This is a genomic window from Asticcacaulis sp. (assembly GCF_051954415.1).
In the GTDB taxonomy this organism is placed as follows: domain Bacteria; phylum Pseudomonadota; class Alphaproteobacteria; order Caulobacterales; family Caulobacteraceae; genus Asticcacaulis.
In genome coordinates, this window is sequence record NZ_JBQCHT010000039.1 from 1 (window position 1) to 56,870 (window position 56,870).

At 61.4% G+C, this 56,870-nt stretch carries 51 protein-coding genes, 1 tRNA gene and 1 pseudogene; 21 read left to right on the plus strand and 32 right to left on the minus strand.

Annotated features, from left to right (window positions below; translation table 11 throughout):
- Window positions 1–105: 105 nt before the first annotated feature.
- Complete coding sequence (locus tag ACTHND_RS14795; protein ID WP_440178725.1) at window positions 106–831, minus strand: alpha/beta fold hydrolase; 726 nt, start codon at window positions 829–831, stop codon at window positions 106–108.
- Between the two features lie 167 nt (window positions 832–998).
- Between ACTHND_RS14795 and fliI the strand changes: the two genes are divergently transcribed.
- The 3 genes from fliI to ACTHND_RS14810 are packed head-to-tail and all read left to right on the plus strand — an operon-like array spanning window position 999 to window position 3,849.
- Window positions 999–2,330, plus strand: a complete 1,332-nt coding sequence (gene fliI / locus ACTHND_RS14800) for a flagellar protein export ATPase FliI (RefSeq protein WP_440178726.1) — start codon at window positions 999–1,001, stop codon at window positions 2,328–2,330.
- A gap of 35 nt (window positions 2,331–2,365) precedes the next feature.
- Window positions 2,366–2,779: a flagellar FliJ family protein gene (locus ACTHND_RS14805; protein WP_090646602.1), complete on the plus strand. Its 414-nt coding sequence runs from the start codon at window positions 2,366–2,368 to the stop codon at window positions 2,777–2,779.
- 11 nt (window positions 2,780–2,790) lie between these two features.
- Window positions 2,791–3,849: an endo-1,4-beta-xylanase gene (locus tag ACTHND_RS14810; RefSeq protein ID WP_440178727.1), complete on the plus strand. Its 1,059-nt coding sequence runs from the start codon at window positions 2,791–2,793 to the stop codon at window positions 3,847–3,849.
- A gap of 123 nt (window positions 3,850–3,972) precedes the next feature.
- Here ACTHND_RS14810 and ACTHND_RS14815 read toward each other — a convergent pair whose 3' ends face one another.
- The 12 genes from ACTHND_RS14815 to ACTHND_RS14870 form a co-directional block, all read right to left on the minus strand.
- Window positions 3,973–4,485, minus strand: a complete 513-nt coding sequence (locus ACTHND_RS14815) for a DUF4282 domain-containing protein (protein ID WP_440178729.1) — start codon at window positions 4,483–4,485, stop codon at window positions 3,973–3,975.
- An 86-nt stretch (window positions 4,486–4,571) separates the two neighbouring features.
- A complete protein-coding gene (locus ACTHND_RS14820; protein ID WP_440178730.1) occupies window positions 4,572–5,045 on the minus strand; it encodes a DUF4262 domain-containing protein in 474 nt (157 codons plus the stop codon).
- Window positions 5,046–5,231: 186 nt separating this feature from the next.
- Complete coding sequence (locus ACTHND_RS14825; protein ID WP_440178731.1) at window positions 5,232–5,735, minus strand: DUF4262 domain-containing protein; 504 nt, start codon at window positions 5,733–5,735, stop codon at window positions 5,232–5,234.
- The gene (flhA, locus tag ACTHND_RS14830) at window positions 5,735–7,822 is read right to left on the minus strand and encodes a flagellar biosynthesis protein FlhA (RefSeq protein WP_440178732.1); all 2,088 of its coding nucleotides are present in this window, start codon (window positions 7,820–7,822) and stop codon (window positions 5,735–5,737) included. Before flhA ends, ACTHND_RS14825 begins: the two co-directional genes overlap by 1 nt.
- An 84-nt stretch (window positions 7,823–7,906) precedes the next feature.
- Entirely contained in the window at window positions 7,907–8,401 is a 495-nt protein-coding gene (locus tag ACTHND_RS14835) for a methylated-DNA--[protein]-cysteine S-methyltransferase (protein WP_440178733.1), read from the minus strand.
- A gap of 243 nt (window positions 8,402–8,644) precedes the next feature.
- The gene (flbD, locus tag ACTHND_RS14840) at window positions 8,645–10,015 is read right to left on the minus strand and encodes a sigma-54-dependent transcriptional regulator FlbD (protein ID WP_440178734.1); all 1,371 of its coding nucleotides are present in this window, start codon (window positions 10,013–10,015) and stop codon (window positions 8,645–8,647) included.
- On the minus strand, window positions 10,012–10,341 hold the full coding sequence (fliN, locus tag ACTHND_RS14845) for a flagellar motor switch protein FliN (protein WP_090646621.1): 330 nt from the start codon (window positions 10,339–10,341) through the stop codon (window positions 10,012–10,014). The genes flbD and fliN overlap by 4 nt, the downstream gene beginning before the upstream one ends.
- A gap of 10 nt (window positions 10,342–10,351) precedes the next feature.
- The gene (locus ACTHND_RS14850; protein ID WP_440178735.1) at window positions 10,352–10,990 is read right to left on the minus strand and encodes a flagellar assembly protein FliH; all 639 of its coding nucleotides are present in this window, start codon (window positions 10,988–10,990) and stop codon (window positions 10,352–10,354) included.
- A 297-nt stretch (window positions 10,991–11,287) separates the two neighbouring features.
- Window positions 11,288–12,319, minus strand: coding sequence for a flagellar motor switch protein FliG (fliG, locus tag ACTHND_RS14855; RefSeq protein WP_090646625.1), 1,032 nt, complete (start codon window positions 12,317–12,319; stop codon window positions 11,288–11,290).
- 3 nt (window positions 12,320–12,322) lie between these two features.
- Complete coding sequence (gene fliF, locus ACTHND_RS14860) at window positions 12,323–14,005, minus strand: flagellar basal-body MS-ring/collar protein FliF (RefSeq protein ID WP_440178737.1); 1,683 nt, start codon at window positions 14,003–14,005, stop codon at window positions 12,323–12,325.
- Between the two features lie 395 nt (window positions 14,006–14,400).
- Window positions 14,401–15,207, minus strand: coding sequence for a hypothetical protein (locus tag ACTHND_RS14865; RefSeq protein WP_440178738.1), 807 nt, complete (start codon window positions 15,205–15,207; stop codon window positions 14,401–14,403).
- Window positions 15,208–15,378: 171 nt separating this feature from the next.
- Complete coding sequence (locus ACTHND_RS14870) at window positions 15,379–15,816, minus strand: hypothetical protein (protein ID WP_440178739.1); 438 nt, start codon at window positions 15,814–15,816, stop codon at window positions 15,379–15,381.
- Window positions 15,817–15,983: 167 nt separating this feature from the next.
- On the opposite strand from ACTHND_RS14870, the gene ACTHND_RS14875 reads away from it, so the two are divergent.
- Window positions 15,984–16,883 (plus strand): AraC family transcriptional regulator, encoded by a 900-nt coding sequence (locus ACTHND_RS14875; RefSeq protein ID WP_440178740.1) that lies wholly within the window; start codon window positions 15,984–15,986, stop codon window positions 16,881–16,883.
- Here ACTHND_RS14875 and ACTHND_RS14880 read toward each other — a convergent pair.
- Window positions 16,880–17,896 (minus strand): LacI family DNA-binding transcriptional regulator, encoded by a 1,017-nt coding sequence (locus ACTHND_RS14880; RefSeq protein WP_440178741.1) that lies wholly within the window; start codon window positions 17,894–17,896, stop codon window positions 16,880–16,882. The genes ACTHND_RS14875 and ACTHND_RS14880 overlap by 4 nt on opposite strands.
- A gap of 235 nt (window positions 17,897–18,131) precedes the next feature.
- On the opposite strand from ACTHND_RS14880, the gene ACTHND_RS14885 reads away from it, so the two are divergent.
- Window positions 18,132–19,250, plus strand: coding sequence for an acyltransferase family protein (locus ACTHND_RS14885; protein WP_440178742.1), 1,119 nt, complete (start codon window positions 18,132–18,134; stop codon window positions 19,248–19,250).
- Window positions 19,251–19,270: 20 nt separating this feature from the next.
- On the opposite strand, the gene ACTHND_RS14890 is transcribed toward ACTHND_RS14885, so the two are convergent.
- Both ACTHND_RS14890 and ACTHND_RS14895 read right to left on the minus strand, forming a co-directional pair.
- The gene (locus ACTHND_RS14890) at window positions 19,271–19,561 is read right to left on the minus strand and encodes a type II toxin-antitoxin system RelE/ParE family toxin (RefSeq protein ID WP_440178743.1); all 291 of its coding nucleotides are present in this window, start codon (window positions 19,559–19,561) and stop codon (window positions 19,271–19,273) included.
- Window positions 19,558–19,860: a type II toxin-antitoxin system RelB/DinJ family antitoxin gene (locus ACTHND_RS14895; protein ID WP_440178744.1), complete on the minus strand. Its 303-nt coding sequence runs from the start codon at window positions 19,858–19,860 to the stop codon at window positions 19,558–19,560. Before ACTHND_RS14895 ends, ACTHND_RS14890 begins: the two co-directional genes overlap by 4 nt.
- A 294-nt stretch (window positions 19,861–20,154) precedes the next feature.
- Between ACTHND_RS14895 and ACTHND_RS14900 the strand changes: the two genes are divergently transcribed.
- Window positions 20,155–21,183 carry an aspartate-semialdehyde dehydrogenase gene (locus ACTHND_RS14900; RefSeq protein ID WP_440178745.1) on the plus strand — a complete coding sequence of 343 codons (1,029 nt, stop codon included), beginning with the start codon at window positions 20,155–20,157 and terminating at the stop codon, window positions 21,181–21,183.
- A 64-nt stretch (window positions 21,184–21,247) separates the two neighbouring features.
- Here the strand turns inward: ACTHND_RS14900 and sciP are convergent, their stop codons facing one another.
- The 4 genes from sciP to ACTHND_RS14920 all read right to left on the minus strand — a co-directional run bounded on the left by sciP (window position 21,248) and on the right by ACTHND_RS14920 (window position 26,100).
- Window positions 21,248–21,529 carry a CtrA inhibitor SciP gene (gene sciP / locus ACTHND_RS14905; RefSeq protein ID WP_090646652.1) on the minus strand — a complete coding sequence of 94 codons (282 nt, stop codon included), beginning with the start codon at window positions 21,527–21,529 and terminating at the stop codon, window positions 21,248–21,250.
- A 235-nt stretch (window positions 21,530–21,764) separates the two neighbouring features.
- Window positions 21,765–23,261 (minus strand): flagellar hook protein FlgE, encoded by a 1,497-nt coding sequence (locus ACTHND_RS14910; RefSeq protein WP_440178747.1) that lies wholly within the window; start codon window positions 23,259–23,261, stop codon window positions 21,765–21,767.
- 40 nt (window positions 23,262–23,301) lie between these two features.
- Window positions 23,302–23,967 (minus strand): flagellar hook assembly protein FlgD, encoded by a 666-nt coding sequence (locus ACTHND_RS14915; protein WP_440178749.1) that lies wholly within the window; start codon window positions 23,965–23,967, stop codon window positions 23,302–23,304.
- Window positions 23,968–23,976: 9 nt separating this feature from the next.
- Window positions 23,977–26,100 carry a flagellar hook-length control protein FliK gene (locus ACTHND_RS14920; RefSeq protein ID WP_440178750.1) on the minus strand — a complete coding sequence of 708 codons (2,124 nt, stop codon included), beginning with the start codon at window positions 26,098–26,100 and terminating at the stop codon, window positions 23,977–23,979.
- Window positions 26,101–26,609: 509 nt separating this feature from the next.
- Here ACTHND_RS14920 and flgK point away from each other — a divergent pair.
- A complete protein-coding gene (gene flgK, locus ACTHND_RS14925) occupies window positions 26,610–28,775 on the plus strand; it encodes a flagellar hook-associated protein FlgK (protein ID WP_440178751.1) in 2,166 nt (721 codons plus the stop codon).
- A gap of 10 nt (window positions 28,776–28,785) precedes the next feature.
- Window positions 28,786–29,712 carry a flagellin gene (locus ACTHND_RS14930; RefSeq protein ID WP_440178752.1) on the plus strand — a complete coding sequence of 309 codons (927 nt, stop codon included), beginning with the start codon at window positions 28,786–28,788 and terminating at the stop codon, window positions 29,710–29,712.
- A 31-nt stretch (window positions 29,713–29,743) separates the two neighbouring features.
- Here the strand turns inward: ACTHND_RS14930 and ACTHND_RS14935 are convergent, their stop codons facing one another.
- The 3 genes from ACTHND_RS14935 to ACTHND_RS14945 are packed head-to-tail and all read right to left on the minus strand — an operon-like array spanning window position 29,744 to window position 31,172.
- A complete protein-coding gene (locus ACTHND_RS14935) occupies window positions 29,744–30,166 on the minus strand; it encodes an arsenate reductase family protein (protein WP_440178753.1) in 423 nt (140 codons plus the stop codon).
- Entirely contained in the window at window positions 30,163–30,837 is a 675-nt protein-coding gene (locus ACTHND_RS14940; protein ID WP_440178754.1) for an MIP/aquaporin family protein, read from the minus strand. Before ACTHND_RS14940 ends, ACTHND_RS14935 begins: the two co-directional genes overlap by 4 nt.
- 2 nt (window positions 30,838–30,839) lie before the next feature.
- Window positions 30,840–31,172: an ArsR/SmtB family transcription factor gene (locus tag ACTHND_RS14945; RefSeq protein ID WP_440178755.1), complete on the minus strand. Its 333-nt coding sequence runs from the start codon at window positions 31,170–31,172 to the stop codon at window positions 30,840–30,842.
- A gap of 225 nt (window positions 31,173–31,397) precedes the next feature.
- Here ACTHND_RS14945 and ACTHND_RS14950 point away from each other — a divergent pair, with 225 nt between their 5' ends.
- The 3 genes from ACTHND_RS14950 (at window position 31,398) to ACTHND_RS14960 (ending at window position 34,972) form a co-directional block, all read left to right on the plus strand.
- A complete protein-coding gene (locus tag ACTHND_RS14950) occupies window positions 31,398–32,729 on the plus strand; it encodes a hypothetical protein (protein WP_440178756.1) in 1,332 nt (443 codons plus the stop codon).
- Window positions 32,730–32,941: 212 nt separating this feature from the next.
- A complete protein-coding gene (gene mnmA, locus ACTHND_RS14955; RefSeq protein WP_440178757.1) occupies window positions 32,942–34,132 on the plus strand; it encodes a tRNA 2-thiouridine(34) synthase MnmA in 1,191 nt (396 codons plus the stop codon).
- Between the two features lie 81 nt (window positions 34,133–34,213).
- Complete coding sequence (locus ACTHND_RS14960) at window positions 34,214–34,972, plus strand: hypothetical protein (protein ID WP_440178758.1); 759 nt, start codon at window positions 34,214–34,216, stop codon at window positions 34,970–34,972.
- A 10-nt stretch (window positions 34,973–34,982) separates the two neighbouring features.
- Here the strand turns inward: ACTHND_RS14960 and ACTHND_RS14965 are convergent, their stop codons facing one another.
- The 7 genes from ACTHND_RS14965 to ACTHND_RS14995 form a co-directional block, all read right to left on the minus strand.
- Window positions 34,983–35,726, minus strand: coding sequence for an ABC transporter ATP-binding protein (locus ACTHND_RS14965; RefSeq protein WP_440178759.1), 744 nt, complete (start codon window positions 35,724–35,726; stop codon window positions 34,983–34,985).
- 151 nt (window positions 35,727–35,877) lie between these two features.
- A complete protein-coding gene (locus tag ACTHND_RS14970; protein ID WP_440178760.1) occupies window positions 35,878–37,422 on the minus strand; it encodes a cryptochrome/photolyase family protein in 1,545 nt (514 codons plus the stop codon).
- 447 nt (window positions 37,423–37,869) lie between these two features.
- Window positions 37,870–41,094 carry an error-prone DNA polymerase gene (locus ACTHND_RS14975; protein ID WP_440178761.1) on the minus strand — a complete coding sequence of 1,075 codons (3,225 nt, stop codon included), beginning with the start codon at window positions 41,092–41,094 and terminating at the stop codon, window positions 37,870–37,872.
- Window positions 41,091–42,614, minus strand: a complete 1,524-nt coding sequence (locus ACTHND_RS14980; RefSeq protein WP_440178762.1) for a DUF6504 family protein — start codon at window positions 42,612–42,614, stop codon at window positions 41,091–41,093. The genes ACTHND_RS14975 and ACTHND_RS14980 overlap by 4 nt, the downstream gene beginning before the upstream one ends.
- Window positions 42,517–43,293 carry an ImuA family protein gene (locus tag ACTHND_RS14985; RefSeq protein ID WP_440178763.1) on the minus strand — a complete coding sequence of 259 codons (777 nt, stop codon included), beginning with the start codon at window positions 43,291–43,293 and terminating at the stop codon, window positions 42,517–42,519. Before ACTHND_RS14985 ends, ACTHND_RS14980 begins: the two co-directional genes overlap by 98 nt.
- Window positions 43,294–43,584: 291 nt before the next feature.
- Window positions 43,585–43,661, minus strand: a tRNA-Met gene (locus ACTHND_RS14990).
- 189 nt (window positions 43,662–43,850) lie between these two features.
- A complete protein-coding gene (locus tag ACTHND_RS14995) occupies window positions 43,851–44,888 on the minus strand; it encodes a glycosyltransferase (RefSeq protein WP_440178764.1) in 1,038 nt (345 codons plus the stop codon).
- Window positions 44,889–45,104: 216 nt separating this feature from the next.
- Between ACTHND_RS14995 and ACTHND_RS15000 the strand changes: the two genes are divergently transcribed.
- The 7 genes from ACTHND_RS15000 to ACTHND_RS15030 all read left to right on the plus strand — a co-directional run bounded on the left by ACTHND_RS15000 (window position 45,105) and on the right by ACTHND_RS15030 (window position 53,697).
- A complete protein-coding gene (locus tag ACTHND_RS15000; RefSeq protein ID WP_440178765.1) occupies window positions 45,105–45,623 on the plus strand; it encodes an Lrp/AsnC family transcriptional regulator in 519 nt (172 codons plus the stop codon).
- Window positions 45,620–46,885, plus strand: a complete 1,266-nt coding sequence (locus ACTHND_RS15005) for a tetratricopeptide repeat protein (RefSeq protein WP_440178767.1) — start codon at window positions 45,620–45,622, stop codon at window positions 46,883–46,885. Before ACTHND_RS15000 ends, ACTHND_RS15005 begins: the two co-directional genes overlap by 4 nt.
- Before the next feature lie 94 nt (window positions 46,886–46,979).
- On the plus strand, window positions 46,980–48,533 hold the full coding sequence (locus ACTHND_RS15010) for an ABC-F family ATP-binding cassette domain-containing protein (RefSeq protein ID WP_440178768.1): 1,554 nt from the start codon (window positions 46,980–46,982) through the stop codon (window positions 48,531–48,533).
- 121 nt (window positions 48,534–48,654) lie between these two features.
- Entirely contained in the window at window positions 48,655–51,066 is a 2,412-nt protein-coding gene (locus ACTHND_RS15015; RefSeq protein ID WP_440178769.1) for a glycoside hydrolase family 95 protein, read from the plus strand.
- Between the two features lie 417 nt (window positions 51,067–51,483).
- Window positions 51,484–52,002 carry a hypothetical protein gene (locus ACTHND_RS15020; RefSeq protein WP_440178770.1) on the plus strand — a complete coding sequence of 173 codons (519 nt, stop codon included), beginning with the start codon at window positions 51,484–51,486 and terminating at the stop codon, window positions 52,000–52,002.
- Window positions 52,003–52,196: 194 nt separating this feature from the next.
- Window positions 52,197–52,700, plus strand: coding sequence for a winged helix-turn-helix transcriptional regulator (locus ACTHND_RS15025; protein WP_440178771.1), 504 nt, complete (start codon window positions 52,197–52,199; stop codon window positions 52,698–52,700).
- Between the two features lie 169 nt (window positions 52,701–52,869).
- Complete coding sequence (locus ACTHND_RS15030) at window positions 52,870–53,697, plus strand: endonuclease/exonuclease/phosphatase family protein (protein WP_440178772.1); 828 nt, start codon at window positions 52,870–52,872, stop codon at window positions 53,695–53,697.
- Window positions 53,698–53,730: 33 nt separating this feature from the next.
- Here ACTHND_RS15030 and ACTHND_RS15035 read toward each other — a convergent pair whose 3' ends face one another.
- Window positions 53,731–54,033: a DUF883 family protein gene (locus tag ACTHND_RS15035; protein WP_440178773.1), complete on the minus strand. Its 303-nt coding sequence runs from the start codon at window positions 54,031–54,033 to the stop codon at window positions 53,731–53,733.
- Between the two features lie 205 nt (window positions 54,034–54,238).
- Between ACTHND_RS15035 and groES the strand changes: the two genes are divergently transcribed.
- From groES to ACTHND_RS15050, 3 genes are all read left to right on the plus strand, one after another.
- The gene (gene groES / locus ACTHND_RS15040; protein WP_414993877.1) at window positions 54,239–54,529 is read left to right on the plus strand and encodes a co-chaperone GroES; all 291 of its coding nucleotides are present in this window, start codon (window positions 54,239–54,241) and stop codon (window positions 54,527–54,529) included.
- Window positions 54,530–54,585: 56 nt separating this feature from the next.
- Complete coding sequence (gene groL, locus ACTHND_RS15045) at window positions 54,586–56,232, plus strand: chaperonin GroEL (protein ID WP_440178774.1); 1,647 nt, start codon at window positions 54,586–54,588, stop codon at window positions 56,230–56,232.
- Between the two features lie 117 nt (window positions 56,233–56,349).
- Window positions 56,350–56,757, plus strand: a complete 408-nt coding sequence (locus ACTHND_RS15050) for a hypothetical protein (RefSeq protein ID WP_440178775.1) — start codon at window positions 56,350–56,352, stop codon at window positions 56,755–56,757.
- On the opposite strand, the pseudogene ACTHND_RS15055 reads toward ACTHND_RS15050, so the two are convergent.
- Window positions 56,744–56,870 (minus strand): annotated as a pseudogene (locus ACTHND_RS15055) (IS5/IS1182 family transposase); the annotation flags it as partial. The gene ACTHND_RS15050 and the pseudogene ACTHND_RS15055 overlap by 14 nt on opposite strands.

The window sequence follows — 56,870 nt, forward strand, 5'->3', positions numbered from 1 at the left end:
CAACAAAGGCGCGATGACATCCCATTCTGTATCGGTCAACTCGTAGCGGCGACGCGTCATGAAAAAGGCTCCCTGTTCACCGGAAGCCTTGAATCACGATCAGTTCTAAATGGGAATCCCGTTTATGGGTTTACGCCCTAAAAGAGTGAGCCGATCGATCAGGGCGCGATTGACCGCTTCCGGCTGTTCGAGTGTCGATATGTGGCCGCAGTCCGGCACGATCACCAGGCGGGCACCGGGAATGCAGGCGGCCATTTCTTCGGCGCGATCGGGCGGGGTCAGCGGGTCTTTGTCACCGACCAGAACGAGGGTGGGAATGGCAATCCCCGGCAGGTCCGGCCGCGAATCCAAGCGCGCGATAATGGCCGCCTGCTGGCGCGCCATGCCTTCGATCCCGACCGCCAGTCCCATGCGCATCTGAACATCGCGCAGATGTGTATTCCGTCGATGCGCCGGATGCACAAGGGTCGTGAACATCTGGGCCAGAATGGTCCTGAAACTGGCTTTGCGGCTGAGCGCGATCAGCGCCCGGCGCTGGGCGGTCTGTTCCGGCGTATCGGGCCGTGCCGTGGTATCGAGCAGGGCCAGCCTGACCACCCGTTCCGGCGCCTGGCGCAGGATCTCGAAGCAGATATAGCCGCCCATCGAAATGCCGGCCAGGGCAAAGCGCGGTGGTGCATCGGCCAGAATGTTGGCAGCGATTTCCGGAAGTGTGTCGCCTTCGAGCGTCGAGGCCACGGTAACAGGGCCATAAGGCCAGAGCGCGGCCATCTGCGGCGCGAAGATTTCCGCCGTACACAGCAGGCCGGGAACGAGAAGGATGGGGGTCATGGAGTTGATCATGCGAGGAGCAGAATAAGAAAGCAAGATACCCCACCACCAACGCGCTCCGCGCGTCGGTCCCCCTCCCTATCAAAGATGGGGAGGTACAAGAAATAAAGCCTCTTACAAACTGCCTGTTAACCTTTCTTAAGCTCTCATTTACCATAATCGCCGCCATGCAAGATCTGGTTGAAGTGGTGAAGAATATCGATCCCCTGCGCGTTTTCGGGCGCGTGGCGGTGGTCAACGGATTGCTGATCGAGGCGCGAGGCGGCCTTTCCTATATGCAGGTCGGGGCGCGCTGCGAAATTATTCGGCGCCACGATACCCCCTTGCCGGTCGAGGTCGTCGGTTTCCGCGAAGACCGCGCCCTGATGATGCCCTTTGGCCCCGTGGAAGGCGTGACGCCGGGCGCCGAAATCCGCATCTCCTCCGAAGGCGCCAAGGTCTACCCGACCACGGCCTGGCTGGGCCGCATCGTCGACAGTTTCGGCAATGCCATCGATGAGCATGGCCCCCTGCCGCAGGGGCCGCAGGGCTACCTTTTGAAGGCCGCCCCGCCGGCGGCGCACAAGCGCGCGCGGGTCGGTGAGCGCCTCAACCTCGGCGTCCGCGCCATGGATGTCTTCACCACCTGCTGCCGCGGTCAGCGCCTCGGAGTCTTCGCCGGCTCGGGGGTCGGCAAATCGGTCCTGCTCTCCATGCTGGCGCGCGAGGCGACCTGCGATGCCGTCGTCGTCGGCCTGATCGGCGAACGCGGACGGGAAGTCCGCGAATTCATTGAAGAAACGCTTGGTCCTGAGGGACTAAAACGCGCCATTGTCGTTGTCGCCACTTCGGATGAACCGGCCCTGAAGCGCCGCCAGGCCGCCTATATGACGCTCGCTCTGTCTGAGTTCCTGCGCGATCAGGGGCTGGAAGTGCTGTGCCTGATGGATTCGGTCACCCGCTTCGCCATGGCCCAGCGCGAGATTGGCCTGGCCACCGGCGAACCGCCGACGACCAAGGGCTATACCCCCACCTGCTTCGCCGAACTGCCCAAGCTGCTGGAACGCGCCGGCCCCGGCCCGATGCTCGATGACGGCACCCAGACGGGCCCGATCACCGGGCTTTTCACCGTGCTGGTGGATGGCGACGACCATAACGAGCCGATCGCCGATGCCGTGCGCGGTATCCTTGACGGCCACATCGTCATGAGCCGGACCATTGCCGAACGCGGCCGTTTTCCCGCCATCGACGTGCTGAAATCGATCAGCCGGACCATGCCGGAATGCCAGTCGATCCCCGAACGCGAGGTGGTGCGGCAGGCGCGCAAGGTGATGTCGGCCTACTCGAATATGGAAGAACTGATCCGCATCGGTGCCTATCGTTCCGGCGCCGATCCGGACGTCGATCGCGCCATTGTCCTGAACCCCGATATAGAACAATTTCTGCGTCAGGATAAGGATGATTACACACCTCTTGACGAGTCCTTTACCCTTTTGGCCGACATTCTTAGCAAGGGTTAACTTTTTGACCCAGTGCGCGTCAGCAGGAGTGATAAATGACCAAGTGGGCAAAGTCTTTGATCCGTCTTTCCACCTTCGAGGTTGAAACCCTGCAAAAGCGACTGGCCGAAGTGGTCACCCGTCGCACCCACGCCGAAATGAAGCTGGCCACGCTCGACGCCGAATTCGAGCTGGAATGCGTGCGCGCCGCCGAAGACCCCATGCTGGCCCACAGCCTGACCGCCTACAAGCGCGGCTTCCAGTTCCGCCGCGATGCCGCCGCAACCGAACTCGACCTGATCACCCAGGAAGAAGACGGCGTGCGCGATTCGCTGGGCCTGGCGTTTGAAGACCTGAAGAAGTTCGAGCACGTCGCCGAAATCACCCATCTGAAGCGCGTTGCCAATGACAAGCGCGCCGAAAACGCCATGCTGGATGAGGTTTCGCTGCGCATGAGCCGCCAGGCTTAATGGCCAAGGCCATGAACCGCCGCGGCCTTCTGACGGGGCTTTCCGCCGGCGCGGCCGCGACGGCGCTTTGCCAATTTCCGGCGGCGGCGCAAACCTACGGGGCCATTCCGCCGCTCAAATCCGTCACGCCCTATCCGCTGGGCGTTTCCGCCAGCTACCGCAAGCTGTCCGATACCGCCTGGACGAAGCTGGCCGCCACGCACTTTTCCCGCTTGACGCCCGAGTGGGAAATGAAGATGGAATATCTGCTGCGGCCGGATGGCAGTCTGCAATTCGACCGCGCCGACGCCCTGGCCGGCTTTGCCCGCCGCAATGGCATGGGTCTCCACGGCCACGCCCTGATCTGGTATGCGCAGGATGGCGCATACTTCCAGAAACTGAAGACAAAACCCGACGCGTTTCTGCTGGCCTATACCCGCTATATCCAGGACGTCATCAATCACTTCACCGGCTTCATCAGGGGCTGGGATGTGGTCAATGAACCCGTTTGGAACGATGGCCGCGGCTTAAGGCCCTGCCTGTGGCGTGAGGTGCTGGGCGATGACTATATCGGCCTGGCGCTGGAAGCGGCGCATCAGGCGGACCCTTCGGCTACCCTTTTCCTCAATGATTACAATCTCGAACTGACACCGAAGAAACGCACCACCTTCCTGAAACTGTGCGAAAAACTGCTGAAGGACGGCGCCCCGCTCTCCGGCATCGGCACCCAGACCCATATCGATTCCGGCATCGCCCCCGGCCTGATCAAGGCGGCGGTCAAGGATATCGCCTCACTGGGCCTGATGGTGCATGTGTCCGAGGTCGATATTTCCCTGCGCGAGGATCATCCGGTCAATCTTGCCGAACCGCGCATCCATCAGGTAAGGGTGCTGAGCGAACTGCTGGAAGCCTATCATGATGTGCCTCAGCGCCAGCGTTATGGCCTGACAATGTGGGCGTTGCGGGATTCCGATTCCTGGCTGAACACGCCGCAGGGTGGCAAAGGCTTGCTGCCCGATGAACCTGTGCTGTTCGATGGTCTCGGCCGGCCGAAGCCTCTGGCCCAGGCGTTTGTCAGCGCTATGAAGTGAAAAATCTCCTCCCCATCCTGATGGGGAGGTGGCGCGTTAGCGCCGGAGGGGCGCCCCTCCGTCATCTCGCTTCGCTCAATGCCACCTCCCCAGCTTCGCCAAGGGGCTCGCAAGGGAGGAGTGTCACAAATCCTTCCGCTCGAAGCGCGGACGGAAGAACGGATCATCGAGGATATTATCTTTTGGACCATTTGGCGCGGCTGGTTCGGCCACGGCCGCCGTATCCGGCGCCGCCACGGGTGGCGGCGTCACAGGTTGCGGCGTAACCGGCGCGAAGCTCTGGGGCGTCAGCTTTTCCTGGAACTGGCGCAGGTAGCGCAGGTCTTCGGCGATATTCATCACCGCCATATAGAGTTCGCAGACCGACCGCCAGGCCAGCACGGCGATCATGAAGCCGAGGAAACCGACCACCAGCAGGCCGAACGACAGCAGCCAGCCCATGATCGAGGCGTCCTTGATGCCGGTGCCGACCATGATGCCCGCCCAGCCGAGCGCGCCGATGAACAAAAGGCCCAGTCCGCACCAGTAGACGATATGGATGATCGGGCGCGTCAGCAACTGGTCAAACGTGAACAGGTTGAGCCAGATATCCCTGGGGCGCGTGGTGCCGAAAACCTGTCTGATGGTACGCTGCATTATGCCGAATTCCCCGCAAAGACGAATTTGTCTTCCGTCGCATTGTTAACGTCGTTTACGATGAAATTGTCAAGACGCCAGATTGGTTAACCGCGTGCCGCCCACTTGCGGCCCGAAAGATCGGGCTGCGTTTCCGCCGGATCGAAGCCCGGCTGCCAGGGCAGAAAACCCTTGGAGTCCGGCACCACCATCTGCAGGGCTTTGAACGTGTAATCGCCCCAGAACCAGACGCTCCAGCCGAGATAGCGGTCATACCAGCGCTGCTCGATGGGCTGGAAAAAGACCGGGCAATCCTCGAAAAAGCCGTCATAAGGCTTGCCGGGCCGCAGTTTTACCCCGGCAGCAATCTGGCGATAGGCTTCGGCCAGCAGGTCGCGCGCCACATGCGACGCCTGCGCGCACACCACGATTTCCGGCGCCTTCAGGCTCCAGCCAAAACCGGTCGTATAGGCGTGGTGGCTATCCGGCGCATAGGACCAGCCGTGCAGGCGGATGGTGGCCAGCACATCGCGCGCACCAGGCGGCAGATTGGGTTCATGACGGTCAAAGGCGTTTGGCATAAGGATTGATCTATATGAGGTCTGTGAGTCCGAATAAAGATACCCCACCACCATTGCTGCGCAATGGTCCCCCTCCCCAACAAGTTGGGGAGGTATAAGAATGATTTTATACCTCCCCGGCTATGCCGGGGAGGGGGACCGCACGACAACGCGGAGCGGCTAGATGCGCTGGTGGGGTATCTTCTATCAGTTCAGGATTTTTCCGCCCCAATGCCCTGCCGATAAATCCGGCTGCAGGTCAAGCAGATTTGAAGTGAAGTCTGCTTCCCATGGAAACTTGTTCTGTTTATCCGGCCAGATCAATTGCCAGCAATCGAACGCATCACCCGCATAAAACCATCGGCTCCACCCCAAATGCTCATGGTATTGCGACTTGTCGACGACCTGAAAACAAACGTCAAATCCTTCCAGAAAGTCGGTATATGGCCGGCCTGTTTCGTAGCGTTTTCCCGTTTTCAAGTCGCGGTAGAGATTCCACAAAAGGCCATGCGCCACCTCATCCCGCAATCCAAATACGATGATCTCAGGTGCGCCCAAATTCACCTGAAAGCCGGTTGTAAAATTGAATTCAGGCTTTCCATCGCTTTTCAAGATATGCGTATTGAACCAGCCATGTTCACGAATAGCGCTGACGAACTTCCGTTCGGCTTCGTCCAGCTTGCCTTCGTCTGCATCCAGCGCGGTCAGCATTACACCTGCCCGACGGTTTTCAGCTTCACCTTCGGGTGGATTTCGTTCTGGCTCATCACCACCGTATTGGCCCTGAATCTTTCAATGATCGAGCGCACAAACGGCCGGATAGTGGGCGAGGTCAGGAGCACCGCCACCTCGCCGTTCATCGACACGCGCTCAAACGTATCGCGCACGCCGCGGATGAAATCCTGCAAATGCGACGGCGCCATGGTCAGTTGCCGGTCCTCGCCCTGCCCCACGAGCGACGAGGCAAAGGCGTTTTCCCAGTCGGGCGACAGGGTGACGATCGGCAAGGAACCATCGTCCGAACGATTGGCCCAGCACAGTTGGCGGGCCAGGCGCGACCGCACATGCTCGACCATCTGGGTGATGGACTTGGTGTGCGAGGCCGCCTCGCCCAGCGCTTCGAGGATGGCCGGCAAGTCGCGGATCGATACACGTTCTTTCAGCAGCGCCTGCAATACGCGTTGCAGGGTCGCGGTCGAAACCACCTGCGGGATCAGGTCATCGACCAGCTTCTTTTCATCCGAAGGCAGGTCGCGCAGCAGCTTGGTCAGTTCCGAATAGCTGAGCAGATCGGCCATATTGTCCTTCAGGATTTCCGTCAGGTGGGTGGTGATGACGGTGGCCGGATCGACGATGGTATAGCCCAGGAAGGTGGCTTCCTCGCGCAGGGCGTTATCGATCCAGGTGGCCGGCAGGCCAAAGGCCGGCTCCTTCATGTGCTCGCCGGGCAGTTCGACCTGACGGCCTGTCGGGTCCATGGCCATCAGCGAACCGATACGCACCTCGCCGGCACCGGCTTCCATTTCCTTGATGCGCACGCAATAGCCCTGGGACGGCAGGCGCATATTATCGAGGATGCGCACCGACGGCATGATGAAGCCGTATTCCTGCGCCAGCGTCCGGCGCAGGGCCTTGATCTGGTCGGTCAGCTTGCGGCCGTCCAGATCGTTGATCAGACCGAGCAGGCCCAGACCCAGCTCGATCTTTACGTCGTCTATGGCCAGGGCCGCCGAGATCGGCTCTTCTTCCGGCGGCATATTGGCGGCATTGATGGCATCGAGTTGCGCCTGGCTGGGCGGCGGGGGCTGGCGGCCAATGCGCCAGGCCAGCGCGCCGGTGGCAAGCGCAATGGCGCCGAAGAAAACAATCGGCATTCCGGGGATCAGCCCCATGACGCCGGAAGCTGCGGAAACGACGCCGAGCGCCACGGGATTCCTGGCCAGTTGCAGCACGATGGCCTTGTCGGCCGAACCATCGACGCCGGCTTTCGAGACGAGGAAACCGGCGGCGATCGAGATGATCAGGGCCGGAATCTGGGTGACCAAGCCGTCGCCGATGGTCAGCAGCATATAGGTCTTCGCGGCTTCGCCGGCATCCATCTGGTGCTGGAAGATGCCGATCAGGATGCCGCCGACGATATTGACGACCGTGATGACGATACCGGCCACGGCGTCGCCGCGCACGAACTTCGAGGCACCGTCCATGGCGCCGAAGAAACCGGATTCCTGCTCGACCTCCTTGCGGCGGATCTTGGCCTCTTCCTGATCGATCAGGCCGGAGGAAAGGTCGGCATCGATGGCCATCTGTTTGCCGGGCATCGAATCGAGGGTGAAGCGCGCCGCCACTTCGGCGATACGGCCCGAACCCTTGGTGATGACGACGAAATTGACCAGCACCAGGATGGCGAAGAGGATCGCCCCGATGATGAAATTGCCCTGGGTCATCAACATGCCGAAGGCGTGGATGACCGCGCCGGCCGCTTCAGACCCGTCCTGGCCGTGGGTCAGGATGATCCGCATGGACGTAATATTGAGCGCCAGCCGGAAGAGCGTCGTCACCAGCAGCACGGTCGGGAAGGAGCTGAATTCCAACGGCTTCTTGATGAAGAGGCCGGTCATCAGGATCAGAATGGCCGAGGTGATGGAGAGCGACAGCAGGATATCGAGCACGAAGCTCGGCATGGGCACGATCAGGATCACGATGATCGAGATCACGCCGACGGCCATGATGACCTCGCCGCGCTTCAGCCAGCCGCCGATTTCGGAAGGCTTGAAGGGAATGGTCGCAGCGTTGGCCAAACGGGTCTCCGGACGCAAAAACTATCCGGCAGCCGGACTAGGCAAAAATTACCCGATCCGTGGTGAATGAATGGTTAATTTTCATTAAAAGAGTCCCGCTTCATGCCCTTCCAGCGCCAGCAGGTACGCCTTGGTTTGCAACCCGCCGGCGAAACCGGTCAGCTTGCCGGAGGCGCCGATCACACGATGGCAGGGGGCGATGATCGAGATGGGGTTTTTGCCATTGGCAGCGCCGACTGCCCGGCTGGCAGAGGGCTTGCCAAGCTGTGCGGCAATCTGGCTGTAACTGCGCGTTTCGCCGAAGGGAATGGTCAAAAGCGCCTGCCAGACGGATGTCTGGAAGCCGGTGCCGTTGAAATCCAGCGGCACGGTAAAGGCGCTGCGCTTTCCCGCGAAATAGTCCGTCAGTTCGGCTTCAGTCTGGATGAGGAAAGGGTTCGCCGCGTCTTCGGTCAAATCCCCCAACGGCACACGTTTTGGATTGTCATCGGGCCAGAGAACTGCTGCCAACCCTTTTTCGCTGGCCACCAGTTTCAACCGCCCGACCGGCGAATCCATCCACTTGAAAACATGAGACATGCTTCATCCTTCTGACCATTAAGCAACGTATATCGCATTCGACGGAACGTGTTTACGTCAGGATGGCAACTCTTTTTCCTCCCTTGCGAGCCTCTTGGCGAAGCGGGAGAGGTGTCAGCGCGAGGTTCGCAGAACCGGTGTCGCTGACGGAGGGGGCAAAACCAGCGGCGGGATTGCCCCCTCCGTCGCGGACAAGCTGCGCCACCTCCCCCGTACGCTGCGCTACAGGGGAGGAGAAGTGTTTTAAGCCGCGCTGGAGCCCGATTGCGGGGCCGGAACGCTGAGGCCCGCCGCTGTATATTCGTTCAGCTTGTTGCGCAGGGTGCGGATCGAAATGCCGAGGATATTGGCGGCGTGGGTCCGGTTGCCCAGGCAGTGCGACAGGGTATCGAGGATCAGTTTTTGCTCGACCTCGGCCACCGTTGAGCCGACGAAGGAGCGCGCGGCACTTTGGGCGGCCTCGGCGGCGCGATTGACATAATCCATGCCGATCGGCGCCACCGGATTGAGCGGCTGGCCATCCGGCAGACGGATCGCTTCGGCGTCGATTTCCGGCCCTGACGACAACAGCACAGCGCGGTGCATGGCGTTTTCCAGCTCGCGCACATTGCCCGGCCACGGATGGGCCTGCAGGCGGCGCTTGGCCTCCAGCGAGATCGGTTTCAGCGGGATGGCATTGGCTTCGGAGTACTTCTTGGCGAAGTGTTCGGAGAGCGCCAGGATATCCGCCGGGCGTTCGCGCAAGGGCGGAAGCGCCAGGTTGATGACGTTCAGGCGGTAGAGAAGGTCTTCGCGGAAAGTGCCCTCTTTCACGGCCTGGGCCAGGTTGCGGTTGGAGGTGGCCAGCACGCGGATATTGACCGGCACCGGCTTGGCGCCGCCGACGCGATCGATGACGCGTTCCTGCAGGGCGCGCAGCAGCTTGGCCTGCAGACGGGCGTCCATTTCCGAGATTTCATCGAGCAGCAGCGTGCCGCCGTCGGCCTCCTCGAACTTGCCGATACGGCGGGCCATGGCGCCGGTGAAGGCGCCCTTCTCATGGCCGAACAGTTCCGATTCCAGCAGGTTATCGGGGATGGCGGCGCAGTTGACCGAAATGAACGGCCGCTGGGCGCGCTTTGACTTTTCATGCAGGTAGCGCGCCATCACCTCCTTACCGACACCGCTTTCGCCGGTGATCAGGATCGAGGCATCCGAGGCCGCGACCTGATCGGCCAGTTTCAGCACGGCCTGCATGGAGGGATCGACCGTCACCAGCGGGCGCGAATCGTCCGACACGGCGGCCAGGACAGCGGCGATCAGCTCGGCATCGGGCGGCAGGGGGATGAATTCCTTGGCGCCCTGCGAAATGGCGAAGGCGGCCTTGCGCGGATCGGGATTGACGCCGCAGGCCACGACCGTGACGAAGATATGCTCGCGCTCGTTGGTCTCGATCAGCGATTTGATATCGAGTTCGTAATCCACCATCAGCAGGTCCGCACCCTGGCCTTTCAACAAGGCGGCGGTGGCTTGCGTCGGCGTTTCGACATGGGCCACCTTGGCGCCGGTTTCCATGGCCATCTTGACCGCGACGGAGAGCTGGCCGCTCAGCTTGCCTACAACTAACAGTCTCATTGACCCGAATCCTCGCTCTTGATGATTTCCGTCATGGTCACGCCCAGACGATCATCGACCACCACCACTTCGCCACGGGCGACCAGGCGGTTATTCACATAAATATCAATGGCTTCCCCGACCTTACGATCGAGTTCCAGAACGCTGCCCTGTCCCAGCCGCAGAAGCTGGGAAACCGACATGTAGCTCTTGCCCAGCACGGCCGAGATATTGACCGGCACATCGAAGACCGGCGCCAGGTCGGCGGCCGACTTGTCGCCCTCGTCTTCCGGCCCCGGTCCGGGGATGCCGGTATCTTCAAAATCTTCCAGACCCAGATCGGCCATGACTTACTCCTTACTCATGGGTACGGCTTTGGTGATATGCCTCGGCTTCGAGGGCTTCGTTCAGGGCGTGTTCGAGCGCTTCGAACACGGATTGCGGGTTATATTCGGCGCGGCCGTCGCTCCACACCACCTCGAAGCCGCCTTTCGGCAGGGTCGGGTTGTCGCGGAACTGCACGGTGCCGGTAAAGCCCGCCAGCATGACGGCTTCCTCGGCGGCGGCCTTGAGTTCATCGCTTGGATTGCTGGCGAAAAGCGCCAGGCGCGTCGCCGGCTCGATCTCCTGGCTCAGCGCATCGAGCGCGGCGGTCAGAGGCGCTTCGGGGAAACGCTCCAGCGCCTCGGCGGCAATCTTCTGCGCGCAGACGAGCGCCAGCCGGACGGCGGCTTCCTTGTGGGCGTGGATGGCGTCGGTCAGGCCGCCCAAACCTTGCTGCGCGGCATCGGCCAAGGCCTGCAAAGCGGCGGACTGAGCCATCTGCGCGCGGGCCAGGGCGGAGTTTTCACCGGCGGCCTGGGCCGATTTACGGATGTCCTCGACCTCTTCGGGCGTGTAGAACTTCTTCTCGCGCGGCGGCGGCGCAGAGACGATGCGGCCGCCATCGCCAAAGACGGTGCCGAATTCAAAGCGCTTGTGAACGGGCTGGGTCATGCGACGGCTCCGCAGGGGAAGTAAGAAACCCCACCACCACGCCATGAAGCATGGCGCGGTCCCCCTCCCCGACAAGTCGGGGAGGTATAGTCAGCGATATTTTTCTTATACCTCCCCAGCTTGCTGGGGAGGGGGACCATCGAGCGAAGCGAAGATGGTGGTGGGGTTTCTTGCTTCCCTAATCCCTTAGTAAATAAGCTCATCATCGCCTGCATGATCCCGCTTACGGCCAAAGGCCTCCGCGAGGGCGGCGAAACGTCGCCGGGGCGCGCTTGCGCCTTGTCCGCGCCGCTGACCTTAATATATAAGCTCATCATCGCCTCCCTGACCGGCCAGCATGATTTCGCCCTTGGCAGCGAGATCCTTGGCGACCTGCACCATGGCCATCTGCGCGGCGTCGACATCCTTGAGGCGCACCGGCCCCATCGATTCCATGTCGTCGCGCATGATCTTGGCGGCGCGTTCCGACATGTTGGACATGAACATGTCGCGCAAGCTGTCCGACGACCCCTTGAGCGCCAGGGCCAGTTGGTCCTTCTCCACCGCGCGCAGAAGCGTCTGCACACCGCCCGGATCGAGCTTGGAGAGGTCTTCGAAGACGAACATCAAGGCGCGGATGCGTTCGGCGGATTCGCGGTTGCGTTCTTCCAGGGCGGCCACGAAACGGCTCTCGGTCTGGCGGTCGAAATTGTTGAAAATCTCGGCCATCAGTTCGTGCGAGTCGCGCTTGCTCGTCCGCGCCAGGTTGGACATGAATTCGATGCGCAGGGTCTGCTCGATCTTGTCGAGAATTTCGCGCTGCACCGGCTCCATGCGCAGCATCCGCTGCACGCATTCGAGCGCGAAATCCTCCGGCAGGGAGGACAGCACGCGCGCGGCGTGATCGGCCTTGATCTTGGAAAGGACCACGGCGACGGTCTGCGGATATTCGTTCTTGAGATAGTTGGCCAGCACCGCCTCGTTGACGTTGCCGAGCTTGTCCCACATGGTCCGGCCGGCCGGGCCGCGGATTTCCTCCATCAGCGCCTCGACCTTGTCGGGCGGCAGGAAATTGGTCAGCAGGCGCTGGGTCTGCTCATACGAGCCCATGATGGTGCCCGAATTGCTCATGCCGGAGACGAATTCGACCAGCAGATCCTCGACCACGTTCGATGTCACCGTGCCGAGCGACGACATGGCCTGGGAGATTTCCTTGATCTCTTCCTCATCGAGCGACTGCCACAGCGAGACATGCTCTTCGCCGAGCGCCAGCAGCACCACGGCCGCCTTTTCCACGCCGGAAAGCTTCCTGGGATCGTCAATGATATTCTTGCGCGCGCCGAGAGCCATCCCTTATCCCTCGTGCAGCCAGGAACGCAGGATCGACACCGATTCTTCCGGATGGCGATCGACGAATTCCGACACCTTCTTGACCGAGGAGGCCCGCACCTGGCCCTCGATACGGGCGATATCGATGCCAGATGCCTCGTTCACCGAAGGCACCATGCCGCCGCCGCTGATCTGGGGGAAGCCGCTGTCGGCCGGTCCGCTGACGCCCGGCACGGCACCGCCACCGGCACCGGCACCGGCCAGGGCCATGCCGGCGGGCAGTTGCCCATCCGGACCGGCCACCAGATAGTTGGTCGGGGCCGTGGTGATGTATTTGAGCAGCGGGCGCGCCACCAGGAACAGGGTCAGCAGGGCGACGACGAACAGCACGGCCACTTCCAGGACGCGCATGATATCGTTCTTGTCGAAATCGAACATCGATGCCTTGCCGCCAGTGCCGCCATTGACATCGATATCGCCGTGGCTGAAGCGGATATTCGCCACCTGAACCTGGTCGCCGCGCGTCTGATCGTAGCCGATGGCGGCCTTCACCAGGGTATCGATCTTCTGCATGTCTTCCGGCGAGCGCGCGGCGTAGGCCGGCGGGGCCTTGCCATCCTTGGAAGGGGTCAGGGTGCCATCGACGACGACGGCGACGGCCAGCTTCTTGATCTCGCCGGGTGCCGTGACGGATGTCGTCTTGGTGGTCGAGATTTCGTAATTGGTGGTTTCCGATGTCTGGCCGCTCTGCTGGGTGGCGGTGGAAGCGCCGGGCTGCTGCGCGCCACCGGGAATATTGGCCGAGGCCGTCACCGCGCCGTTGCTGTTCGGGTCGGTGGTGCTGTCCTTCGATTCCGAGGTGGTGGTCGAGCGCACCACCTGGCCATCGGGGTTGTAATCGACCTTTTCCTGGGTGGTGGCGGTCTGGTCGAGATCAGCGGTGACGGTGACGCGGGCCGCGCCCGGCCCGACCACGCCCTCGACGATATCGGTGATGCGCTTGCGCAGCTTGTCTTCCACCTCGTCGCGGTGTGCCGCCCCCAGGCCATTGGCCGATTCATCGCCGCCCGCCGCCAGCAGGTGGTTGCGGTCATCGACAATGGTGACGTCGGACGGCTTCAGATTGGGTACGGCGGAGGCCACCAGATTGCGAATGGCGCCGACCTGTTCGGCATTGGGATTGCTGCCCGATAAGCCGAGCACGACGGTGGCCTTGGCCTGTTCCTGCGTTTCACTGAACAGTTCGCGCTTGGGCATGACCAGGTGAACGCGCGTCGAGGAGACGCCTTTCAGTGTATTGATGGTGCGCGACAGCTCGCCTTCGAGGGCGCGCTGGTTATCGAGGTTCTGCACGAACTCGGTCTGGCCGAGCGTGGGGGCATTGTCGAAAATTTCATAGCCGACCGAAGCGGCGGTGGGCAGGCCCTTTGAGGCCAGCATCATGCGCGCCGTGGCCACCTTGTCGCGGTCGACCATGATGACGGAGCCATCGCCCTTGGCGGTATATTTGATCCCGGCCTGGTCGAGATTCTGCGTGATTTCCCCGGCTTCCTTGAGGTCGAGGTTCGAATAGAGCAGGGCCTGCGGCTGGGCGCTGACATGCAGGACGATGGCGGCCAGTACCGCGGCCACGCCGGCGGCGGCGCCCAGAATGGCCGTCAGCCGGCCGATACCGAACTTCTGTAAACCAGCGAAAAATGAGTCCACGCGCCAGACGCCCCATTACCAAACAAGCGGACAAACGCGTTCCCGACGCATCAACCACCGAACCAGGCAATAATTTCCCAGTGCGGGGTTAATTAGGCATTAATTTTTGATGGGGATTTTATGAATTTAATCAGCCGTATGCGTGAAAAGGCTTATTCCGCAAGGCAATTTGCTTTTCAAAACCGAATTAACTTTTTAACACGGGCACAGGCAAGGCGCGAGTGGCGGCCGTTCAAATTCACGTTATTGGAGAAACGGTATTTTCATAATCCTGTTACGCCGTCGTCAGTCCACAGAATGTAAGCGCACTTTCGATAAAACCGGCAGGCGCAGTGAACGGCGGAATACCCAGCATAAATTTATTCCCGTGCAAATTAATACAGCGCCTCACTTCACTAAAGGCTTACAATCATGTCTCCCGTTTCAAGCCAATGATCTATGCCCCTATATATGTATTCAATTGGAACAGCGCCGCCCCACTCCATGTCCGCAAAAGCCTTCACAGGCTTGCCGGTACTGTTACGTATCCCATCAAATTCCAGATGTTGACTATATTTGTGTACTTGAACACCCACCAAGGCCATTACCTCGCCTTCCAGTTTGAACACCGGGCAACCAGAAGCGCCTCCGTAAGCGCTGGGTGTATATTTCAGCATCCATGAATGACGGGCGCGCGAGTTAGGAAAATCTGCTGCTCTAAACGTCCGTGGAGTTGCATTTAGGTCAGTGCCCGGAAATCCTTGCCACGCGTAGTGGGTCAGGATTGGTACATTCACGGTTTCGGTGGTGTCATATCCGCCGATACTCATGTGAGTAGGAAAAGCAAATCCCTTTAAATCCATATCCATTTGCGCTTGGAACCAAGGCATGTCCGGGCGCTCACCTGCATGAAGTTCGATCGCCGCAATGTCCGCATGAATGCGACCTTTGCGCACCCCAATTATTGCTCTATTTTTTAGATCCAGATTGATCGTTGCAGGATTTACAAAGGCAATCGATTCCGCTGTCATTTCACCAGTCAGGTCTAACGTTGAGCCGGCCTGTAAGGGGCCAAGATTATGCCAACAAGTAACCAACCATTCGCGGTCTTTATAGCCGACGATAAAACCAGAACCCAAGGTCTGTTTTTCAGGAAACGTGATTTTCAGTTTCTGAGATATAGCAGGAAATCCGACCAATTCCGTATTTGTTTGAAAGGTCATCCGCCCCCCCTTAATTGCCACAACCAATTGCTCAATTGGTGGCCGCATCACTACAAGTCAAGCCCCTCTGGGGTCTGACACTCAGAGATGTTTTTCATATTGTAATGTTAAATTTAAAAACTCTCCAGCTCCTGATATTTCACGAGTTAACGATCTCAATGGCTTCACTCATCACAGGCGCTCCGCAGTCATCACATCCGACAGGCCGCAGAAGGTCAATGCGTTGCGGATCAGGTCCGGAGATGCCTGCGCCTCCAGCATCAGCAGCGCGCCGTCGCATTTCAGCAGGCCGAGGCAAGCCTTGATATCGGCATCGGGCGTGGTGCAGACAATCAGGTCGAACGCGCCTTCGAGCGCGCGATGCGTCACCGGATCAAGCGTGGCGAAATAGTGATCGGCTCCCATCCACAAACGATCGGTGGCAGATATGACCGGCGCCAGTACGCTGACCTCGGCGCCGGTAGCGCGGGCGATGCGGATGGCCATGTGGGCCAGGCCATCCGTGCCATAGATGGCGACGCACTTGCCGGCCCCGGTCTGGCGGTGGCGCAGGAGCGACTGGAAGACGTGAGGGCGGGCGGCCGCGCCGCAGGCGGTTAGGGAAGCCATGTCGTATGTCCGATGTTTGCTGATGGCCTAACATGCACCGGTCAGGGGCGGCAGCGGTATAGCGATCCTGCAAGCCTTATGCACGATCCTGCAAAAGGCGCGCATTCACCATTCCCTGCGGGCGCGGCTCTGCTATGGTCATTTTCCACACAGCAAACGGTTTCGTCATGAGTCTGCCCTTTACGCCCTATCGTGAGCTTGCCGCGCTCATTGCCCGTTACGCCACGGAAGACGGCGATATCGGCACGCCGATCGACGGCCTGTTCATCGGCCGCCGTTCCGCGCCCACCGAACCGTTTCACAAAGGCCAGCACGCCTGCTTTGCCCTGGTGGCGCAAGGCGCCAAGAGCGTGACCGTCGGGTCGGAAACCCACCATTACGGTGTGGGCTCGTGCATCGTGATCTCGCTCGACCTGCCGGTGATTTCCTGCGTCACCGAGGCCAGCCCGGAGGTGCCGCAGCTCGGCATGGGGATGCTGATCAATGCCGGCCGCCTGCGCGAGGTGATCGCCCGGCTTCCGGTGCCGCATCCGGCCTTCACCACCGCGCCGATGCGCGGTGTCGGGGTCAATCAGGCGGCGCCGGAACTGCTGGATGCCGTCATTCGCCTGTTGCGCCTGCTCGATACGCCCGCGGATATTCCGGCCATGGCGCCGCTGATCGAGCAGGAAATCCTCTACCGCCTGCTGACCGGTCCGGATGGCCCGCGCCTGCTCAATATCGCCCGCGCCGATACGCCGGGCAACCGGATCGCCCGTGCCGTTGCCTGGCTGCGCGAGCACTATGCCCGCCCCCTGCGCATCGAAGACCTGGCCGGTGACTGCGGCATGAGTGTTTCGTCGCTGCACCACCATTTCAAGGCGGTGACGGCCCTGACACCGGTGCAATACCAGAAGCAATTGCGCCTGCATGAGGCGCGGCGGCTGATGCTGGTGGAGGCTTGCGATGCCGGCACGGCGGGCCATCGCGTCGGGTATTTAAGCCCGTCGCAGTTCAGCCGCGAATACAGCCGGCTCTATGGTTGTCCGCCGGCCCGCGATATCGAGACACTGCGGGTACGGGCCTAGACCGGCGCCGTCGATTGGCGGATGACCAGGCGCGGACGAGTCATTTCATAGGGCCGGTTCACGCCCTTGATGGCATCGGCCAGGATATCGACGGCGCGCGCCGCCATGACATCTATGCCCTGCGACATGGTGGTCAGGGGTGGCGACAGAAGCGGCGCGAAGGGGGCGTCATCGAAGGCGGCGATGGAAAGATCGGCCGGCAGGCGCAAGGACTGTTCGTGCGCGGCATGGATGGCGCCGGCGGCGGATTCGTCATTGGCGCAGATCAGCGCCGTGGGACGGAAACCGCTTTCCCTGATCCGCCGGAAAGCGTGATAGCCGCCATCAAAGTTCAACCCGCCCGGCGCCTCGACAATATGACCACCAAGCCCTTGTTCGGCCATAGCGCGACGAGCGCCGGCAAAGCGTTCCTGCGCCGACAGGTGATCCGGCAGGCCCAGCGAGAAACCGAAACGCCGGTGGCCCTGCTGCAGCAGGTGCATGGCCAGTTCGTAACCGGCGCGTTCGTCATCCATGCCGATGCCGGGCGCCAGGCCACGCGTCGCGCCGCCGGAGGCCACCAGCACAAAGGGCATATGGCGGGCCTGAACGGCGGCGATCAGATCCGCATCATCCGAAAACGGCGCCGCCAATATGACGCCGACACACGCCTTATCGGTGATCGGCTTCAGTATCCGGATATCCCGGCGCGGCGAATCCGGCAGAACGAAGTGGGGCTGAAGCTGGAAGCCATGCCGCGCGCAGCCACGCAGAATGCCGGTCTCCAGCAGGTGAAAATACCAGGTCAGCGGCGACTCGACCATCGGGTGGACCAGAAGGACCGTGTTCGGCCGCCCGCCGGCCAGCAGCCGCGCCTGGGCATTGGGCCGGAAGCGGAGGGTCTTGGCGGCGGCCAGTACGCGGTCGCGCTTGGCCGCGGAGACCCCGGCGCTGTTGTTCAGCACCCGCGACACGGTGGCCTCGCTGACCCCGGCCATGCGGGCGACATCCTGAATGGTCTTCCGATCCGACATGGCGGCCAGCAAAGCCGATAATCGGGGGCCACGCAACCGCCGTGATCAATTTGTCACAAAATGCAACGGAAACTTACAATAATCGATTGAATTAAAATGATTTTAGAGCCGCGCGAAAAGCCCGACCGTCTGAAAGCGCTTTCAAAATCGCCATTGAAATTGACAACTGACGGCAGATTTTTCGATGATACCGGCAAAACAGGCGCTGGCTGGCGCTAATAAACAGTGAGGACAGATGATCACCACGCCCGACACCACCGTCACCGGTAAAGCGCACTATGAGGTGCTGGATGGCCTGCGCGGCAGCGCCGCCGTTCTGGTCGTGCTGTTTCATATCATGGGCATGACCGTTTCCTGGGCCGATACCGGCCAATTGCTGCACCATGCCGCGCTTGCCGTCGACTTCTTCTTTGTGCTGTCCGGCTTCGTTGTCGCCTACGCCTATGATGACCGCTGGAAGACCATGTCGACCGGGCAGTTCATCCTGATCCGGCTGGTGCGCCTGCATCCACTGGTGCTGCTGGGAGCGGTGCTCGGCCTGTTGAGCTTCATTTTCGATCCCTTCGCCACCAACCAGAAGGCCATTCCGCTGGCCACCGTGCTGGTCGATTTCGCCCTGATCTGCCTGATGCTGCCGCACGCCCCCCTGCCCAACCGCTGGACGGATACCCACAGCTTGAACAGCCCCGCCTGGTCACTGCTGCAGGAATATATCGGCAACCTGGCCTATGCCCTGGTGTTGCGCCGGCTGGGCACGAAAACACTGGGCCTCCTCGTCGTTCTGGCCGGCGCGCTGCTGGCCTGGTGCGCCTGGGACAAGAATACGCTCGACCTCGGCTCGTACTGGGAGACCCTGTGGCAGGGCACGGCGCGCATGGCCTTTTCCTTCATGATGGGCCTGTGGCTCTATCGTGTCCGTGACCGTTTCCCGAAATTACGTCTCGGCTGGATCGCCGCGACGATCGTACTGGTGGCCGTCTTCGCCATACCGCTGATGCCGAAAGACTTGCCTCTTTTGGGCCAACACGCCAACGGCCTCTACGAAGTCTCTATGGTGATCGTGGTCTTTCCGCTGCTGATCCTCTGCGGCGCCCATTCGCAGATCCCCGCACTGGAAATGGCGCTGTGCAAGTTCGCCGGGCGCATTTCCTACCCGATCTATATCCTGCACTACCCTTTCCTGCTGATCTATATGAACTTCGTCACCTTCACCAAGCCGGACCTGCAAACCGCGCATATCGCTGGTGCGGCCGCCTTTGTGATCGTTGTGACCTTCGCCTGGCTGGCGGTGAAGTTCTACGACGAACCGGTTCGCAACTGGCTGAAACCGCTGACGCGAAAGGCGAAGGCTTAGACATGGCGCCCGCTTAGTCCCTATTGCGGCAAACTATCCGGCCATTGCTGCGCACCGTGAAGCACGCGCAGTATGCGCACCTTATCAGATGTAACACGATAGGCGATCACATAGGGCAATTGCGCCACGACAACTTCCCTGGTCCCCATTATGCGCCCCGGGCGGCCGCTTTCGGGGAAATCAATCAGCCGTTCAGCCTGAGCTTCAATGGCGCTATCCACGTTTATTGCCGAACGCGGACTATCGGCTTCGATAAAGTTAAAAATGCCATCACGATCGGCCAGGGCGAAGACAGACCATTCAAGCTTCACGCCTGGCCTTCGGCTTTCCTGAGGGCTTTTGCGCGACGAGCAGCAAAATGCGCCTTCACGTCTTCATCAGGTATGGCGGGACGTGAGTCCTCAAGGGCCTCCTGCACCTTGGCACGAAACCACAGATCATGTGCGGCTTCATCAACCGTCAGCCCGGCCGGTAAGGCGCCTTCATTGGCGATCCGCGTCAACAGGATACGAATCGCGTCGGAAACGGTCAGCCCCATATTGCCGAGAACGATCCCGGCACGTTCTTTTACAGATGCCTCAATGCGGGTTTGGACAGGTACAGACGCCATGGGTTTGCCTTTATGATTGATCACCATTGTATTGCAATTGCATTACAAAAACCAGCCTTTCCTGCCGAACGACAAGCGTCTTTACGCGTCCGGTTTTTGCCTCTATAAGCGCCGCCATGTCCATGATGTCCACCACAAAACCGACAATGACACCGACCCGTATGCGGGGCGGTCCTGTCGTGCTGGCGGTTTAACAGCAGACACCGGACAAAGCCCCGCGAAAGCGCGGGGCGGTTTGTATTCCACATACCAAAACCTCGCGTTTCCGCCTTATTTTTCAAGGAAACGTGACTTATGAATTCCCAACCTAATATTGGTATTGTCGGCGCCAGCGGCCTGGTCGGCAGCATGATGCTGGCCCTCTTGGCCGAGCGCAATTTCCCCCTCGCCAGCTTGCGCCTGTTTGCCTCGGCGCGTTCCGCCGGTAAGCGCGTGGCGTTCAGGGGCCAGGAGATCGTCATCGAGGACGCCGCCACGGCAGACTTTAGCGGGCTCGATATCGTCTTCTTCTCGGCGGGCGGCTCGACCTCAAAGGCTTTGGCGCCGAAGGTGGCCGCGGCCGGCGCCATCGTCATCGACAATTCCTCGGCCTGGCGCAGCGATCCCGACGTGCCGTTGGTCGTCTCCGAAGTCAATCCCGAAGCCCTGCGCCATATCCCGAAGGGCATCGTCGCCAACCCCAACTGCACCACTATGGCTGCCATGCCGGTACTGAAGCCCCTGCATGACGCCGCCGGGTTGAAGCGCCTCGTCGCCAGCACCTATCAGGCCGTCTCCGGCGGCGGCATCGAGGGCATCGAAATCCTGCGCGATCAGATTTTGACCGCCGGAAAGGATATCGAAAAACTGGCCCATCATGGCTCGGCGGTCGATATGGGCGAGATCTGCAAGTGGGCCGTGCCGATTGGCTTCAACGTTGTGCCGCTCAACTATGTTCTCGGCGAGGACGGCTATACCGAGGAAGAACTGAAACTGCGCGACGAAAGCCGCAAGATCCTGGGCCTGCCCGACCTCAAGGTGGCCGCCACCTGCGTGCGCGTGCCGGTGTTTACCGGTCATTCTCTGTCAATAAACGTCGAGTTCGAGCGCCCCCTCTCCCCCGAAGCGGCGCTGGAATTGCTGCGCGATGCGCCGGGCGTGGAAATCGCCGATGTGCCGAACCCGCTGGCCGTAACTGGGCGCGATCCGGTGCAGGTCGGCCGCATCCGCCGCGATCCGTCGGCCGATAACGGCCTGGTGCTGTTCGTGGCCGGCGACAACCTGCGCAAGGGCGCCGCGCTCAATGCCGTGCAGATCGCCGAAGTCCTGCTGAAGCAGAGGTGACGCAAACGACAACAGCCACACCCGTCGCCGGGTGTGGCTGTCAAATCTCGTATACCCGCAAGAGTTAGCGGTAGCTCTGGATGCGCGTGGTGCGCAGGCCGGCCATGCCGTGGGTCTCGATGGCCTTTTGCCAGCCCAGGAACTCTTCCGAGGTAATGTTGTAGCGCTCGCACGCCTCGTCGAAGGTCAGGAGACCGCCGCGCACGGCTGCCACCACCTCCGCCTTGCGGCGGATCACCCAGCGTTCCGTGCCGGCGGGCGGCAGGTCGTTGAGCGTCAGTTTTGCCCCGGTAGGACCAATCACGTATTTTTCGCCTTTGTTATCGCGGCGTTGCTCTTGAAGCATGGCGTTTTGCCTTTGTTACCATCACATAAGAGCATCCTATACGACCTCCTTAAATATCCGCTTAATTGCCATGGTAAATTTAGCGTAAAATTTGCGGCAAGGTATCGTTAATACTCTGTTTATTATGTGTTAAGGCATCACTTCAAGATTAACGCGTATTAATTATTTTCATACATGTAAGTATAGATTGAAAAAGAGTGATTAAAACTTCAATAACCACTCTTTCTCAATTCAGTTAGCGCTTGATGCTCAGCAGTTCCTGAAGCATGTCATCGGCCGTGGTGACAATCTTCGAGGCAGCCGAATAGGCGCGCTGGGTCGTGATCAGGCCGGTGAACTCCTGGGCAATATCGACGGTCGAGGCTTCCAGGGTATCGGCGTCGATGGTGCCGGCGCCATTGGTGCTCGGCACCTTCAGCGAATAGGCGCCGGAGTCGGTCGAGACCTTGTAGGCATTGCCGCTGACCCCTGTCAGGCCGTTGGGATTGAGGAAGGTGGCCAGGGCGATCTGAGCCAGGGTCTTGGTGTGGCCGTTGTTATAGATGGCCGTCACCAGGCCGTCCTTGCCGATCTCGACATTGGACAGCGAACCGAATTCCGTGCCGTCGGCCGTGATCGACTTGGTGGTGGTGTCGCTGGCGACCTGGGTAATGGTGCTGAGCCCCGACGTGCCGAAGCCCATGTCGATAGACTGCCCGGCGGCCCCCACATTGGAATTCCAGTAGGCGCCATCCGCTGGCGGGGCAGCGGCATCCGCCGAGGCGCCAATGGCAAAGCCGCCGTTCAGGATGGCCGGCAGGGTGCCGCCATAATCCGCCGGATCGGTGGACAGGGCGCCATTGGCATCGAAATAGAGTGATCCGATGTCGATCTGGTGCAGGCCGTTGTCCGCGCCGCCGACCGAGCTGGTGACATCAGGGGACGAGACTTCATAGTACCATTGTGTCTTGCCGGTCGTGGAATCGATATTCCCCTTCAGCAGGGAGATGGTGATCGTATGCTCCTGGCCCAGCGAATCCGAGATGCTGGCCGAGATGGTGGCATCCGGCTTGGTGCCGGTATTCGAGGTCGAACTGTAGGTCGACATCGCCGTGGTGGCATCAAGCGTATTGTTGGTGATGGCGTCGGCATAGGTGCCGGTGCCGAAGGTTGTGGAATCGTTGGGATCGGGATTGACCGCCGTCGACACCGTGGTCTTCGAATTCAGGTTGGCGGTAAAGTTGACGTTCGTCGTGGCGGCCGGCTTGTTGGCCAGGTCGCTGACATTGATCGGCGCCAGCAGGTTGGCATCGGTGGCCGAGGTGGTGATGGTGCCGGTGGAATCAGCCGGCCAGCCCTGCAGGTAGAAGCCGCCGGAATTGACCAGATTGCCCTCCGTATCGGTCGAGAAGGTACCGTCGCGCGTAAACAGCAGGGAACTGGAGGAACTCACCGTGCCGGCCTGATCGGAAACGACAAAGAAGCCCTGGCCGTTGACGCCCAGGCTGTAGCCGGAGGTGTCGCTGTTCAGTTCACCCTGGGTGGTGTTGGTCTGGCGATTTACCGAGACCACGCCGCCCGACGTGTAGGAGTGCTTGTTGCTGGTGCCGCTGACCAGGTCGGTAAAGCTCGTGGTGACGCGCTTGTAACCGGTCGTGTTCGAGTTGGCGATGTTGTTCGAGATGGTGGCAAGGGCCGTGGCGTTCGCGGCAAGGGCGGTAACCCCGGATTGCATGGCGCTGTTGATACTCATGTGTGGAACTCCCGGAAAACGGTGTGAAGCAGGGTTAAAATCAGGAAACGCTGGTGATGCTGTCGAGCGAAACGGATGAATTGCCGATCTTGAGGACGGTGCTGCCGTTCTCTGTCTGGGCGGAGGTGACGATGCCGGTCAGGCCGGTCGAGGCATCGATGGCGCCGTCGGCATCAGCCGCGGAGATGCTGAGCGTGTACTTGCCGGCCCCCACCGCATTGCCGGAACTGTCCTTGCCGTCCCAGGCAAAGCTGTGCGTGCCGGCGGTCAGGTCATCGGCGGCATCGGACCAGACGGTCTTGCCGTCGGCATCCTTGATGGTCAGGGTGGCAGCCGTGGCGGTGGACCCGAGCGTATAGTTCCAGGTGGCCGAACCGCCATCGCTGAGGGTGGCCGTCGGCTCGTCGCTGCCGATGGTCTTGCCGATATAGCTGACCGCCGAGGTCATGGAGCCCGACGCGCCGGAGGCATTGGCGATGGTTTCGAGATAGCCGTTGGCCTTGATCTGCTGCTCGACCGAGGAATACTGCACCAACTGGTTGGTCCACTCGGTGGTATCCATCGGCGACAGGGGATCCTGGTTCTTCACCTGCGCGGTCAGCAGGTTGAGGAAGGTGGTGTAGTCGGTGCTGAACTTCGAGGAATCCGCCGCGGTATTCGAGGTGGGATTGCTGGCGGCATTGGTGTTGGCGACGCTGGTGACCATGGGGGTTTCCTAGACGCTGAGATCGAGCGCGAGGCGCGACGGGGATTGACGGTAGTTCAGGCGGGCAGCGGCCAGATCGACCGCGCCATTGAGGGCATCGAGTTCGGCATCGGCCTGGTCGGCCGCCGCCTGGGTGCGCGCCATCTGGGCCAGGTGCTGGCTGTTCGGACGGTTCTGGCCCTGCTGGCTATCGGCCTGTGTGAAGGTGTTTTGCGGCTGCGGCGAACCGCCGGAAGAGGAACCACCGGAAGCGGAATCATCAGCGCTGCGGGCACCGGCATTGACCGAATGCGCCTGGGCCTGGACCAGCGCATCGGTCTTCTGGCGCGTCGAGAAGCTCAAGGCGTCATCGGAGAGTTGCAGGCCGGTATCGCGCAGTTGCTGGCGCAGCTCGGCTTCATGGGCGCTGAAGGTGGCGGCGGTGACGTCGGAATCGAAGGTCATGTGCGCCGTCATCTTGCCGTCGTGGCCGATGCTCAGCGCCACGTCGACCTTGCCGAGATCGGCCGGGTGCAGTTCCATGGTGAATTTCGTCGCGCCCTCGGCGTGGCGGCGATTGATCTGCACGCTCAGGGCATTGAGATTATCGACGGCGGTCTGCGACATCAGGCTTGCGGCCGGCGTCTGAGGTGTGGCGGCGGAGGTGTAGCCGGTCGTTTCCGTCGTCTGCGGGTTGCTGACCAGTGAGAAGCCGGACGGTCCGGCGGCGGCGGGCGGCGGGCTGGCGGGCTCGCTGACGTTTTCAGGTTTGTTTTCGGGCGGCGCACTGACGGACTTGCGAGGTGTCGCCTGGACCTGACTTTGAACCTGGGCGGCCTGGGCCTGAGATGCCTGAACCGGCGCAGAACGCGTTTGCGCCGTCTGCGCCGGTGCGGCGTCATTTGCGGCTACAGGGGCAGGCGTTTCAGTGGGCGCAGCCGGATTGGCGGTCGCAGAGACGGGAGCGCCTACCGATGGGGCGATGGCCCCCGGTGCCGGTGCCGGCGCCTTTGCGGCGGGCACGGCGGTTTGCGGCGCCGCCGTCATCAGAGCGGCAAATTTCGGCTGGGCGGCAGCCTCCGCTTTATTGTCAGTGGCGTCGGCATCAGCGGCATCGGCCTGATTTTGCGGCGCGGACGATTGTGGGGCGGGCGATTGCGGGACGACTGGCGCAGTTTGTCCCTTGGGTGCCGGTGTGGCCCCCTTATCGCTGGCCTTACCATCGCTGGCCGCGACAACCGGCTGAGTGGCCGGAGACGCAACCGGCACGGTCGGCGCGATCATGGCGGGCGCGACGACAGCGGCGCTGACGATATCCGGCGTGGCAGCGGGCTTTTCGGCAGGCTCAGCCGCCGCCGTGTCCGCGTCTTCCCTTTCCGCCGTCGGGGTTTTGGCAGGTTTCGCCTCTGTCGCTTTTACGCTCGGTGCCGTGACGACCGGCGCTTCGATCGGCACAGGTGTCGCGGCGGCCATCGGCGTCGGCGCCTGAACGGTGGCGGTTTGCGGGGGCACGACGACCGCCTGAGCCACCTGCACTTGAGCGACCTCGGCCTGAGGTGCTGTGGTTTGAGTTGCCTCGGATTGTGTCACCACCGCAACGGGCGCGTCGATTGCCGGTGCTTCAGCGCGCAGGATCGGTTTTGTCGTTGACGGCTTTGTCATCGCTGGCTGGTTGTCGGGCAAGGCCGGCGCGGCTTCGGCCTTGACAGCCGGGGCCGGAACCTGAGCCAAAGCCGGGGCCAAAACCGTGTCCGGAATTTGGGGCTGAACCGTTTGTGTCATGCCCTGAGGCCCGGCAGCCGCCGCAACTGCCGGCGTGGTGGCCTGGACGGCTTCCGCCACAGGCACCTGTACCTGCAACAGGGTCGCGGCAACCGGCAGGGCCGGGACATTGCCGGTCACCGCCACGGGCACACCGGCGGGATTGACGGTGGATGGCGTAGCCACCTGCGGCAGGGTGTTTTGTTGCGCGGGTGTTGCGGCATTCGTGGCCGGCATCACCTTCAGGGCCGCCAGGAGGCTGGCGAAATCACCGGCGGCGGTGGCGGCTGCAAGGCCCGTCGCGCTGCCCGTTTGCGGCGCAGCCGTATCCCCGCCGGTGGACACACCGGACGCCGCCATCGGCAGGAAAGGGAAATCGAACAGCGCAGGCATTCGGGTATCCGCGAAAACAACGGGAACAGCCGGTCGCGTCTTGCGGCAGGCGGTCGGGGCGAAGTCAACGCATTTTGCGCATCTGATCCGGAAAGCCCCTGCAAACGCCGGGCCAGTCATTAACCAACTGATTTAACTAAAACTATTATCCTTTAAGCCGGCTCGAAACGGCGGCATTTGCCGGGGCCTGAGGTCAAATTTGCCTAGAGCGGCGGCGTTTTTCGCCGGGCGCCGGGCCTGCATCAGGCGACACGACCGACGCCTCCCCGGCCACCCTCACGCGCGGGCGCGCGATATGATGACCCCGCGCGGGCGCGTACCTTGACGACAGGCCACGCTGGCACAGGACTTGAAACTGTTAACGCAGACAACCACCCCCTTCGCTGCCAACGAAATGCTAAGTTTATGAAAACAAAATGTTTTTTAAAATTGAGCCGTAAAAGCCCCCGGTCATTTTTGCCGGGTCAGGTGCAGGGTTTGCCTATAAACGCCCGCCGGGAGGCCGCCGCATGTCACTAGGTTCGATCATGAACATCGGCGTTTCGGGGCTGATGACGGCGCAGGACCAACTGCACGTCGTCTCCGACAATATCGCCAATCTCAACACGCCGGGCTATATCCGCAAGGTTTCGCATCAGACCAGCGTGGTTACCGCCGGCGTCGGCATGGGCGTGCAATCGGGTCAGGTCACCCTGGCCGCCGATAAATTCCTGCAGGCGGCGACCCTGAAGGCGAGCTCGATCTCCGCCCAGTCCGACACGTCCTACGAACTGCTTGACCAGATGCAGGCGCAGTTTGGCGATATCACGGACACCAACAACCTGTTCGGCCAGGCCAGTTCCGTCCTGTCGTCGATGGCGCAACTCGGCGAAGACCCGACCTCAAGCGCCAGCCGCCAGGAAGCGATCAGCTATGTGTCGGGCTTCCTGTCCGAAGCCGGTCGGATTTCGACCAAGATCCAGACCATCCGCGGCGACGCCGATACCCGCATCGCCAGCGCCGTTACCTCGGTCAACGACCTGCTGGTCAGCATCCGCGATCTCAACGGCTCGATTTCGGGCGCCGCCGTTTCCGGCACCGATACCACCGGCGCCCAGACCACGCAGATGAGCTATATCGACCAGTTGTCAAAGCTGGTCGATGTCCGCGTCACTCAGGAAGCCAATGGCGGCGTCACCGTGCGCACGCAATCCGGCACGGTGCTGGTCTCCGGTGCCAGTGCCGCCACCCTGGCCTATACGCCGGCCACCAGCGTCGACGCCTCCACCAGCTTCGGCCCGATTACGCTTACGGGCGTCAATAACGAAACCCGCGACTTCGCCGACAGTCTGGCTTCAGGCGAGATCAAGGGCCTGCTCGACATCCGCGACAAGACCTCGGTGGCGATCAACGACCAACTCAACGAGTATGTCACCCAGTTCAGCAACCAGCTCAATGCCGCGCATAACGCCTCCAGCGCCGTGCCGGCGCCCACCTCACTCACCGGCAAGAATACCAGCCTGACCGAGGAAGAAGCCATCACCGGCTTCCAGGGCGAGACCAATATCGTCACCCTCGATTCATCGGGCAACATCACCCACAAGATGACCCTGACCTTCGATACCGACGGCAGCGGAAACGGCAGCTACCTGATGGATGGCGTGGCGGGCACCTTCTCGGCATCCAGCTTCGTCAGCGACATCAATGCCGGCCTGGGCGGGGCGGCGACGCTCGACTTTACCAACGGCAAGATGAGCCTGACCTCCGGCGGAACGGATGGCGTGGCCGTCGTCGATTCCCCGGCGAATACAGCCACCAGCACAGTCCCTTCCAACAAACTAGGCCAGGGCTTTTCGCAGTTCTTCGGCCTGAATGACCTGGTCACCTCGGACGTCCCGACCAATTTCAAGACCGGCCTGACCGGCAGCAGCGCTCACGGCTTCACGGCGGGCGATACGATCAGCTTCGCCATCAAGTCGGCTACCGGCGCGACCGTCGCCAATGTCCAGTATGCCATCCCCGCCGGCGCCACCACCATGACTGACCTGGTCACCGGTGCGGGCGGCCTGAATGACACCACAACCGGCCTCGGTCGTTACGGCACCTTCGCGCTCGACGGCAACGGCCAGCTCACCTTTACCGGCTTCGGCAATCCGGCCAATACGCTCGGCGTTACCAGCGACACCACCTCACGCAACGGCACGGGCGCCTCCTTTACCCAGTTCTTCGGCCTGGCTGACAGCGCCGGCAATGCGGCGAACCATCTCACTGTCGCCACGCGCATCGAAAACAATGTCGCCAATCTCTCCCTGGCCCAGGTCAATCTGAACGCCGCTACCGGCGTCAGCGCCCTGGCCGGCGGCGATGGGTCTGGCGGCCTGGCCATGGCGGCCATCGGCACCCAGTCCACCACCTTCAACGCGGCCGGCCTGAACGCCGGCGGCACCTCGACCCTTGAGCGCTATGGATCCGATCTGGCGGGCCAGGTCGGCAATCTGGCCGCCACCGCCAAGACCACCAAGGAAAGCAATGCCTCCCTGCTCGACGAGGCGACCTCGCGCCGTTCCAGCCAGGAAGGCGTCAATCTCGATGAGGAACTCATCCATCTCACCACGTACCAGCAGGCGTACAGCGCCGCCGGCCGCCTCGTCCAGGCCGCCAAGGACATGTATGACGTCCTGCTGAACATGATGTAAGGCCAAGAACATGCGTATTTCGACATCCGAATCCTGGTCCAACGCGCTCAATAACCTCATGAGCGCCCAGACCCGCCAGCAAACCGCCAATGACCAGGTCGCCACCCAGAAGGTGGCCACCGACCTGGGCGGTTATGGCCGCACCTCGGAAATCATCGCCTCGTATCAGTCATCCCTGTCGCGCACCAATGCCTATCTCGACGTGACCCAGACCGTGGCCGACCGCCTGAACAGTCAGGACCTGGCCATCACCACGACGAGCGACGCCGTCTCGTCGGCCAAGGATTCGATCATGAGTTCGCTGGCCAATGGCACCGGCACCACCCTGATGCTGGACATGCAGGGCAGTTTCTCGGCGGCGCTTTCCGGCCTGAACTACCGCCACAACGGCCAGTATCTTTTTAACGGCGGCAATGACAATGCCGCGCCGGTCTCGATCACCAGCATGTCACAACTGGCCGGCGTCACCTCGTCCGACGATGTCTTCACCAACGGCACGGTCAAGAAAAGTTCGCAGATCGATGCCGGCACCACCATCCAGACCGGTATGCTGGCCTCCGAACTGGGCAGCAAGCTGATGAGCCTCTACAAGGAGGTGCAGGACTATAATGACGACCCGGCGACCGGCCCCTTCGGCGATCAGTTGACCGACGCGCAGAAGGACTTCCTGACCACCAAGTCCCAGGAATTCGGCAAGCTCTATGACGACATGCTGCAACAGGGCGCGCTCAACGGCACCATGCAGAAGCGCGTAGAAAACACGCAGACCTCCTTGCAGGGACAGGCGGATTCGCTGTCGCAACTGGTCGATAAGCGCACCTCGGTCGATATGGCCGAAGCCTATTCCAACCTGCAGCAGGCGCAGGTGGCGGTCCAGGCGTCGGCGCAGGTGCTGGCCAACCTCAACTCGACCAGCCTGCTCAACCTGCTGAAATAACGCGCTTAAATCAGGCCCTTAAATCAGGCCCTTAAATCAGGCGCTGGCCTTCGGCATCGATCATCAGTTGCCCGTCTTCCTTGGCGAAGGGGCCAGGCGGATAGCGGTCGATCAGGTCGAGCACGATCTCGGATGGCCGGCACAGCTTTACGCCGCGATCGGTAACGACGAAAGGCCGGTTGACCAGGACCGACGTTTCCAGTATGGCGGCAAATATCCGCTCGTCGCTTACGCCGTCTTCCAGCAGACCCATCTCTTTCGCCGGCGATTTCGTTTCGCGCAGCGCCTGACGCGGGGTCAGGCCGGCGGCGGTCAGCAGGGTCAGCAACAGTTCGCGCGTCCAGCCGACTTTAAGATATTCGACGACCTCCGGCTGGTAGCCCGCCGCTTCCAGCACGGCCAGCACATTGCGCGAGGTGCCGCAGTCGGGGTTATGAAAAATGATCGGGGTCATGCGGATATCTCGTGTGTGGGTTTCAGGAACCAGGTGCAGACGGCCAGGGCCAGCAGGGCGCCGGCGATCTGGGCGATGATGAAAGCCGGGGCATCCGCCGGGCGGATACCGGCGAAGGTATCAGAAAAGCTGCGCGCCAGGGTGACCGCCGGATTGGCGAACGAGGTCGAGGCGGTGAACCAGTAGGCGCCGGTGATGTAAAGCCCGACGGCGACCGGCACGAAATCCTTGCGCGCCTGGTGCGTGGCGAAAATGGTCAGGATCAGGCCGAAGGTCGCTACCCCTTCCGACAGGGCCTGTGCCGGGCCCGCGCGGACCTTCTGCGATATCTGTACGATTGCCTCGCCGAACATGACGTGCGCCAGCCAGACCCCGGCAATGGCGCCGATGATCTGCACGGCGACATAGCCAATGGCCGGTACGGTTTTTATTTCGCGCCGCAGGGCGATGATCAGGGTGACCGCCGGATTGAAATGCGCGCCGGATATTGGCCCCAGCATGGTGATCAGCACCACCAGCATGGCGCCGGTGGCCAGGGTATTGCCCAGCAGGGCGATGGCGTCATTGCCGCCCGCCAGACGCTGCGCCATGATGCCGGAGCCGACCACCGTGGCCAGTAGAAGACAGGTGCCGATGAATTCGGCAAACAGACGGCGCTTCAAATCCGGCATGGTCAGCACATACAGGCCAGTTTATCGATAAGTGGCTGGCACAGTTCCTTGCGGCCGCCGCAGCAATCTTCGAGCAGGAAGGCCAGCAGCCCTTTCACGCCCTCCATATCGGCGAAGTAACGGATGGCCCGGCCTTCGCGCGAATGACGGATCAGGCCGGCCTGGGTCAGGATCGCCAGATTGGCCGACATGGTATTTTGCCGCACACCGAGCGCTTCGCCGATTTCGCCGGCCAGCCGCCCTTCCGGCCCCGCCTGGATCAGCAGGCGAAACACGTCGAGCCGGGTATCCTGGCCGAGCGCCGAAAAGGCAGAGAGCGCGTGCAATTTATCCATACATCAAGATTACATGATATATTGATTGATTCAAGATAAAATATGCCGCTACTGAATAACCCTGTTTTTATTGCGCTTTCGGGGTAGACCTTGGCGCAGTGGCGGCTATTTTAGTCATCTGCGGTTCATCCGCAGCGGTTACGACGGGGGAGCCGCGCGGCCCGTGCCGCGCATCCATGAAGGGCCTTTACTGGTTAAGGCCCGTTTCAGGGAGGCATTTGCCCCATGATCAGCCTTTTGGCCAGCCTGCTTATTTCCGCCGAGGCCGCAACGGTTCCGGATATAAATGCCCTTACAGGTTTCGATACCGCCGCCTGCGAAGGCGAAGGCGAGGCCCGGCAACTGCCCCGGCAAAAGGCCATCGCCCAGCTTCTGGCGCGCTACCCGATTGTGGTCGATGTCGCTGATTTCAGCGGCCCGCAAACGCCCCTGGCCCAGCGCGTGGCCAATGCCTGTCCGGATGACACCTGTCCCGCAGACGAAAACAGCTACACCAAACTGAACGCCGCTGTGGCGGCCGTGCTCGATGCCCGCGAAAACAGCCAGTTGCGCTTAAGCTGGACCGGCGAAGGTCCGGAACCCGCCGGCCGCCCGGAGCGGATAGCCGCCTTCTTCGACCTGTCGCGCCCGACCTACGCCCTCACCTGCCTGGCCGCAGCCCCCTTGCCGCCTGCCGTTATTGCCGCCGCGCCACCGGAAGACGCGCCTGCTGAGAATGGCCTGCGCGCCGCCATCTCGCACTGGCGCATCGCCTCGACCGTCAGCGAAACCGAAAAGGACGACTACACCAAGCGCGATCCGGCCCGCCTGACCTATACCGACAATGCCGCTGATGCCGCGCCGGTCATTTCCGCCAAGGGCACCATCGCCGCCCCGGCCATCGTCACCTGGGGGGACCAGGCCGTGGCCACGAAGGGCTTCGGCGATATCCGCCCCTTCACCAGCTATGAGCGCATTTCCAACATCAATATCGCCAATGAGGTCAATAATCTTGATCTCGGCCTGCGCGGCCATTTCCGTTTCGCCCGTAATGACGGCAAGGAAGCCTATATCGGCGGCCTGACCGCGGCCTATGAAACCGACGACCGGCTGGAATCGGCCCTCACCCGGTTCGAGGCGTCGCTCACCCTGCCGGTCAAGACCTGGCTGGACGCCAGCCTGCCGGCTCTGAGTTCAGCCGGAAATAATGCTCAGTGCGTCATCTGCCAGACCACCAGCATGACCCTCGTCAGCGACTATGTCGATGTCAGCGATCCCGGCGCCAAGGCGGCCCTCATCGACCTGCCGCAATATGCCCGCGCCGGTTTCGACGCCCAGTGGGATGTCCGGCTCAATCGCGGACCGGACAAACCCAGCTTCGGCTTCAACCTGCAATATAATCGCCGTCAGGATCTGAGCAACCAGGGCGCCACGGCCGACCGCCTGATCTCGCGCGCCGCCTATTACCCGACGCCGCAGAGCCACTATGTCTTCGGCCTGGAATACGACAAGGGCAAGGACCTGACCTCGCTGACCGGTATCGATCGCTGGATGTTCACCTGGGGCTATCGGCAATAACTCTTCTCCTCCCCTGCGAAGCGGGGGAGGTGGCGCCGCGAAGTCGGCGACGGAGGGGGCCACTTTACTGATTTGGAACGCCACCTCCGTCTCGACGCGGCCTAAAGGCCTTGCTCGCCATCTCCCTCACAACGAAGTTGCTGTTTCACAGGGGAGGAAAAGTAAGTCCCATACCCTAGCAATTTACTCGGTTTTCCCTTATCTAGCGGCGCATGACCGTCTGCGCCATCCCCCTTATCCAATCGGCTGATCTCGATGCCGCCATCGCCGCCACCCGTGTCAGTGTCGGCCTGCCGGAGGGCGCGCGCGTGGTCGCCGCCATGTCCGGCGGGGTCGACTCAACCGTGGTCGCCGCCCTGCTCCATCAGGCGGGCTATGAGGTCATCGGCGTCACGCTCCAGCTTTACGATCACGGCGCAGCCCTGAAAAAGACGGGCGCCTGCTGCGCCGGCCAGGATATCCACGACGCCCGCATGGCCGCCGAAAAGATCGGCATTCCGCACTATGTGCTCGATTACGAAAGCCGGTTTCGGGACTCCGTGATCGAGGAATTTGCCGACAGCTACCTGCGCGGCGAAACCCCGGTGCCGTGCATCCGCTGCAATCAATCGGTCAAGTTCCACGACCTGCTCGATGTCGCCCGCGATCTGGGCGCCGAGGCCATGGCCACCGGCCACTATGTCGAACGCGCCGATATTAATGGGGCCGCACAATTGCGCCGCGCCGCCGATACCTCGCGCGACCAAAGCTATTTCCTCTTCGCCACCACGCGCGAACAGCTCGACTTTCTGCGCTTTCCGCTGGCTGGCATCCCCAAGCCGCAGGTGCGCGATATTGCGCAGCAATTAGGTCTCAAGATCGCTCACAAGCCGGACAGCCAGGACATCTGTTTCGTGCCGGAAGGCAAGTACACGACGCTGATCGACAAGCTCCGTCCGCAAGGACGCGAAAAGGGCGATATCCGCCATATCGACGGCCGCGTGCTGGGAAAGCATGACGGCATCACCGGCTACACCATCGGCCAGCGCCGCGGCCTGAACATCGCCGTCGGTGAGCCCCTGTTCGTCACCCGCATCGATCCGGACGAAAAGGCGATCATTGTCGGTCCGCGCGAGGCCCTGCTGACCCGCGCCCTGACGCTGAAAGAAACCAACTGGCTGGGCGAAGAGGCCGACCTGCTGGCGGCAGCTAAGGTGCAAAAGCCGGTGCTGGCGCGCGTGCGCTCCACCCGCCCGCCGGTGCCGGCGCGCCTGGTCGCCGAAGATGGCCGCATAGAAGTCGAATTCGATGGCGCCGAAGAAGGCGTGGCCCCCGGCCAGGCGTGCGTGCTCTACGATCCCGCCGATGATGGTCGCGTGCTCGGCGGCGGTTTTATCGCCTCTACCCGCGCGGCGATGGCATAAGCGCCGGAATGGCGTCATAATACCGGTTGCACCGACAGACCCGACAATATATCGTATACGAAATATTGTCAGGAGGTCTCCATGAAGCCCTTAGTTCGCGTCGCCCTCTTCCTGTCATGCGCGCCGTTCGCGGCTCATGCCCAAACAGCTCCGGACACAACCGCCATCAGCGCCGAAGCGCCGGAAACCGTCATCACCGTGACTGAAAGCGCCAATCTGCGCGCCCTGGCGGACCAGAAGGGCTATGATGGCCATTCCGCGGCCAACTATCTGTTCGTCGTGCCGGCCAAAACCAATATCCTCGGTAAACAAGGCGGCGGCCCCGGCATCGATACCGGCAAATGGCCGGAAGGCGTGTCGCTAGTCCTGCTCATTCGCGGCAATGTCTATGGCGGCGGCGGCAATGGCGGCGATGGCGGCGACACACCCCTGATGCGTGACGGCACCCGTGGTGGTGACGCCATCTATGTTCAGGCGCCGATAGGCATTGCCATAGCCAAGGGCGGCTCGGTCAAGGCCGGCGGTGGTGGCGGCGCGGGCGCGGATGGCATAGGCTCCGGCGGCGGCGGCGGTTTCCCCAATGGCAAGGGCGGTGAAGGCGGCAGCGCGCTGCAAGGCGACGGCGGCACCATCGTGGCCGGCAATCGCGGCTATTACGGCACACCCGGCGGCGGCGGCAGGGGCGGCCAGCGCGGCACACCGGGGGGCGATGGCGGCAATGCCGGACAGCCAGGGCAATCACTCAACCGCCTGGGCGGCGGCGAGGGCTTTGCCATCCGCACCAATGATTTCCCCGTTATGCTTGATAATAAGGGCGACCTGCGCGGCCAGATTGGCTAGACGCGCCTGGCTAGGCGATGCCGGCGCTGTACCAGTCGCCGCGCCCGATGACCTCGACCGGCATACCGAAAAGCTCGGTCAGGTGCGCGCTGTCGAGCAGTTCGGGCTTGCCGCCCTCGTGCAATACCTTGCCATCGCGCAGCATGACAATATGGCCGATCTCCGGCAGGATTTCCTCGATATGATGGGTGACCATGATCAGGGTGGTATTGGCGGCCAGCCGACACAGGGATTCCAGGAATATCCGCCGCGACGCCGGATCAAGTCCTGCGCACGGTTCATCGAGCAGCAGGGCTTTCGGCCTGTGAACCAGGGCCCGCGCGATCAGCACGCGCCTGGCCTCACCGGTCGAAAGGGTCGACATGTCCCGGCCGATCAAATGATCGGCGCCGGCCTGGACGAGCGCCTCATGGCTGCGCAGCCGCATCTCGTCGCTGACGGCGTGCTGCTTCCACAGGCCACGCGCCGCGAAGAAACCCGAAACGACGCAGTCGAAAACCTCCAGCGGCGGATGGGCGTCGAAATCGAGTTGCATGGAAGACGACACAATCCCGATCAGGCCGCGCAGTTCGGTGACGTTCCAGCGCGTTTGACCGAAAATCTCTACGTGGCCGCCAGCCAGCGGATAAAGCTGGCGCGTGATCAGCTTGACCAGCGTGGATTTGCCCGAGCCGTTCGGCCCCAGGATGGCGGTATGCTGGCCAGCCTCCAACCGCAGACTCAGGCCATCGAGCAGATAACGTTTGCCGCGCACGACAGAAGCATTTCGGATATCGATCATAGGTTTTGGAATGGTTAGGACATGGATTTGGGCATATGATGGCCCTTCGGCGAGGGCATAGCAGGTCATATCTGTGAGGTCGCGGTAAAATTTACCCAAGCCGCCCGACTTTAGTGTCCTGGCATTACAGCCGTCCCGTCTGCATGGCCGCCATATGACGCTGCGCCTGTTCACGCAGGGCGGTCTGTTTTTCAGCGCCCATACGGTCCCATGTGGCGTAGACATAAGGCATTCGGGCATTTCGGCTGAACCGTTCGCGGTGCCTGGCCATGAAGTCCCAGTAAAGCGCATTGAACGGACAGGCGGCCTCCCCCACGGACACAGCGGGGTCGTAAGCGCAGCCGTCACAGAAATTGCTCATGCGGCGAATATAGTTGCCGCTGGCTGCATAGGGTTTCGAAGCCAGCAGGCCGCCGTCGGCATGGAGGGCCATGCCCAGTGTATTGGGCGCCTCGACCCATTCATAGGCATCGGCATAGACCGCGAGATACCATTCATGAACGGCTTTGGGATCTATCCCCGCCAGAAGCGCGAAATTGCCGGTCAGCATCAGGCGCTGGATATGATGCGAATAGGCGTGGTCATGGGTATGTCGCAGCGCCTCGCGCAGGCAGGCCATCCGCGTTTCACCCGACCAGTAGAACCAGGGCAGCGCTGCGTGCGCGTTCAAAGCATTACGTGTCAGGTAATCCGGCATGAAGCGCCAATAGACGCCTCGGATATATTCGCGCCAGCCCAGGATTTGCCGGATGAATCCCTCGGCGGCATTGAGGGGCGCCTGTCCGCGACGATAGGCGGCTTCAGAGGCCTGGCAGACCTCAAGCGGATACAACAGCCCGGCATTGATATAGGCCGACAGCAGGGAATGATTCAGATACGGCTCCCCGTTCAGCATGGCATCCTGGTGATCGCCGAAGGCCGGCAGGATGTGGGTGATGAAATGGGCCATTTCGCGCCGGGCCTGCTGACGCGTTACGGCGAAATGAAAGGGCTCAAGCCGGCCATAGCCATCGGGGAACCGCCGGCGTACAAGATCAAGCACCTCAAGCGTCAGGGCATCCTTTCGAAAACTGATGCGCGGCGGTGCCCGAAGCTCTTTTGACGGCGGCTTGCGGTTCTCGGCGTCAAAATTCCAACGCCCCCCGCAGGGACGGCCATCCGTCTCCATCAAAATGCCGTGCCGACGACGCATCTCGCGGTAGAAATATTCCATGCGCAGCCCATCGCGCGCACCGGCCCATTCGCTGAACTGATCATGGCTGCACAGGAACCGTGTATCGGGCAGGATATCCAGCGGCACCGGTAGGGCCAGGCGGAGCGCCTCGAATCCTTCCCTCAGCCGCCATTCGCCCGGTTCGGTGATCATGACGCGATCCGGAGACAGTTCGGCGACGGCCCGCTGAATTTCACCATCGAGGCTCTGGCTGTTTTCAGAATCTTCCAGTTTGACATAGCGCACGCGAAAGCCGGCGCGGCGCAGCGCTTCGGCATAATGTCGCATGGCGGAAAAGAGAAAGGCGATCTTCTTGACGTGATGACGAACATAGGTCGCCTCGGCCATCACCTCCGCCATCAGGATGGTATCACGGGCGCGATCGGCACCGGTAATGACTTCCAGCCGGATCGACAACTGGTCGCCCAGAACCACTCTGAGAATGCTTTCGCCCATCTGTAAGCCCTGTCATCCGGCGCGCCCTGCACCACACCGATGGTACGACGCCAGGGAACCATCGGATGTCCTGGAGGAAGCGTGACAGGAAACAACCGGCGCGTTCCCGCTCCAGAAAGGTTTCGGGCATATCATTATAGATGGAAGAGACGACGTCAAAAATTGACGTAAATACAGTCGCTTCTTCGAATGAAGGTAAAAACCGGAATCATAATTCGCGTATAAGAAGTGGTGGTGCTGGCAGTTGCCAGCTACCTAGCCTCAAAACCACTTTACCCTGTTAATTGGGAAATAAAGGGAATTTTGCCAATGCCACCTTTGAAATGGCAGCAATATGGCGAAAATATATAAAGGAACCAGCTTCTTGTGTGAGAATTCCCTAGAATGAAACAGGGAATTTTAATAACGTGGCAGGAAATCACAAAAGCGGATCAGGAACTTACTTCATTATTTGAAATCCCGCGATTTTACGAGAATAATCGGTGACTGGGCGGCACGGCTGCCGGTACGGCGCTGGGTCCGTGGATCAGGCCCCGGCTCGCCATGACGGAATTCGTCACCGCGATTGCGCGGCATGACAAAGGCGTCATTGCGTTCGCTGACACTATCCAGTTCGGCAGACAGATCATGCAGGCGGCGCGCCACGATATGCACCACCTCACCTTCCTTCTGGACCTGCCCTTCAATCACCACCATGCGCGCCGTCAGGATCAGCCGTCGCTGCTCTTCGTAAAGCCGCGACCAGATAACGATATTGGCCGCGCCGGTCTCGTCCTCAATGGTCATGAAGGTGACGTTCTTGGCCGTGCCCGGACGTTGCCGCACCAGCACCATACCGGCGACACAGACTTCCGATTTGTCCGTCTGCGCTGTGGCGGCATGACAGGTGACGACCCGGCGGCGATCGAGTTCGCCCCGCAGGAAGGCCAGCGGATGGCGACGCAGGGAAAGCCCCACCTGGCTATAGTCCGTCACCACCTCATGCCCGGCAGTCATCGGCCGCACCGCTACCACCGGCTCCACCGTATCCAGGCCATCAAACAGCGGCAGCGCACCATCACGCCGGCCTTTCAGCGCCCACAGGGCTTCGCGTCGTGACTGATGCAACGCCGGCAGGAAGGCGTCGGCCTCGGCCAGGGTCACAAGGGCGGAAACCGGCAAACCACTGCGCCGCCAGGTATCGGACAACGATCCGAACGGTTGCTCACCACGCGCCGCCACCAGCTGGGCGCCATGGATATTGGACAGGCTGCGCACCAGGCGCAAGCCGAGCCTGACCGCGAAGCCCGTGCCAGTGGCTTCCAGCGTACTGTCCCAACGGGAGGCATTGATGCACACCGGCCGCACCTCGACGCCATGATCGCGGGCATCGCGCACCAGCTGGGCCGGCGCATAGAAGCCCATCGGCTGCGAATTGAGCAGGGCGCACAGGAAGACTTCCGGATGATGGCATTTCATCCACGACGAAGCATAGGCGATCATGGCGAACGAGATGGCGTGGCTCTCCGGAAAGCCATAGGAGCCAAAGCCTTCTAGCTGCTTGATCATGCGCTCGGCAAATGCCTGCTCATAACCGTTGGCCAGCATGCCGGCCCTCATCTTGTCGCGGAAAGCATCGACCCCGCCGGTGTGCTTGAAGGTAGCCAGACTGCGGCGCACGTGGTCGGCCTCATCCGCCGTAAAACCGGCACAGACCACCGCCACCTTCATGGCGTGCTCCTGGAAAAGCGGCACGCCATGAGTTCTTTCAAGAATATCCCGCACCTGCTCGTTGGGATATTCAGGCACTTCCAGTCCATGCCGCCGCTTGAGATAGGGATGGACCATGTCGCCCTGGATCGGGCCCGGCCTGACAATCGCGACCTCGATGGCCAGGTCATAGAAGACACGGGGGCGCAGTCGCGGCAGCATAGACATCTGTGCCCGGCTTTCGATCTGGAAGACGCCGATCGTATCGGCCTTGCAAATCATGTCATAGGTCGGGGTGTCATCGGCCGGAATATCTGCCATGTCGATGCAGTCGCCGCGCGCCCGCACGATACCCTTGTGTGCTTTCAGCAGTTCGAAACTGCGCTTCATGCAGGTCAGCATACCGAGCGCCAGGCAATCGACCTTCATGAATTTCAGCGCGTCGATATCGTCCTTGTCCCATTCGATCACCTGGCGATCCTTCATGGCGGCCGGCTCGATGACCGCCAGCTCGTCCAGACGTTCGCGCGTCAGTACAAAGCCACCCGGATGCTGCGACAAATGGCGCGGAAAGCCGGTCAGTTGAGCGGCCAGATCGAGCGTCAGGCGCAGGCGCCGGTCGGTCATGTTCAATTGCAGGCCTTCAAGATGGCGCTTGTCCAGACCGCTGGCCCAGTGGCGGTATTGCTGCGCCAGCGTCTTCACCACATCCTCCGGCAGGCCCAGCGCCTTGCCGACATCGCGCAGGGCCCCACGCGTGCGATAGCGGCTGACCACCGAGACCAGGGCGGCGTGATCGCGGCCATAGGTTTCGAAGATCCACTGAATCACCTGCTCGCGCCGCTCGTGCTCGAAATCGACATCGATATCGGGCGGCTCGTTGCGATTGCGCGAAATGAAGCGCTCAAACAGCAGGTCGTGATCGACGGGATTGACCGCTGTGATGCCGAGTACGAAACACACCGCGCTATTGGCAGCCGAACCGCGCCCCTGGCACAGGATGCCTTGCGAGCGCGCATAGTGGACAATGGCATGGACGGTCAGGAAATAGTTGGCATAACCCATATCGCCGATGAGCGAGAGTTCCTTTTCCAGTTGCCGGGCGATCTTTTCCGGAACGCCATCGGGATAGCGTTCGCCGGCGCCTGTTTTTACGAATTTTTCCAGGCAGGCCTGTGGCGTCAGGTCGGGATGGCTGCGTTCATCCGGGTACTGATATTCCAGTTCTCCCATGTCAAAATGGCAGCGCTGCACGATCTCGCGGGTGCTGGCCAGGGCATCGGGATAGGAGGCAAACAGGCGTGCCATTTCATCCGACGCCTTGAGGTAGCGGTCGGCATAGCGCTCACGGCGGAAACCCAGCTCGTCGATCGTGCAATTGTGACGGATGCAGGTGATCACGTCCTGCAGCATGCGCCGGTCGGGTTCATGGAACAGGACATCGTTGGTGACGACGGTCGGCACACCGGCCGCCCCGGCCAGTTGCGATAACTCATGCAGGCGCATCTGGTCGTTCGGCCGCCGGCGCAGGGTCAGAGCCATATAGGCGCGGTCGTCGAACAAGTCCTTCAGCCGGCGCAGGTTGCAGGCACAAGCGTCATCCGCCTCGTCCGGCACCAGTATGGCGATCTGCCCCTCGGCAAAGCCTTCGAGATCGCTCCAGGCCAGGTCGCAGCGCCCCTTGCCGGCGCGTTGCTTGCCGAGCGACAGCAGGCGGCACAGGCGCGAATAGGCGGCCTTGTCCATCGGATAGACCAGCAGGGAGACGCCATCGCGCAGATCGAGCCGGCAACCGACGACCAGCCGCACGCCGTGCGCTTTCGCAGCGACATGCGCCTGGACGATGCCGGCTAGGCTGTTGCGATCGACCACGCCGAGCGCTTCGATACCCAGCGCCCTGGCCTGCGCGAACAGTTCGTCCGGCGAGCTGGCGCCGCGCAGGAAGGAAAAATAGCTCGTGACCTGCAATTCGGCATAGCTCATGCGAAGACCCCGTGCAGGAACCATTCATGGCAGCCGGTCGCCGGGTCCTCGCCATCGCCGGACCGGTAAATCCACAGGCGTTCGCCGCTTTCCAACTCGACGCGGAAATAATCCCGCACCGCCTGGCGCTCAGTCGTGCGCCGCCACCATTCGCCGAAAATGCGCTCTGGCCCATCCGCAGCCGTGACGCGATGCCGTTTGCCGCGCCAGATGATATGGGTCGGCGGATGATCGGGCAGCCGCGCCAATGGCTGGATCGGCTCGGGCGGCGTGAACAGCCGCACCGGGCGCGGCCAGCGCGGATCGAACGTCCGCGCAGGCGTGGCCAGGGGCGGGATGCGGCGGGTCGAGCGCTCCGGCACGTCGCTTTCCACGGCCTCGACGCGATAGATGCGCTCAGAGCCGATGCGGTTGCTCAGGGTATCGATCAGCCCGGTCAGGTCCGCGACTTTGTCGTCCGTGGTGCTGGTCTGCCGCAGGGCCAGGGGCTCGGCCTGGGTGGCGATCAGCCGCATGCGTTCGATGCCGAAGCCCGGATCTATGGTCTCGATCTGGTCGCACAGCAGCCGCGTCAGGCGGACGGTATCGCGCATCGGCTGGGCCATGGCGATACGGATCGCCTCGATATGATTGTCGACGCGCGTGAACAGCAGATCGGCCTGGCGCACGCCCAGCCCCTTGATCTCCAGGGCATCGCAGAGCCGCGCCGCCAGCATGCCCGTATAGCGGGCGATGGTTTCCGGTGCGCCGATCGGCTCGGCAAACCCGCGTTCGACATCGGTCGTGTCGGGCATATCCACCGGTTGGATCGGATCGGCCATGTGGCCCAAAAACTGATCGAGGCGTCGCACCAGTTCGCCGCCAAACCGCCGCACCATCGGCGCGCGTGGCTGGGCGACTACCTCGCCGATGGTATCAAATCCCAGAGCGCCGAGACTGTGAACGGTCTCCGGCGGCAGACGCAGGGCCATGACCGGCAGGGCGTAGAGTCGCTTTGCGCCATCTGCGGCAAGGCATTGGACCTCATCCGTACCGAAACGCGCGGCGGCATGGGCCGCCCCCCAGGTACTGGCTGCGGCGGCACGGGCCTCGACGCCTTCTGCGGCCAGGCTATTGACCAAGGCGCGCAGCAAGGTCGCTTCACCGCCATGCAGGTGCGCTGCGCCGGTGATATCGATGACCAGTCCATCCGGCGCATCAGGGGCAGTGATCGGCGAATAGCGTCGCAAAGCCCAGCGCGCCAGTTGTTCAAGAGCCTGCATATCCGCCTGCGGATCGGCGGCATAGACGACGAGCCCTTCGAGCAGAACCTGCGCCCGCGCCAGCGGCATGCCGACATGGATGCCAGATGAGATGGCCGCGCGATTGGCGGCGGTGACGATCCGACGGCGGCCGTCCGACCCTTTCAGCACCAGGGGCGCGTCAGGAGGCGGCGCGGAAGCCGGTGTGTTCTTCAGCCTCTGCCGCCGCAGCCGGTCTGTGGACCAGCGGGGCAGCCAGAGCGAGACGACCCTGCGCATCGCAAGCCTCCACATCAAACAGGGCGGTGTCTCCGCCCTTGCAGCGCATCAGTTCCAGACGCCAGCGCGCCCGAACCAGAATCTGGCCCAGACCCCGCACAGGCAATGTCTGAGACGCCAGCGGCGCCACGCGCCAGCGTGTCACGGCCGCGTTCGGCAGGCCGAAAGCCACCGCGTCCTTTTCCCGGCCCCAGCGCCGCACGATCAGGCACAGGGCGTGCGTTTCCTCGGCGGCCAGTTGCAGGCGGCGCGAAGTGGTCAGCGACAAACGCGACACCTCGCCCACTACCGCGCCAATGCCCTTGTGACGCAGGGCCTCCTCGCAGCAGGCCAGCACCGTCTTTTCATCCCCGGCCTCGACCTGGATCAGGCGTTCAGGTTTCAGTCCCGCCTGGGCCAGACCCGGGGCGAACAGATCCGGCTGGCACATGCACCAGACCACCTGGCCGGATGTACGCGCCGCAATGCCAGCAGCGAAGACTGCCGCGACGGCACCATCCACCGCGCCCTGCCCCATGCCCGCGACTTCGTGCAGAACCCCCAATGCCAGCCCGCCCCCCGGCAGGCATTTGTCGATGGCCGCTACGCCGAAGGGCAATACACCCCGAGCATGGCTGTGGCCTTCCAGCTTTTCGATATGCTGGCGCAGCTCGGCAAGTTCGGTAGACCGCTTTGACATAAGACCATCCTCGCTGAATTTTTCAGCACAATGTTCTCCTTTTGTTCCCGACGTAAACAAGAGTCAATAGGAGTCGTAAGCTGCCGTACTCATATTCTATCTTATCTTCGTTCGAGAGCTTTTTGAACATCAATCAGCCTCAACTCAATCTTGCGCAGGCACTGCCCCGCAAGAGTTGAGGGAATAAAAATTTAACGAATTGCGATAGTCTCAGTTACAGTTAATGCACTGTTTGACAACGCTTAATCAGCGTGAAACGAGGAACTTATGAAACAGTCTCTAAGGAAGAACTGGTGGTTGGAGGCGGGATCGAACCGCCGACCTGTGGGTTATGAATCCACCGCTCTAACCATCTGAGCTACCCAACCGTACCAGTATCCATATGAGAGCGGATGGCTCACGCTCCCGGAGGGAGGGCCTATAGCCAATATGTTTGGCGGGTTCAAGGCCCAAAGTGCAATCAAAAAAGTGGTCACCACTTTTTTGGCTAATTGCACGTCTAAGTCAGCCGCAATCCGAAAAGTGGCCCCCACATTTTGGCTAAATTGCACGTCTTGCTAAGAAGTTATGTGATTTTGTGCAATTTGTTCGAGCGTCCGCACCAGACGTGCCTGGCCAGCTTCCAGGCTGAACTGCGACAGGGCATGGCTTTGCGCGGCGCGGGCCTTTTCCAGCGTGGTTTTCCAGTCGGCCAGCGCCAGGCCGATAGCCGCCGCCAATGCTTCCGGATCTTCCGCCGCGCACAGTTGCCCCAGCGCGCCGTGCTGTAAAATCTCCTTCGGCCCGTCGATATCGGTCGCCACCACCGGCACGCCCGCCGCCATGCTTTCGGCCACCACCAGGCCGAATGGCTCGACGCGCGACGGCAGGACGAACAGGTCCAGGCCATGAAGGTAATCCGCCGGCTCTTCGATCCAGCCGGCGAACTGGACGCGATCTGAGACGCCTTCATCGATGATCAGGCGCGTCAGGCGCGGCATTTCCGGTCCGTCGCCGGCGATTTTCAGCACCGCCGCCACGCCACGCGCCTTCAGCAGGGCCATGGCGCGCACCATGACATCTATGCCCTTGTTGACATGCAGGCGCCCGAGCGTCCCCAGCACCGGCGTATCTACGGGCGCCGGCTTGACCGGACGCTCATTGAGCGGGCCGAAATTGGCAACGGTGAACAGGGGCATATCCGGATGCGATGCCGCCACGCTGTCATGCACCGAATCGGACACGCAGATTGCGGCGCGCAGGCGGCTGAGCTGGCCCTTATGGCGGAAATTATGCACCACCTGAACCGTCTTTTCCGCCGTGCCGAGGAAGGGCAGGAGCGCGATGCCGGTGGCGCGGTTGCCATGAGTCAGCACGATATCCGGCCGGAAGTCGCGAGCGATTCGGCGCAAGCGCCAGGCGGCAAACGGATCATGATTGACCAGGGCATTGACCGGCCGGAAACGCTCGGCCGGCAGGTGATGCGCCAGTACGCCATCGCTATGGCCCAAGCTCAAGACATCGATGCCGGCGGCCGTCATCGCCTCATGGTAGCGCAGGGACATGGTTTCGACACCACCGCGCACCTGGGCCAGCATGATATTGAGGACGCGCATGGAGGACTTATCCGGAGGCAGACGAAACTGTATGCGGTATCGTACATATATTCGGCGGAATTACAGCCCTTTGCCGCCAATTTCCTGCGTGGATATCCATTAGCCGCAGTTTTGTTTCATTTGTCGCGTCTTCGCGCGTTTTTGGGTAGAAATTTCCGCTGTTTATGGCCAGTAATAGAGGACTGCTGTGCATTGCCGCGTTTTTGGGGGTAAATCTTGTCCGATCTGATCGATGAACTCGACGCACGTATCCTGGAACTGATCCAGGAAGACGCCTCGCTGTCCGTGGCCGACCTGGCGGAGCGTGTCGGGCTGTCGCCCTCGCCCTGCTGGCGGCGTATCAAGCGGCTCGAAGACCTGGGCGTGATCCGCAAGCGGGTGACGGTGCTCGACTCCGAGAAGCTGGGCCTGGGCTTCGAGGTCTATATCTCGGTCAAGCTGGCCCTGCCCTCGCGCGCCAATCTGGAAGCCTTCGAGGCGCGACTGGAAAACTGGCCGGAGGTCGTCAGTTGCCAGACGGTCACCGGCCATGAGGACTATATGCTGCGGGTGATGACGCGCGACATGCACGCCTATGACGACTTCCTGCGCGACAAGCTGCTGGCCTCGGACCTCGTCTCCGGTGTCGAAAGCCGCATCATCATGCGCAGCGTCCGCCAGACCACGGCGGTGCCGATCAGCCTGGTGGTCGACATGACGAAAACAGAAACGCCCAAGACGGCCGCTGGCAAATGAAGCGCCTGATCCTCACCTCAACCCTGATCATGGTCCTGGTGGCGACCGCCCACGCTCAGACCGTTGATCCGGCCTCCGATCTCGGCCGCTTCCGTACCCTTCGCGGCGACGGCATGACCGCGCTCGACAAGGGCGACACCGCCACGGCGCTCGATGATTTCGACAAGGCCCAGGCCATCATGCCGGATTCGCCCTCCATTCCGCTGCTGCGCGCGCAGGTCTTCCTGGCGCAGAAGCGCAAACCGGAAGCCAGGGCCGCCCTGCTCGATTACCTGAAGCGCGGCAACCAGCTCGACCTCGCCAAAAACACCGATTTCAATGCCGTCTGGAATGCGGACCTGGAAAACCAGCTCCAGCTCAACCAGACGCCGGTGGGCGACATGGAGGGCCTGACCGCGCTCAAGGGTTTCAATATCGTGGAGGGGCTGGCCTATCTGCCCGACCAGCAACAGCTTTTCCTGACCAGCATTCATGACGGCAAGGTTATCGTCCTGTCGCCCGAAGGGGCGCGCGATGTCATCAATTTCCGGCCCGGTGTCGCCGCCTACGGCCTGGGTTTGCGCGATGGCACGCTTTACGCCGCCACGGTCCACAGCCGCCTGACCCAGGGCTATGATGCGGCCAAGCCGATCAATTCCAAGATCGTTGCCTTCAGCGCCGCAGACGGCAAGGTGCTGAGGGCGGTCAGCGATCCGGCGAAAAAGGACCGCGAATTCGGCCATCTGCTGCTGGGCCGTGACGACCTCTATGTCACCGATACCGCCCACGGCGAGGTGCTGCGCCTGACCGGCTATGGCGACACGCTGGAAACCCTGATCCCCGAAGGCTATATGGACAGTCCGCAGGGCCTGGCCGAAAATGCCGACGCCACGGCCCTGATGGTGACGGACTTCACCTCCGGCCTTTATCGCGTCGATCTGACCACCGGCGCCATGGCGCGTCTGCTGCCGCCGGCTGATGGCAACCTGTTGGGCATCACCTCGCTCAGCCGCTATGGCAATGACCTGATCGCCGTGCAGAACGGCCTAAAGCCCAACCGCATCCTGCGCCTGCATATGTCGGCAGACTGGAACCAGGTGGATTCGGTCGAACTCCTGCTGCGGTCGCCAAAGCTGCTGTCACAGCCGACGCAAGGCACGGTGGCGGGTGACGAGTTCGTCTTCGTCGCCGACAGCCAGTGGAGCAATCTCGACGATCAGGGCAATGCGAAATCCGATACCCCCGCCCCGGCGGTGATCGGCGTGATCAAGCTGAAGCCTTAACGCCTGCAAACTCTGGACGAACGGGCGCCGCCACTGTAGAGGGCTGCCCGAGGCTGCGCACATCGCTGGCGGCCTGCCCCATATTGAGTAAGTAATGATCCGTCTCGACAATATCAGCAAGCAGAACGGCCACCAGATCCTGTTCATCGATGCCTCGATGGGCATTCAGAAAGGCGAGAAGGTCGGGCTGGTCGGCATCGATCCCGGCCTGACGATCGGCTATTTCAGCCAGGAGGTCGGCGAGATGTCTGGCCAGAGTGCCGTGGCGGCCGTAATGGATGGCGTCGGCCCCGTCAGTGCGCTGGCCGCCGAAATGGCGCAACTGGAAGCCGCCATGGCCGATCCGGATCAGGCGGATGGGTTTGACGCCATTATCGAGCGCTATGGCGACGTGCAGGCACGTTTCGAGGAACTGGACGGTTATTCCGTGGAAGCGCGGGCGCGCGAAGTGCTGGCGGGCCTGAGCTTCAGCCAGGAACGCATGGACAGCGATGTCGGGCTTCTTTCCGGCGGTTGGAAGATGCGCGTGGCCCTGGCCCGTATCCTGCTGATGCGTCCGGATGGCATGTTGCTCGACGAACCCTCCAACCACCTCGATCTCGAAAGCCTGATCTGGCTGGAAAGCTTCCTGAAGAATTACGACGGCGCCCTGCTGATGACCTCGCACGACCGCGCCTTCATGAACCGCATCATCGGCAAGGTGGTCGAAATCGATGGCGGCTCGCTCATCACCTATTCGGGCGATCTCGATTTCTACGAACAACAGCGCGCGCTTACCGAAGCCCAGCGCCAGGCGCAATATGAGCGCCAGCAGGCCATGCTGGCCAAGGAAATCAAGTTCATCGAACGCTTCAAGGCCCGCGCCTCACACGCCGCCCAGGTCCAGAGCCGGGTGAAGAAGCTCGACAAGATCGAAAAAGTGGAGGCGCCGCGCCGCCGCCAGACTATCCAGTTTGAATTCCGCTCACCACCGCGGTCGGGCGATGACGTGCTGAACCTGCGCAATGTCCACAAGAGCTATGGCAGCCAGTCGATCTATTCCGGGCTCGATTTTCTGGTGCGCCGCAAGGAGCGCTGGTGCATCCTGGGCGCCAATGGCGCTGGCAAGTCCACCCTGCTCAAGCTGGTGGCCGGCGACACGAAACCCGACCAGGGCACGGTCGGCATCGGCGCCAGCGTGAAGATGGGCTATTTCGCGCAGCACTCCATGGATTTGCTGGACGGCGAGGAAACAATTTTCGAGTCGCTGGATGGGTCGTTTCCGCAGGCGGGTCAGGGCGCTCTGCGCACCCTGGCGGGCTGTTTCGGCTTCTCCGGCGACGATGTCGAAAAGCCCTGCCGCGTGCTCTCCGGCGGCGAAAAGGCGCGCCTGGTCATGGCCAAGATGCTGTTCGATCCGCCCAACCTGCTGGTGCTCGACGAACCGACCAACCACCTCGACATGACCACCAAGGAAATGCTGGTGGCGGCCCTGGCCGATTTCGAGGGCACCATGCTGTTCGTCTCGCACGACCGCCATTTCCTGGCGGCCCTGTCGAACCGCGTTCTGGAACTGACCCCGGAAGGCGTGCATCGCTATGAAGGCGGCTACAGCGAATATGTGGCGCGCACGGGCCAGGAAGCGCCCGGCCTGCATCCCGGCGGGTAAGGGGCGTATCCGGCGTAATTATGCGTCCGGATGTAAACCGTGTCTTGACGAGATAATTTCACCTGTCAAATTGTTACCATATATGCAAATATGGCCGCAACAACAGGGATGAATAACTGAAATGGGACAGACGCCGACCGACTCTGCCGGGCTGATCAGCCGCCGACACATGCTCACCGGTTCGCTGGCGCTCAGCCTCCTGCCGGCCCTCGCCCAGGCTCAGGCTCAGGCTCAGGCTCATAACACAGGGCTTACAGGAACCGGACCGACCAAACGCCTGTCTTTTCAAAAGCCGGCCACGCACATGATGGAAGCCCTGCCGGTCGGCAATGGGCGCATGGGCGCAATGGTCTATGGCGGCGTGGCGACCGAGCGCCTGCAACTCAACCATATCGAACTCTGGGCCGGGCGCAGCGTGGACGACAACCCGCGCGGCGTTCCGGATGTCCTGCCAGAGATCCGGCGCCTGTTGTTTGCCGGCCAGAGGGCGGAGGCGGAAAAGCTGGCCCAGAGCCGGATGATGCCCCAGATGAATTTCGAGGACTTCGGCACGTACCAGATGCTGGGAAACCTGACTCTTTCCTTCGATCATGGTGACACCGCGACGGATTACCGGCGTGACCTGGACATGTCCGATGCGATGGCTGCCACCGAATACAGCATCGATGGCGCGCGATATCGCCGCTCGGTGATCGCTTCCTTCCCGGACAAGGCGCTTCTGATCCGACTGGAAACAACGGCGAAAGCGGGGCTCAACCTTACGCTCAACCTGTCGCGCACCCAGGACGCACAGGTGTCGCATGAGGGCGACCACCTCCAGTTGACCGGCAAACCTCAGCCCTTTGGCGTGACCTTCGCCGCCTGCCTCAGTTGTACGCTGGACAGCGGATCAATAGAGCCCATCGATGGTGGCTACCGGATTAAAGGCGCGCGGAGCGTCCTGATCCGCGTCACTTGTGAAACGGACCTTTTCCAGCCCGATCCCGGCGGCCGGACCCAGGCCGCGATGACGGTCGCCAAAACGAAAACCTGGGAGCAAGCTGTGTCCCTACAGCGCGCAGACCATAAGGCGCTGTTCGACAGGATCGACCTGTCGCTCGAACCGGCATCCAATTCCGACGCCGCAAAAATCGATAATGCGCTTGCTGAATCCTATTTCAATTTCGGCCGCTACCTGTTCATTTCCGCCTGCCGGCCGGGTTCCCTGCCCCCCAATCTGCAGGGCCTGTGGTGCGATGGCTTTAGCCCGCCGTGGCAGTGCGACTATCACATCAATATAAATCTGCAGATGAATTTCTGGCCGGCCGAGGTCTGCGGCCTGGGAGACCTGCATCAAAGCCTGTTCGATTACGCCCGGCGACTAAAGCCCTTCGGCGAAAAAACGGCCAAAACGGTCTATGACTGCAACGGCATGGTCGCCCACTACACGACCAACCCCTGGGGCCACACGGCACAGGATGGCAATACGCAATACGGCCTGTGGCCCGAAGGGCTGGCCTGGCTGTCGCTCCATTTCTGGGAACATTATCTTTTCACGCGCGACGACCGGTTCCTTGCCGATCAGGCATACCCCTTCCTGCGCTCGGCCGCGGATTTCACCCTCGACTATCTGGTCGAGGATCCCGTCACCGGCAAACTGGTCGCCGGCCCGACCGTTTCGCCGGAAAACGGATACCGCCTGCCCGACGGCATGGTGGCCTATGTCGACATGGGGCCGACCATGTCGCAATCCATGGCCTTCACGGTCCTGACCCACGCGTCTCAGGCGGCACAGGCTCTGTCGATCGACGCCGATTTCGTCGCACGCTGCCAGACGACCATAGCCCGGCTTGACCGCATGAAGATTGGCACCGACGGACGCGTGCTGGAATGGAGCGAGCCCCTGGCGGAAGGGGAGCCGGGACACCGCCATATTTCCCACCTGTTCGGACTTTACCCAGGGATCGAAATCGATCCGGCGCGCACGCCGGACTTGGCTGCGGCAGCTCGGAAAACGATCGAGGCGCGCCTGCAGCACGGCGGCGGCCAGACGGGCTGGAGCGCGGCCTGGCTCACCATGTATCGCGCCCGGCTGGGCGATGGCCCTGAAGCCCATGCCATGCTGCAAAAGCTGCTCACCGATTCCACTGCGCCAAATCTGTTCGATACCCATCCGGGCGATCCGGATCCGATATTCCAGATCGACGGAAATCTGGGCGCCACGGCCTCCATCCTGGAAATGCTGGTGCAGAGCCACACAGATGAACTGCGCCTGCTGCCCGCCCTGCCTGATGCCTGGGCCAGCGGACAGGTCAGAGGCGTCAGGGCGCGCGGCGGGCTGGCGCTTGATATGCAATGGCGGAACAGTGTCGTCACTTCGCTGATCTTGCGCCCAACCCGCGATATAATGGTGAAACTCGCACTGCCGCAGGGGCAAACGCTGCACGGCCCATCGGGCGTCAGAACAGGCATCAGTATTGGGCATGACGAAGCGATATCCCTGCGCGCCGGCCGGACCTACCGCTTCAAGCCAGATACCACTCGGTCTCTCTGACGGCAGACTCTCCGTGGCGGCACGTTCCGGATCGGTTACCAAAACGTGATCCATTTACCGCTTGCCAATTCTGAATTGCGATTTATTCTCAATTGCATAATTGGAGTCGCCCTTATGATGTTACTGAGTCTCGGACCGGACGCCCTGGTCGCCCTTTTACGCACACAGGACCGCCGGACCGCACCGAACAATCGGTGTCTGTTCGCGGAAACCGTCACTGAGTCACCTCGGAAGTCCGGCCAGTCGTCCGCATTTCCTTCATTTTTACAATCGTCTAATTAGTTAACAAATTATTATTGTCATCCGGCCGCCTCTGTGGCAAATCTGGCACCAGCCTTGCGTGCCCCCCACGCAAAGGGTTTGAGACTGTACCGAAAACGGACAGCCGGCCCGCAGGCTCAAGGTGTGGAAATGCGTATGCGAACTGTTGTTCTGGGAACTCTTCTGGCCGGTCTGGCCGCCGGCGGCCTGATGATCGCCAGCCTGGCCGATGCCGCCACGCTCATGCCCGATTTCAACACGTTCAGCCGCTCCGGTCAGTCCATTGCCCGCACGGGTGATTTCGACGGCGACAGCCGTACCGACGAGCTCTACATGGTCAGCGAAGCCGACACAGGCCGCGTCGCCATCCATGTCCGCCTGAATACAGTCAAAGGTGAGCAGGATATCCGCGTCACCAGCATCGACAGCGGCAACACCACGCCTAACCTGCATGTCGCCGCTGCCGGCGTCTATCAGGCCGATTGCGGCACCTACACCACCGATTGCGCCGCCGCCGGCATCCGCACCACGCAGGACAGCCTGATTCTCGGCCTCGACGGCGATACCACCGTGCTATTGCACTGGCAGGGCGATCATTTTGAAACCGATTTCATCAGAAATGACGAAGCCCGCATGGCACGCGCCTTTTCCGCGCTCTACGCCCTTAATCGCTGATCGCGCTAATAAATAAATACAAACAAGGAGATGGCCGAACCGCCTTATTTATAAGGTGGTAAGATAAGCCTGCGCGCCATATTATCTTTGCATTATCTTTCATTCTCCACATATTGTTAAAATTATTTTGCTTGGTTATGCGCCGCCGGCATGGCTAGAATGCTTCGCAATAACCGAAAAAGTAAGAGTTTCATATGGGCCGATCCGCAGATTACAGCAAGCAGAGGTGCGCCATCGCGGCCAGCCTTGAAATCGTCGGCGAGCCCTGGACCTTGCTGATCATCCGCGATGCCTTTGACGGCCTGTGCCGGTTCGAGCAGTGGCAGGAAGCCCTGGGCCTGGCGCGCAATGTGCTGGCCGCCCGCCTGAAACACCTCGTTGCCCACGGTATTTTCGAGCAGCGCCTCTATTGCGAACGCCCGCGCCGCTATGAATATGTCCTGACCCAGAAGGGCCGCGAACTGCGCCCGATGATCGTCTTCATGAGCGACTGGGGCGCCCGCCATGTCTATGGTGAGGAAAAGCCGGTCACCGAGTTCATCCATGAAGCCTGCGGCCACTCGCTCAGCCCGGTGGCGCACTGCGCCCACTGCGAACAGCGCGTGCAGATGACCGATCTGCTGTCACAGCAAAATCCAGACGCCAAGTCGATCGGCGAACTGAACCGCGCCCGCCTCGTCGCCGAAGAGATTGACTAAAGTCAAATCCTTACCGTCCGGTTGCGTTAGGCTCACGAGTGCGACCTCATAATGAGCACTTTCCGAAAAGTGTGATGCACTTTTCGGATTAAAAAGTGCGTTAAGCAAAGAATCGGAGCGCCGATCTGCTTCTATCAGATCGGAAAACGCTCCCGGCGGAGGATTGAATATGCGTACCTTAAGTCTGGCGGCCGCCCTGATCCTGCTGGCCGCACCGGCACAGGCCGAAACCCTGCGGCTGATGAGCTACAATATCCGCGTCGATGTCAGCGGCGACAATCCGCGCTGGGCCGAACGCCGCGATCCGATGGCCAGGCAGATTGCCTTCACCGCGCCGGATATTTTCGGCGTCCAGGAAGCTGCCCAAGGCGCCGTGGCCGACCTCGCCGACCGCCTGCCGGGCTATGACCATTATGGCATCGGCCGCGATGACGGCGTCAATGGCGAAACCACCACGCTTTTCTATGACCACACGCGGTTTCTGCGCGTCGATGCCTCGACGCAGTGGTGCTCGAAAACGCCGGACGTGCCCGGCAAGGACGCCGACGCCGCCTATCCGCGCACCATTACCCGCCTGATCCTGCGCGACCGGCAAAGCGAGCGCCTGCTCGATGTCCGCAATACCCATTTCGACAATGTGGGCGAGGTGGCGCGCGCAAACTGCGCCCGACAGCTTGAAGCCATCCCGCCCTATCCGGGCGCGATTGTGCTGATCATGGGCGACTTCAATACCGGCACGGACAGCGCACCCTACCGCATCCTGACGGCGGACGGCGGCCTGAACCTGAAGGATGCCCGCGTGGGCGCCACCATCGATTTCGGCCCGCCGGGCACCTTCAACGGCTTCGATATCAGAAAGACCAATGGCGAAGCGATCGACCATATCTTTGTCGGCCGCGCGCTCACCGTCGCGCGCTTCGGCGTACTCACGGACAGCTTTGGCGGCCGGGTGATCTCGGATCACTTCCCGATCGTAGCGGATGTGGTTTTGCCATAAAAAACGCCCCCCTGCATCAGGGGGCGTTCAAACTTAGCGGCGGTCGCCGCGGATCAGCAGGGCGCCGAGAATAAAGCCGACACCCAGGGCAATCGCCACCGACGGCAGAGGGTTTTCCTCGATCTTGTGCTTTGCCTGGCTGGTATACCGCTTCACATCGTCCGCGGCATGATCGGCGAAATCACGCACCTTCGCCTCGGCTTCCTTGGCGCGTTCGGCCACCACATGCGTGGCGTGCTCGACCTCGTGCTTGATCATCTCGGAAATCGACTGGACATCGCCCTCATTCAGCGACTCGATCTTCTTGGCGGCGGCCTTGGCCTTGGCAGACAACATAACGGGCTCCTCAGAATTATGGTCAGAATTAAACCTACTCAGAATATAGTGATTAAACGGTTCGGATTTCAGTCGGTTTTATAATTTTTTTGTGTGCCGCCGCCCTTGACTCGTTCCAGAGCCGCGCCTATCTCCCGGCTGCCTTGGCACTCACCAGTGGCGAGTGCTAACACGCATATTAATCACAATGGAATGGAGACATCCAATGAGCTTTCGCCCGCTAGGCGACCGCGTTCTGGTCAAGAGAGTCGAAGAAGAAGCCAAGACCAAGGGTGGCATCATCATCCCCGACACCGCCAAGGAAAAGCCGCAGGAAGGCGAAGTCGTCGCCGTCGGCCCCGGCGCCCGCAATGACAAGGGCGATGTCGTCGCCCTCGACGTCAAGGCCGGCGACCGCGTCCTGTTCGGTAAGTGGGGCGGCACGGAAGTCAAGATCGACGGCGAAGACCTGTTGATCCTGAAGGAATCCGACATCCTGGGCATCGTCACCCGCTAATCGCGGACGCCTCCTGAACCCTTATAATTCAACGCCAAAAGATAGGAATATCCACAATGGCTGCCAAACAAGTTCTCTTTGGTTCCGACGCGCGCGAAAAGATGCTGCGCGGCGTGAACATCCTCGCCAACGCCGTGAAGGTGACCCTGGGCCCCAAGGGCCGCAACGTCGTGCTCGACAAGTCCTTCGGCGCCCCGCGTTCCACCAAGGACGGCGTCTCCGTCGCCAAGGAAATCGAACTGGAAGACAAGTTCGAAAACATGGGCGCGCAGATGATCCGCGAAGTCGCCTCCAAGACCAACGACAAGGCCGGTGACGGCACCACCACCGCCACTGTTCTGGCCCAGGCCATCGTGCAGGAGGGCCTCAAGGCCGTCGCCGCCGGCATGAACCCGATGGACCTGAAGCGCGGCATCGACAAGGCGGTCACCGTTGTCGTCGAGCAGATCAAGGCGTCCTCCAAGAAGGTCACCACCAACGGCGAAATCGCTCAGGTCGGCACCATCTCGGCCAACGGCGACCTCGAAGTCGGCGAAATGATTGCCAAGGCGATGGAAAAGGTCGGCAATGAAGGCGTCATCACGGTTGAAGAAGCCAAGACCGCCGAAACCGAACTCGACGTCGTCGAAGGCATGCAGTTCGACCGCGGCTACCTGTCGCCCTACTTCATCACCAACCCGGACAAGATGGAAGCGGTCCTCGAAGACCCGTACATCCTGGTGTTCGACAAGAAGATCTCGTCGCTCCAGCCCATGCTGCCGATCCTCGAAGCTGTCGTCCAATCGGGCCGTCCGCTGCTGATCATCGCCGAAGACGTTGAAGGTGAAGCCCTCGCCACCCTGGTTGTCAACCGCCTGCGTGGCGGCCTGCGCGTCGCTGCCGTCAAGGCCCCTGGCTTCGGCGACCGCCGCAAGGCCATGCTGGAAGACATCGCCGTCCTGACCAAGGGCGAAGTGATCTCCGAAGACCTCGGCATCAAGCTGGAAACCGTCTCGCTCGACCAGCTCGGCCGCGCCAAGAAGGTGACCATCACCAAGGAAAATACCACCATCGTCGATGGCGTCGGTGAGAAGTCCGACATCGAAGCCCGTATCGGCCAGATCAAGAAGCAGATCGAGGAAACCACCTCGGACTACGACAAGGAAAAGCTGCAGGAACGTCTGGCCAAGCTGGCCGGCGGCGTTGCCGTCATCCGCGTCGGCGGCTCGACCGAAGTCGAAGTCAAGGAAAAGAAGGACCGCGTCGATGACGCCCTGAACGCGACCCGCGCGGCCGTTGAAGAAGGCATCGTCCCCGGCGGCGGCACCGCCCTGCTGAAGGCCTCCAAGGCCCTGGCCGGTCTGGAAGGCATCAACTCCGACCAGACCGCCGGTATCGCCATCGTGCGCAAGGCCATCCAGGCCCCGCTGCGTCAGATCGCTGAAAACGCCGGCGTCGAAGGCTCGGTGGTTGTCAACGCCATCCTGGCTTCGGAAAGCGCCACCTACGGCTTCAACGCCCAGACCGAAAAATACGTCGATCTGGTGGCCGATGGCGTTATCGATCCGGCCAAGGTTGTCCGCACGGCCTTGCAAGACGCCGCTTCGGTGGCCGGCCTGCTGATCACGACGGAAGCCGCCGTGACCGACGCGCCGAAGAAGGAAGCCGCTGCCCCCGCCATGCCGGGCGGTGGTATGGGCGGCATGGGCGGTATGGATTTCTAATCCATCCCAACCACCGACTGAGAATGGAAAGAGCGGGTCGCAAGACCCGCTCTTTTTTTGTTTGAAAGTAATAACTGGATAACAGATACTACAACCTCCGATTATGATGAGGCAGTTATGAGATTGATAGGTTTAATTGACCCAAACAGGATTAAAAACATCCCGTTTAAACATCAAGCTCAGCACGAATTTTGCTTTCACCTGCACGATTTAATGGCTCAATTATTGGTAGAAATGGAAGCAAATGATGATGGCGTATCCTTTAATATAGAGACTGAGGAAGATCTTCACCTATTTAAAAGCGGAATCCATCCCCTAGATTTTCTTGCCCAGTCAGGTCGAGAAGCGCTAGAGCGTCGCGCAGTTATCAACCATATGTCGCGAGCTCTTTATGCCGACATGTTGCATTTTATATATGAAGGTTTGATAGCGCTAGAAAAGCGAAAATTTTCAGTCGCTTTTGCACTTTTGCGGAAACCTTTTAAGGAAGGAATGTTGCTAGGCCGTAGACTCATAACGCTTTGATCCAGATTCTGGTGGCGACGATCTTTACGGCTGCCAGAAAATTCAGAGGGTTTTTGTCGTAGCGAGTGGCAATACCTCTGAATTGCTTGAGTTTATTGAAGAAGCGTTCGACC

Coding starts and splice junctions, on each gene's coding strand:
- ACTHND_RS14795 (WP_440178725.1), bottom strand. CDS start 831: ATGACCCCCATCCTTCTCGTTCCCGGCCTGCTGTGTACGGCGGAAATC.
- fliI (WP_440178726.1), top strand. CDS start 999: ATGCAAGATCTGGTTGAAGTGGTGAAGAATATCGATCCCCTGCGCGTT.
- ACTHND_RS14805 (WP_090646602.1), top strand. CDS start 2,366: ATGACCAAGTGGGCAAAGTCTTTGATCCGTCTTTCCACCTTCGAGGTT.
- ACTHND_RS14810 (WP_440178727.1), top strand. CDS start 2,791: ATGAACCGCCGCGGCCTTCTGACGGGGCTTTCCGCCGGCGCGGCCGCG.
- ACTHND_RS14815 (WP_440178729.1), bottom strand. CDS start 4,485: ATGCAGCGTACCATCAGACAGGTTTTCGGCACCACGCGCCCCAGGGAT.
- ACTHND_RS14820 (WP_440178730.1), bottom strand. CDS start 5,045: ATGCCAAACGCCTTTGACCGTCATGAACCCAATCTGCCGCCTGGTGCG.
- ACTHND_RS14825 (WP_440178731.1), bottom strand. CDS start 5,735: ATGCTGACCGCGCTGGATGCAGACGAAGGCAAGCTGGACGAAGCCGAA.
- ACTHND_RS14835 (WP_440178733.1), bottom strand. CDS start 8,401: ATGTCTCATGTTTTCAAGTGGATGGATTCGCCGGTCGGGCGGTTGAAA.
- flbD (WP_440178734.1), bottom strand. CDS start 10,015: ATGAGACTGTTAGTTGTAGGCAAGCTGAGCGGCCAGCTCTCCGTCGCG.
- fliN (WP_090646621.1), bottom strand. CDS start 10,341: ATGGCCGATCTGGGTCTGGAAGATTTTGAAGATACCGGCATCCCCGGA.
- ACTHND_RS14850 (WP_440178735.1), bottom strand. CDS start 10,990: ATGACCCAGCCCGTTCACAAGCGCTTTGAATTCGGCACCGTCTTTGGC.
- fliG (WP_090646625.1), bottom strand. CDS start 12,319: ATGGCTCTCGGCGCGCGCAAGAATATCATTGACGATCCCAGGAAGCTT.
- ACTHND_RS14865 (WP_440178738.1), bottom strand. CDS start 15,207: ATGACCTTTCAAACAAATACGGAATTGGTCGGATTTCCTGCTATATCT.
- ACTHND_RS14870 (WP_440178739.1), bottom strand. CDS start 15,816: ATGGCTTCCCTAACCGCCTGCGGCGCGGCCGCCCGCCCTCACGTCTTC.
- ACTHND_RS14875 (WP_440178740.1), top strand. CDS start 15,984: ATGAGTCTGCCCTTTACGCCCTATCGTGAGCTTGCCGCGCTCATTGCC.
- ACTHND_RS14880 (WP_440178741.1), bottom strand. CDS start 17,896: ATGTCGGATCGGAAGACCATTCAGGATGTCGCCCGCATGGCCGGGGTC.
- ACTHND_RS14885 (WP_440178742.1), top strand. CDS start 18,132: ATGATCACCACGCCCGACACCACCGTCACCGGTAAAGCGCACTATGAG.
- ACTHND_RS14895 (WP_440178744.1), bottom strand. CDS start 19,860: ATGGCGTCTGTACCTGTCCAAACCCGCATTGAGGCATCTGTAAAAGAA.
- ACTHND_RS14900 (WP_440178745.1), top strand. CDS start 20,155: ATGAATTCCCAACCTAATATTGGTATTGTCGGCGCCAGCGGCCTGGTC.
- sciP (WP_090646652.1), bottom strand. CDS start 21,529: ATGCTTCAAGAGCAACGCCGCGATAACAAAGGCGAAAAATACGTGATT.
- ACTHND_RS14910 (WP_440178747.1), bottom strand. CDS start 23,261: ATGAGTATCAACAGCGCCATGCAATCCGGGGTTACCGCCCTTGCCGCG.
- ACTHND_RS14915 (WP_440178749.1), bottom strand. CDS start 23,967: ATGGTCACCAGCGTCGCCAACACCAATGCCGCCAGCAATCCCACCTCG.
- ACTHND_RS14920 (WP_440178750.1), bottom strand. CDS start 26,100: ATGCCTGCGCTGTTCGATTTCCCTTTCCTGCCGATGGCGGCGTCCGGT.
- flgK (WP_440178751.1), top strand. CDS start 26,610: ATGTCACTAGGTTCGATCATGAACATCGGCGTTTCGGGGCTGATGACG.
- ACTHND_RS14930 (WP_440178752.1), top strand. CDS start 28,786: ATGCGTATTTCGACATCCGAATCCTGGTCCAACGCGCTCAATAACCTC.
- ACTHND_RS14935 (WP_440178753.1), bottom strand. CDS start 30,166: ATGACCCCGATCATTTTTCATAACCCCGACTGCGGCACCTCGCGCAAT.
- ACTHND_RS14940 (WP_440178754.1), bottom strand. CDS start 30,837: ATGCCGGATTTGAAGCGCCGTCTGTTTGCCGAATTCATCGGCACCTGT.
- ACTHND_RS14945 (WP_440178755.1), bottom strand. CDS start 31,172: ATGGATAAATTGCACGCGCTCTCTGCCTTTTCGGCGCTCGGCCAGGAT.
- ACTHND_RS14950 (WP_440178756.1), top strand. CDS start 31,398: ATGATCAGCCTTTTGGCCAGCCTGCTTATTTCCGCCGAGGCCGCAACG.
- mnmA (WP_440178757.1), top strand. CDS start 32,942: ATGACCGTCTGCGCCATCCCCCTTATCCAATCGGCTGATCTCGATGCC.
- ACTHND_RS14960 (WP_440178758.1), top strand. CDS start 34,214: ATGAAGCCCTTAGTTCGCGTCGCCCTCTTCCTGTCATGCGCGCCGTTC.
- ACTHND_RS14970 (WP_440178760.1), bottom strand. CDS start 37,422: ATGGGCGAAAGCATTCTCAGAGTGGTTCTGGGCGACCAGTTGTCGATC.
- ACTHND_RS14975 (WP_440178761.1), bottom strand. CDS start 41,094: ATGAGCTATGCCGAATTGCAGGTCACGAGCTATTTTTCCTTCCTGCGC.
- ACTHND_RS14980 (WP_440178762.1), bottom strand. CDS start 42,614: ATGCGCAGGGTCGTCTCGCTCTGGCTGCCCCGCTGGTCCACAGACCGG.
- ACTHND_RS14985 (WP_440178763.1), bottom strand. CDS start 43,293: ATGTCAAAGCGGTCTACCGAACTTGCCGAGCTGCGCCAGCATATCGAA.
- ACTHND_RS14995 (WP_440178764.1), bottom strand. CDS start 44,888: ATGCGCGTCCTCAATATCATGCTGGCCCAGGTGCGCGGTGGTGTCGAA.
- ACTHND_RS15005 (WP_440178767.1), top strand. CDS start 45,620: ATGAAGCGCCTGATCCTCACCTCAACCCTGATCATGGTCCTGGTGGCG.
- ACTHND_RS15010 (WP_440178768.1), top strand. CDS start 46,980: ATGATCCGTCTCGACAATATCAGCAAGCAGAACGGCCACCAGATCCTG.
- ACTHND_RS15015 (WP_440178769.1), top strand. CDS start 48,655: ATGGGACAGACGCCGACCGACTCTGCCGGGCTGATCAGCCGCCGACAC.
- ACTHND_RS15020 (WP_440178770.1), top strand. CDS start 51,484: ATGCGAACTGTTGTTCTGGGAACTCTTCTGGCCGGTCTGGCCGCCGGC.
- ACTHND_RS15025 (WP_440178771.1), top strand. CDS start 52,197: ATGGGCCGATCCGCAGATTACAGCAAGCAGAGGTGCGCCATCGCGGCC.
- ACTHND_RS15030 (WP_440178772.1), top strand. CDS start 52,870: ATGCGTACCTTAAGTCTGGCGGCCGCCCTGATCCTGCTGGCCGCACCG.
- ACTHND_RS15035 (WP_440178773.1), bottom strand. CDS start 54,033: ATGTTGTCTGCCAAGGCCAAGGCCGCCGCCAAGAAGATCGAGTCGCTG.
- groES (WP_414993877.1), top strand. CDS start 54,239: ATGAGCTTTCGCCCGCTAGGCGACCGCGTTCTGGTCAAGAGAGTCGAA.
- groL (WP_440178774.1), top strand. CDS start 54,586: ATGGCTGCCAAACAAGTTCTCTTTGGTTCCGACGCGCGCGAAAAGATG.
- ACTHND_RS15050 (WP_440178775.1), top strand. CDS start 56,350: ATGAGATTGATAGGTTTAATTGACCCAAACAGGATTAAAAACATCCCG.